At 27.8% G+C, this 57,671-nt stretch carries 58 protein-coding genes (2 of these 58 cut by a window edge); 54 read left to right on the top strand and 4 right to left on the bottom strand.

All coding sequences use genetic code 11. From position 1 onward, the window contains the following. The 24 genes from CHL78_RS20750 to CHL78_RS09055 all read left to right on the top strand — a co-directional run. On the top strand, window positions 1–81 hold part of the coding region annotated (locus tag CHL78_RS20750) for a hypothetical protein (RefSeq protein ID WP_206749959.1) (this coding region is incomplete at its 5' end). The annotated region extends 603 nt beyond the left edge of the window; 81 of 684 annotated nt are visible. 227 nt (window positions 82–308) lie between these two features. Continuing rightward, window positions 309–710 carry a hypothetical protein gene (locus tag CHL78_RS09165; RefSeq protein WP_094367095.1) on the top strand — a complete coding sequence of 134 codons (402 nt, stop codon included), beginning with the start codon at window positions 309–311 and terminating at the stop codon, window positions 708–710. Window positions 711–731: 21 nt separating this feature from the next. Next, window positions 732–1,739, top strand: a complete 1,008-nt coding sequence (locus CHL78_RS09160) for a LacI family DNA-binding transcriptional regulator (protein ID WP_094367094.1) — start codon at window positions 732–734, stop codon at window positions 1,737–1,739. Between the two features lie 204 nt (window positions 1,740–1,943). Continuing rightward, complete coding sequence (locus CHL78_RS09155; protein ID WP_094367093.1) at window positions 1,944–2,435, top strand: hypothetical protein; 492 nt, start codon at window positions 1,944–1,946, stop codon at window positions 2,433–2,435. Between the two features lie 350 nt (window positions 2,436–2,785). Then, window positions 2,786–3,619 carry an MIP/aquaporin family protein gene (locus tag CHL78_RS09150; RefSeq protein ID WP_094367092.1) on the top strand — a complete coding sequence of 278 codons (834 nt, stop codon included), beginning with the start codon at window positions 2,786–2,788 and terminating at the stop codon, window positions 3,617–3,619. Between the two features lie 243 nt (window positions 3,620–3,862). Beyond that, window positions 3,863–4,771: a ribokinase gene (rbsK, locus tag CHL78_RS09145; protein WP_094367091.1), complete on the top strand. Its 909-nt coding sequence runs from the start codon at window positions 3,863–3,865 to the stop codon at window positions 4,769–4,771. A 68-nt stretch (window positions 4,772–4,839) separates the two neighbouring features. Next, on the top strand, window positions 4,840–5,235 hold the full coding sequence (gene rbsD, locus CHL78_RS09140; RefSeq protein WP_094367090.1) for a D-ribose pyranase: 396 nt from the start codon (window positions 4,840–4,842) through the stop codon (window positions 5,233–5,235). A 35-nt stretch (window positions 5,236–5,270) separates the two neighbouring features. Continuing rightward, on the top strand, window positions 5,271–6,089 hold the full coding sequence (locus CHL78_RS09135) for a transketolase (RefSeq protein ID WP_274541847.1): 819 nt from the start codon (window positions 5,271–5,273) through the stop codon (window positions 6,087–6,089). 2 nt (window positions 6,090–6,091) lie between these two features. Then, window positions 6,092–7,021 carry a transketolase family protein gene (locus CHL78_RS09130; protein ID WP_094367088.1) on the top strand — a complete coding sequence of 310 codons (930 nt, stop codon included), beginning with the start codon at window positions 6,092–6,094 and terminating at the stop codon, window positions 7,019–7,021. Between the two features lie 30 nt (window positions 7,022–7,051). Then, window positions 7,052–7,690 carry a fructose-6-phosphate aldolase gene (gene fsa / locus CHL78_RS09125; protein ID WP_094367087.1) on the top strand — a complete coding sequence of 213 codons (639 nt, stop codon included), beginning with the start codon at window positions 7,052–7,054 and terminating at the stop codon, window positions 7,688–7,690. A gap of 232 nt (window positions 7,691–7,922) precedes the next feature. Continuing rightward, window positions 7,923–9,938, top strand: coding sequence for a BglG family transcription antiterminator (locus CHL78_RS09120; protein ID WP_094367086.1), 2,016 nt, complete (start codon window positions 7,923–7,925; stop codon window positions 9,936–9,938). An 18-nt stretch (window positions 9,939–9,956) separates the two neighbouring features. Next, window positions 9,957–10,358, top strand: a complete 402-nt coding sequence (locus tag CHL78_RS09115) for a PTS sugar transporter subunit IIA (protein WP_094367085.1) — start codon at window positions 9,957–9,959, stop codon at window positions 10,356–10,358. A gap of 1 nt (window position 10,359) precedes the next feature. Continuing rightward, window positions 10,360–10,632 carry a PTS sugar transporter subunit IIB gene (locus CHL78_RS09110; protein ID WP_094367084.1) on the top strand — a complete coding sequence of 91 codons (273 nt, stop codon included), beginning with the start codon at window positions 10,360–10,362 and terminating at the stop codon, window positions 10,630–10,632. 21 nt (window positions 10,633–10,653) lie between these two features. Then, entirely contained in the window at window positions 10,654–12,027 is a 1,374-nt protein-coding gene (locus CHL78_RS09105; protein ID WP_116041406.1) for a PTS ascorbate transporter subunit IIC, read from the top strand. A 50-nt stretch (window positions 12,028–12,077) separates the two neighbouring features. Continuing rightward, window positions 12,078–12,716, top strand: coding sequence for a fructose-6-phosphate aldolase (fsa, locus tag CHL78_RS09100; RefSeq protein WP_094367343.1), 639 nt, complete (start codon window positions 12,078–12,080; stop codon window positions 12,714–12,716). A gap of 388 nt (window positions 12,717–13,104) precedes the next feature. Next, window positions 13,105–13,815 (top strand): LytR/AlgR family response regulator transcription factor, encoded by a 711-nt coding sequence (locus tag CHL78_RS09095; RefSeq protein WP_094367342.1) that lies wholly within the window; start codon window positions 13,105–13,107, stop codon window positions 13,813–13,815. Then, on the top strand, window positions 13,809–15,158 hold the full coding sequence (locus tag CHL78_RS09090; protein WP_094367341.1) for an ATP-binding protein: 1,350 nt from the start codon (window positions 13,809–13,811) through the stop codon (window positions 15,156–15,158). The genes CHL78_RS09095 and CHL78_RS09090 overlap by 7 nt, the downstream gene beginning before the upstream one ends. A 145-nt stretch (window positions 15,159–15,303) precedes the next feature. Further along, window positions 15,304–16,575 (top strand): radical SAM/SPASM domain-containing protein, encoded by a 1,272-nt coding sequence (locus tag CHL78_RS09085; protein ID WP_094367340.1) that lies wholly within the window; start codon window positions 15,304–15,306, stop codon window positions 16,573–16,575. 3 nt (window positions 16,576–16,578) lie between these two features. Further along, entirely contained in the window at window positions 16,579–17,616 is a 1,038-nt protein-coding gene (locus tag CHL78_RS09080) for a radical SAM protein (RefSeq protein ID WP_094367339.1), read from the top strand. A gap of 49 nt (window positions 17,617–17,665) precedes the next feature. Continuing rightward, a complete protein-coding gene (locus tag CHL78_RS09075; RefSeq protein ID WP_094367338.1) occupies window positions 17,666–17,854 on the top strand; it encodes a hypothetical protein in 189 nt (62 codons plus the stop codon). Between the two features lie 93 nt (window positions 17,855–17,947). Next, window positions 17,948–18,610 (top strand): ABC transporter ATP-binding protein, encoded by a 663-nt coding sequence (locus CHL78_RS09070; protein WP_094367337.1) that lies wholly within the window; start codon window positions 17,948–17,950, stop codon window positions 18,608–18,610. An 8-nt stretch (window positions 18,611–18,618) separates the two neighbouring features. After that, a complete protein-coding gene (locus CHL78_RS09065; RefSeq protein WP_094367336.1) occupies window positions 18,619–21,132 on the top strand; it encodes an ABC transporter permease in 2,514 nt (837 codons plus the stop codon). A 28-nt stretch (window positions 21,133–21,160) separates the two neighbouring features. Beyond that, window positions 21,161–22,135, top strand: coding sequence for a S8 family serine peptidase (locus CHL78_RS09060; RefSeq protein WP_158540671.1), 975 nt, complete (start codon window positions 21,161–21,163; stop codon window positions 22,133–22,135). Beyond that, window positions 22,132–23,877: an ABC transporter ATP-binding protein gene (locus CHL78_RS09055; RefSeq protein ID WP_094367334.1), complete on the top strand. Its 1,746-nt coding sequence runs from the start codon at window positions 22,132–22,134 to the stop codon at window positions 23,875–23,877. The genes CHL78_RS09060 and CHL78_RS09055 overlap by 4 nt, the downstream gene beginning before the upstream one ends. A 913-nt stretch (window positions 23,878–24,790) precedes the next feature. Here the strand turns inward: CHL78_RS09055 and guaD are convergent. Together guaD and CHL78_RS09040 are read right to left on the bottom strand one after the other, a co-directional pair. After that, the gene (guaD, locus tag CHL78_RS09045; protein ID WP_094367332.1) at window positions 24,791–26,056 is read right to left on the bottom strand and encodes a guanine deaminase; all 1,266 of its coding nucleotides are present in this window, start codon (window positions 26,054–26,056) and stop codon (window positions 24,791–24,793) included. Between the two features lie 69 nt (window positions 26,057–26,125). Beyond that, the gene (locus CHL78_RS09040) at window positions 26,126–26,617 is read right to left on the bottom strand and encodes a hypothetical protein (RefSeq protein WP_094367331.1); all 492 of its coding nucleotides are present in this window, start codon (window positions 26,615–26,617) and stop codon (window positions 26,126–26,128) included. Between the two features lie 284 nt (window positions 26,618–26,901). On the opposite strand from CHL78_RS09040, the gene CHL78_RS09035 reads away from it, so the two are divergent. The 4 genes from CHL78_RS09035 (at window position 26,902) to CHL78_RS09020 (ending at window position 30,197) form a co-directional block, all read left to right on the top strand. Beyond that, window positions 26,902–27,552: a class I SAM-dependent methyltransferase gene (locus CHL78_RS09035; protein ID WP_094367330.1), complete on the top strand. Its 651-nt coding sequence runs from the start codon at window positions 26,902–26,904 to the stop codon at window positions 27,550–27,552. Window positions 27,553–27,909: 357 nt separating this feature from the next. Further along, a complete protein-coding gene (locus CHL78_RS09030) occupies window positions 27,910–28,674 on the top strand; it encodes a MerR family transcriptional regulator (RefSeq protein WP_094367329.1) in 765 nt (254 codons plus the stop codon). Between the two features lie 61 nt (window positions 28,675–28,735). Next, on the top strand, window positions 28,736–29,467 hold the full coding sequence (locus CHL78_RS09025; RefSeq protein WP_094367328.1) for an ABC transporter ATP-binding protein: 732 nt from the start codon (window positions 28,736–28,738) through the stop codon (window positions 29,465–29,467). Further along, window positions 29,454–30,197, top strand: coding sequence for an ABC transporter permease (locus CHL78_RS09020; protein ID WP_094367327.1), 744 nt, complete (start codon window positions 29,454–29,456; stop codon window positions 30,195–30,197). The genes CHL78_RS09025 and CHL78_RS09020 overlap by 14 nt, the downstream gene beginning before the upstream one ends. Window positions 30,198–30,260: 63 nt before the next feature. On the opposite strand, the gene CHL78_RS09015 is transcribed toward CHL78_RS09020, so the two are convergent. Beyond that, window positions 30,261–31,073, bottom strand: a complete 813-nt coding sequence (locus CHL78_RS09015; RefSeq protein ID WP_094367326.1) for a MurR/RpiR family transcriptional regulator — start codon at window positions 31,071–31,073, stop codon at window positions 30,261–30,263. Window positions 31,074–31,304: 231 nt separating this feature from the next. Between CHL78_RS09015 and nhaC the strand changes: the two genes are divergently transcribed. The 8 genes from nhaC (at window position 31,305) to CHL78_RS08975 (ending at window position 40,852) form a co-directional block, all read left to right on the top strand. Then, the gene (gene nhaC / locus CHL78_RS09010) at window positions 31,305–32,717 is read left to right on the top strand and encodes a Na+/H+ antiporter NhaC (protein ID WP_094367325.1); all 1,413 of its coding nucleotides are present in this window, start codon (window positions 31,305–31,307) and stop codon (window positions 32,715–32,717) included. Window positions 32,718–32,730: 13 nt separating this feature from the next. Beyond that, complete coding sequence (locus tag CHL78_RS09005; RefSeq protein WP_094367324.1) at window positions 32,731–33,735, top strand: asparaginase; 1,005 nt, start codon at window positions 32,731–32,733, stop codon at window positions 33,733–33,735. 450 nt (window positions 33,736–34,185) lie between these two features. Continuing rightward, window positions 34,186–35,397, top strand: coding sequence for a GNAT family N-acetyltransferase (locus CHL78_RS09000; protein ID WP_116041403.1), 1,212 nt, complete (start codon window positions 34,186–34,188; stop codon window positions 35,395–35,397). A gap of 147 nt (window positions 35,398–35,544) precedes the next feature. Further along, complete coding sequence (locus tag CHL78_RS08995) at window positions 35,545–36,057, top strand: DUF3189 family protein (RefSeq protein WP_094367858.1); 513 nt, start codon at window positions 35,545–35,547, stop codon at window positions 36,055–36,057. A 221-nt stretch (window positions 36,058–36,278) separates the two neighbouring features. Continuing rightward, entirely contained in the window at window positions 36,279–37,055 is a 777-nt protein-coding gene (locus CHL78_RS08990; protein WP_094367857.1) for an ABC transporter ATP-binding protein, read from the top strand. Then, a complete protein-coding gene (locus tag CHL78_RS08985; protein WP_094367856.1) occupies window positions 37,045–39,084 on the top strand; it encodes an FtsX-like permease family protein in 2,040 nt (679 codons plus the stop codon). The genes CHL78_RS08990 and CHL78_RS08985 overlap by 11 nt, the downstream gene beginning before the upstream one ends. Window positions 39,085–39,132: 48 nt before the next feature. Beyond that, a complete protein-coding gene (locus CHL78_RS08980; protein ID WP_094367855.1) occupies window positions 39,133–39,819 on the top strand; it encodes a response regulator transcription factor in 687 nt (228 codons plus the stop codon). Then, complete coding sequence (locus tag CHL78_RS08975; protein WP_094367854.1) at window positions 39,812–40,852, top strand: sensor histidine kinase; 1,041 nt, start codon at window positions 39,812–39,814, stop codon at window positions 40,850–40,852. Before CHL78_RS08980 ends, CHL78_RS08975 begins: the two co-directional genes overlap by 8 nt. Window positions 40,853–40,890: 38 nt before the next feature. Here CHL78_RS08975 and CHL78_RS08970 read toward each other — a convergent pair whose 3' ends face one another. Further along, a complete protein-coding gene (locus CHL78_RS08970) occupies window positions 40,891–43,056 on the bottom strand; it encodes an extracellular solute-binding protein (protein ID WP_094367853.1) in 2,166 nt (721 codons plus the stop codon). Between the two features lie 326 nt (window positions 43,057–43,382). Here CHL78_RS08970 and CHL78_RS08965 point away from each other — a divergent pair, with 326 nt between their 5' ends. From CHL78_RS08965 to CHL78_RS08890, 18 genes are all read left to right on the top strand, one after another. Next, a complete protein-coding gene (locus tag CHL78_RS08965) occupies window positions 43,383–44,444 on the top strand; it encodes an extracellular solute-binding protein (RefSeq protein ID WP_094367852.1) in 1,062 nt (353 codons plus the stop codon). An 83-nt stretch (window positions 44,445–44,527) separates the two neighbouring features. Then, window positions 44,528–45,541 (top strand): ABC transporter ATP-binding protein, encoded by a 1,014-nt coding sequence (locus CHL78_RS08960; RefSeq protein WP_094367851.1) that lies wholly within the window; start codon window positions 44,528–44,530, stop codon window positions 45,539–45,541. Between the two features lie 12 nt (window positions 45,542–45,553). Further along, on the top strand, window positions 45,554–47,302 hold the full coding sequence (locus CHL78_RS08955) for an ABC transporter permease (protein WP_243446407.1): 1,749 nt from the start codon (window positions 45,554–45,556) through the stop codon (window positions 47,300–47,302). A 6-nt stretch (window positions 47,303–47,308) separates the two neighbouring features. Continuing rightward, window positions 47,309–48,166, top strand: a complete 858-nt coding sequence (locus tag CHL78_RS08950; protein ID WP_094367850.1) for a glycerophosphodiester phosphodiesterase family protein — start codon at window positions 47,309–47,311, stop codon at window positions 48,164–48,166. A 79-nt stretch (window positions 48,167–48,245) separates the two neighbouring features. Next, the gene (locus CHL78_RS08945; RefSeq protein ID WP_116041401.1) at window positions 48,246–48,923 is read left to right on the top strand and encodes an MgtC/SapB family protein; all 678 of its coding nucleotides are present in this window, start codon (window positions 48,246–48,248) and stop codon (window positions 48,921–48,923) included. A 356-nt stretch (window positions 48,924–49,279) separates the two neighbouring features. Then, entirely contained in the window at window positions 49,280–49,651 is a 372-nt protein-coding gene (locus CHL78_RS08940) for a BlaI/MecI/CopY family transcriptional regulator (RefSeq protein ID WP_094367443.1), read from the top strand. Window positions 49,652–49,668: 17 nt separating this feature from the next. Further along, window positions 49,669–51,597: a M56 family metallopeptidase gene (locus CHL78_RS08935; protein ID WP_094367444.1), complete on the top strand. Its 1,929-nt coding sequence runs from the start codon at window positions 49,669–49,671 to the stop codon at window positions 51,595–51,597. A gap of 102 nt (window positions 51,598–51,699) precedes the next feature. Beyond that, on the top strand, window positions 51,700–51,840 hold the full coding sequence (locus CHL78_RS20745; protein ID WP_158540670.1) for a hypothetical protein: 141 nt from the start codon (window positions 51,700–51,702) through the stop codon (window positions 51,838–51,840). Window positions 51,841–51,945: 105 nt separating this feature from the next. Continuing rightward, the gene (locus CHL78_RS08930; RefSeq protein WP_094367445.1) at window positions 51,946–52,308 is read left to right on the top strand and encodes a DUF2089 domain-containing protein; all 363 of its coding nucleotides are present in this window, start codon (window positions 51,946–51,948) and stop codon (window positions 52,306–52,308) included. 25 nt (window positions 52,309–52,333) lie between these two features. Beyond that, window positions 52,334–52,735, top strand: coding sequence for an SHOCT-like domain-containing protein (locus CHL78_RS20740; RefSeq protein WP_094367446.1), 402 nt, complete (start codon window positions 52,334–52,336; stop codon window positions 52,733–52,735). Window positions 52,736–52,745: 10 nt separating this feature from the next. Beyond that, window positions 52,746–53,018, top strand: a complete 273-nt coding sequence (locus CHL78_RS08920; RefSeq protein WP_147295806.1) for a hypothetical protein — start codon at window positions 52,746–52,748, stop codon at window positions 53,016–53,018. 155 nt (window positions 53,019–53,173) lie between these two features. Next, window positions 53,174–53,530 carry a CoA-binding protein gene (locus CHL78_RS08915; RefSeq protein ID WP_094367448.1) on the top strand — a complete coding sequence of 119 codons (357 nt, stop codon included), beginning with the start codon at window positions 53,174–53,176 and terminating at the stop codon, window positions 53,528–53,530. A gap of 135 nt (window positions 53,531–53,665) precedes the next feature. Further along, on the top strand, window positions 53,666–54,187 hold the full coding sequence (locus CHL78_RS08910) for a VanZ family protein (protein WP_094367449.1): 522 nt from the start codon (window positions 53,666–53,668) through the stop codon (window positions 54,185–54,187). A gap of 191 nt (window positions 54,188–54,378) precedes the next feature. Further along, complete coding sequence (locus tag CHL78_RS08905) at window positions 54,379–54,933, top strand: sigma-70 family RNA polymerase sigma factor (protein WP_243446406.1); 555 nt, start codon at window positions 54,379–54,381, stop codon at window positions 54,931–54,933. Continuing rightward, complete coding sequence (locus CHL78_RS08900) at window positions 54,934–55,989, top strand: DUF4179 domain-containing protein (protein ID WP_094367451.1); 1,056 nt, start codon at window positions 54,934–54,936, stop codon at window positions 55,987–55,989. An 80-nt stretch (window positions 55,990–56,069) separates the two neighbouring features. Then, window positions 56,070–56,462 (top strand): hypothetical protein, encoded by a 393-nt coding sequence (locus CHL78_RS08895; RefSeq protein WP_094367452.1) that lies wholly within the window; start codon window positions 56,070–56,072, stop codon window positions 56,460–56,462. Window positions 56,463–56,499: 37 nt separating this feature from the next. After that, complete coding sequence (locus tag CHL78_RS20735; protein WP_158540669.1) at window positions 56,500–56,643, top strand: hypothetical protein; 144 nt, start codon at window positions 56,500–56,502, stop codon at window positions 56,641–56,643. 227 nt (window positions 56,644–56,870) lie between these two features. Next, window positions 56,871–57,671, top strand: partial view of an alpha/beta fold hydrolase gene (locus CHL78_RS08890; RefSeq protein WP_094367453.1) — the 5' portion only. Its footprint extends 171 nt past the window's final position; 801 of the gene's 972 nt are visible here — the first part of the coding sequence; its start codon is at window positions 56,871–56,873; its stop codon lies beyond the right edge, outside the window.

Raw genomic sequence — 57,671 nt, 5'->3', positions numbered from 1 at the left:
AAAATGGAAAAATCAATAAAAGAAGTTTTAAGTAAAAATGAAAAGCTAGTGATATTAAGATTAGAAGTTAATGAGATATAATATTTTATAGGAATTATAAATAAAACTATTAAAATGTGAGATAGAGGCTATGTTTTGAACATAGCCTTGTATTATTACAAAACATATAATTAAGAATAGATTTATAGAAGAGACTTAAGATGTATAATTATGTAAAATACTTTGATATAATGTAAATTAGCTATAAAGTTAATTATAAGGGGATAATTCAAACATGAAGAAGATACTATTATTAGGATTATTAATTTGTGTTTTCACAACATATTTTTAATAATGATAGTGAGTCTTTAATTATTAAATCTGCTTTTGAAAATGAAGAGGAAAAGTTAAGTGAGATAAGTTATGGTGCAGGGGATGGAGCTAATAACGTTGGTTTGGAATATAAAGTGGCTAATGATTCTAGAAAATTATCTATAAGTGCAATTGTAGAGGATATAAGTTTATATGAAAAAATATCTGAAACTGTAGATAATAAAGATTATAAATTATTGAAATCGTATAATGAAATTTCTAAAGATATTGCTACAACAAATAATTTAAGCGCTGATGATGTAATAAAAAAGATTAATATAGAGCCGACGTCTGATAGTTACGATGATATAAATAATAATTTAGAGATAATTAGTTATATTTTTAAATATGATGTCTAAATAAAATGGAGGAAAGATTATATGAATATAAAGGTAAAAGATATTGCTAGCAAATCAGGGGTATCTATAGCTACAGTTTCTAGATATATAAATAAATCAGGATATGTAAAACAAGAAACAAGAGAATTAATAAAAAATGCAATACAAGAAATAAAAGATCAAGATGAAACATATCAAAGAGAAAAAAATATTGCAGTAATATTTCCCGACTTATCAAACATGTTTTTTACAGATGTACTTAAAGGGCTAACTGAAGAAGCAGAAAAACTAAACTACAATGTATTTTCATTTGATAGTGGTGAAAGTATAGAAAAAGAAATGAAGATAATTGATGTATTAAAAGATTTTAATATCTGTGGTTTAATAATTACAACAACTATAAAAAATAGAGAAACAACTAAAAAGCACGTTCAAAAACTAAATTCTCTAGGTGTACCTGTAATATTATTAGATAGAGATTTACTATTTTGTGACTTTGATGGAATATTCATTGATAATCAAAAGGGATCATTTGATGGAGTAGACACTTTAATAACTTCAGGACACGAAAAAATTGCTGTAATAACAGGCCCTCTAGAATATGAGACTGCACAACTTAGATTAGAAGGATATAAGCAAGCATATAAAATAAATGGACTAGAAATAAATGAAGATTATATTTATGAAGGAGATTACCAAGTTGAATCAGGATATAATCTTGCAAAGAAAATAATCAATGATAATAAAGGTATAACAGCTATATTTATATGCAACAATATGATGACATTAGGTGCTATAAATGCCTTAAATGAAATGGAAATAAAAATAGGACAAGATATATCATTACTTGGATTTGATGATTTAGACTTTTTTACATACTTAGGATTAAATATTAGTGTTGTTTCTAGGCCGACCTCTGAGATGGGAAGGATAGCTTTTGAGGTATTATCAAAAAAACTTATGGATGATGAGCCTTGCACTACTCAAAATATAGTACTAAAGCCAACTATTGTGATTAGAGGCTCAGAAAAGTTAATAAAGGATAATTAAAATAGAGGTAATTTAATTATCTCTATTTTTTATGTTCAGAAAAACAATTAATTTAACAAACAATTATGATGTAGCAAATAATCATAAAAAATAGGAACTTAAAATATATATATCACCTAAAAATAATGTAAAAATGTGTCGATTAACAATAGAAATCATATAGTAGTATTAAGCACCAGTATAAGGAGGTGAAAATCTATCTGTATGAATCAACATGGCCCACATATGAAAGATTTTAGCAAAATGGTTGAATTGAAATTTGATGAAAGACCTGATGGAGATGACATTTTAGTATCAATAGATTCTAAAAATCCTACAACTATGTTGGAGGTATTTTTTTATATTTTAAATCCAGGCGATATTGTATTGCTTAATGGAGTAGTAGTTTTAGATTATGAATATGAGCCTGATATTGAAGATGGAGAAGATGGTAGAGAAGCTGAAAATGCAAATATAACTATTGTTATACAAAAAATATCATCGATTCTAGAGAATCCAAAACCAATATATACTTTAGAAGTAGATCTTATGCCAGGAAGTGATGATGTTGCAATTCCATTTTCACATATTGATGTAGAAACATCTACACTAAAAAATATAATATATAGGGTTGTAGTATATTCAGACACCGAATCTGAAGAGGATGTAGATATTGAAGGTCCTAACACACTTACTGCTATAAGATTTTCTAAGTAGGTTTATATGTGGTGTGTATCAATGTAGTTTATGATAAGTTGCATTGATACCACCATATCAAATATTGATATAATATAGATAAATAGGAATTTATAAGGGGCAAATCAATATTCTCCTATTTTGTGTTTAAATTTAATTAAGTTAATGAAATCTATGAAATAAAAATGAAACAAATGAAAATAAAAGTGTAAAAAATATGAAATAATTATAAAGAAACTATTGAAAAAATAAAAATAATAATATATTATATGAAATATAAGATTGGAAAACGATATTACACATGTGTAACAAATGTGTAAATAAAGACATTAAAAATAAATAAAAATAATTATAAAAAGGGAGATATTAAAATGAATGTATATTTAGCAGAATTTATAGGAGTAACAATGTTAATATTTTTTGGTTGTGGAGTTTTAGCGGGAAACTCTTTAAAAACTTCAGGTTCATATCAAGCTGGAAATGTAGCAATAAATATTGCTTGGGGATGTACAGTTGCTATGGTTATATACACTGTAGGAGGCATAAGTGGAGCTCACATTAATCCAGCTATGACAATTATGCAGGCAGTTAAAGGTAGTTTTGAGTGGAGTTTAGTACCAGGATACATATTAGCGCAAGTAGCAGGTGGAATGTTTGGAGCTTTCTTAGTTTATCTTCAGTTCATTAATCACTGGGAAAAAACAGATGACAAAAAGGCTAAGTTAACAATATTCGCTACAGCGCCATCTATAAAAAATAATGTGGCAAACTTCTTTAGTGAATATATAGTAACGTTTGGATTAGCATTTTGTTCACTAGGGTTAGATACAAATGCATTCCCAAGTGGGTTAAAACCTTTAGCAGTTGGATGTTTAATATTTTTAGTAGGAACATCATTTGGTGGAGTAACAGGAGCTGCATTAAATCCAGCTAGAGATTTAGGACCAAGATTAGCACATTTCTTTTTACCAATACCAGGTAAAGGCGGATCTGATTTTAAATATGCATGGATACCTTTATTAGGACCAATAATGGGAGCAACTACTGCAGGGCTTGTACACATTGCTTTATATGAAAACATAGTAGATTACAGAATTTATGTTATGTTAGGGTTAACAGTAGCTGTATTTGTAGCTATAAAATTAGTAAGTAAAGATGAAAAGGAAGTATCTGTACCTAAGAAGCTAATAGACAAAACTGCATAGCAAAGGAAAGTGTTTGCAAGGGTTTGGAGCTTATGAATAGGAATAAAAATAAGCTTTATAAAATTAAATGTGGAAGAAACATGTAAAAAATATGAAAGAAATATGAAAGAAAGTATTGTAAAGAATAAAAAAGTATTATATTATAGATTTGTGGAAAACGATATTTGTTTGGAGCTTAAAATATATATAAAAATATATATGACAAATTAAAAGTAAATGACAATTTAGAGAGGGGTAATTGATATGGAAAAAATATGTGTTATAGGAAGTCTTAACATGGACTTAGTTGTAAATGTTTGTGAGATGCCAAAGAAAGGTCAAACATTAATAGGAAGTAACTTCAAAGAAATACCAGGTGGAAAAGGTGCTAACCAAGCAGTTGCAGCAGCAAGACTTGGTGGAGATGTTTACATGATAGGTAAAGTTGGAAATGATGGTTTTGGAGAAAGCTTATTAAAACAACTAAGAGCTGACAAAGTAAACACTGATTATGTACAAGTTGAAGAAGGACCAAGTGGTGTAGCTCTTATAACTGTAGATAAAAATGCTGAAAACTCTATAGTAGTATCACCAGGGGCAAACTTTAAATTAACAGAAGTTGATATAGATAGATGTATAGATGGAATAAAAGAAAGTAGCACAGTTGTTATTCAATTAGAAACTCCAATAGATACGATAAAATATGCTTTAGAAAAATCAAAAGAATTAGGTAAGTTTACAATATTAAATCCAGCACCAGCAGTTAAGCTAAGTGATGATATTATAAAAAATGTAGATTTATTAACACCAAATGAAACGGAATTAGAAATATTAAGTGGTGTAAGTATTAAATGTGAAGATGATATCAAAAAAGCTGCCAATGTAATGTTAGAAAAAGGTGTAAAGCAACTTATAGTTACATTAGGATCAAAGGGAAGCTTATATTTAGATAAAGATAACATGGAATTCAAAAAATCATATAAAGTAGAAGCAGTAGATACTACGGCTGCAGGGGATAGCTACACAGGAGCATTATCAGTAGCATTTTCTCAAAACAAAAGTGTAGATGAAGCAATGGATTTTGCATCAAAGGTAGGAGCTTTATGTGTTACTAAAATAGGAGCACAAACATCAATACCAAGCTTATATGATATTGAGAATTATCAATTTTAGTGAAAAAGTAAAAATTTAAAATATCCAAATTAAAATATAAAATAGTATACAAATAAGGGAGATTGAAGATGAAAAAATCAGTTTTAATAAATAGTGAAATATCATCAGTAATAGCAAAGATGGGTCATACAGATATGTTAACAATATGCGATAGTGGTCTTCCAATACCAAAAAATGTTGAAAGAATAGATTTAGCACTTAAGCACGGAATACCAACATTTTTAGATACATTAGATACAGTACTTGAAGAATTACAGGTTGAAGAAATTGTAATAGCTTCTGAAATAGAAGAAGTAAGTAATGAAATGTATAAAGAAATAGAAAAAAGATTTGAAAATGTAAAAATAACTAAAGTAGCTCATGAAGAATTTAAAGTTATGACTAAAGAATCTATGGCTATAGTTAGAACTGGAGAATTTACACCATATGCAAATATAATATTAAAATCTGGAGTAGTATTTTAATAGCTTAAAATAATCTAAGTCAAGTAAAGGGGAGCATTATGAAAAGTTTGCAGTTACATGCTAATAACATTAGAAAAAGTATTATAGATATGATTTATTCATCAAAATCAGGCCATCCAGGAGGCTCTTTATCAGCAGTTGAAATACTTACATATTTATATTTTAAAGAGATGAACATAGACCCACAAAATGATAAAAAACAAGATAGAGATAGATTCGTACTAAGTAAGGGACATGCAGCTCCTGTTTTATATGCAACATTAGCTGAGAGAGGTTACTTTGAAAAAGATAAACTAAATTCACTTAGAAAATTATATTCACCACTACAAGGACACCCAGATAGTAAGAAGTTACCAGGAGTTGATGTATCTACTGGTTCTTTGGGACAAGGAATATCAAATGCTGTAGGTATAGCTTTAGGTGCAAAAATTGATAACAGTGATGTTAGAGTATACTCAGTACTTGGAGATGGAGAGCTTCAAGAAGGATTAGTATGGGAAGCGTTTATGGCAGCAGCACATTACAAACTAGATAACTTGGTTGCAATAATAGATAATAACGGATTACAAATAGATGGTAAAAATGAAGATGTAATGAATATATACTCTTTAAAAGATAAATTAAAAGCGTTTAACTTTAATGTATTAGAAGTAGATGGACATTCTTTTGAGGAAATAGAAAAAGCATTTGATAATGCAAGAAATACAAAAGGACTTCCTACAGTTATAATAGCTAAGACTATAAAAGGCAAAGGTGTTTCGTTTATGGAAAATGAAGCAGGATGGCATGGAAATGCTCCTAGTTTAGAGCAAAGAAATATAGCAATAGAAGAACTTCAGTCTAAGGGGGTATAGTTATGGGATTAGCTACTAGAGAAGCGTACGGTAAAGCATTATTAGAATTAGGAAAAGAAAATGAAAATATAGTAGTATTAGATGCAGACCTTTCAAAATCTACTAAAACAGCAGATTTTGCAAAGGAATATAAAGATAGATTTATAAATGTAGGTATAGCAGAGCAAAACCTAATGGGAGTGAGTGCAGGTCTTGCTTCTTACGGTAAGATTCCTTTTGCAAGTACATTTGCAGTATTTGCTACAGGTAGAGCTTTTGAAATAATAAGAAACTCAATATGCTATCCAAACTTAAATGTAAAAATAGCTGCAACTCATGCAGGTATAACTGTTGGAGAAGATGGTGGGTCTCATCAATCAATAGAAGATATAGCTCTTATGACATCACTTCCAAATATGACAGTAATAGTTCCAGCAGATGAGGCTGAGACTGTTCAAGTAATAAAAGAAGCGTCTAAAATAGATGGACCTGTATATATAAGACTAGGAAGACTAGCGGCTGAGGATATATTTACTAATGACTATAAATTTGAAGTTGGAAAAGGTGTAACTGTAAAAGAAGGTAATGATATAACAATAGTTACAACAGGGCTTACTACAAACATAGCAATTGAAGCAGCAAAAGAATTAGAAAATGATAATATAAATGTAAGAGTAATACATATGCCAACTATAAAGCCTATTGATGAAGAAATACTTATAAAAGCGGCTAAAGAAACAAAATCTTTAATAACTTTTGAAGAACATTCAGTAATAGGTGGCTTAGGAGATAGAGTATGTTCTGTAACAAGTGCAAAAGCTCCAGTAAAGGTAAGAAAAGTAGGTATAAAAGATACTTTTGGTCAATCAGGTACACCAGCTGAGCTTTTAGTACACTATGGATTAACTAAAGAAAATATAAAAAATATAATTATAGAAGAATTAAACAACTAAGGAAAAAAACAATTAATTAGGAGAGATATTATGAAAATATTTATAGATACAGCAAACGTAGATGAAATAAAAGAAGCAGCAACATGGGGGATATTAGATGGTGTAACAACTAACCCTTCATTAATAGCTAAAGAAGGAAGAGATATAAAGGAAGTAATAAATGAAATATGTTCTATAGTAGATGGACCAATAAGTGCTGAGGTAATAAGCTTAGAGTCTGACAAAATGGTAGAAGAAGCTTTAGAGTTAGTTAAGTTACACAAGAATATAGTTATAAAATTACCTATGTGCATAGAAGCATTAAAAGCAGTTAAAATACTTACAGAAAAGAATATAAAAACTAATGTAACTTTAATATTCTCATCACAGCAAGCATTACTTGCAGCAAAAGCAGGAGCTACTTATGTAAGTCCATTTGTTGGAAGATTAGATGATATAGGTATGGTTGGAACTAATTTAATAACTGAAGTAGCAACAATATTTAAAAATCACAATATAAAAACAGAAATAATATCAGCTAGTGTTAGAAATCCAATACATGCATCAGAGTGTGCACTTGCAGGTTCTGATATTGCTACAATACCATTTGGAGTATTAAAGCAAATGACTAAACATCCTTTAACTGATATAGGAATAGAAAAGTTCTTAGCTGATTATAAAAATATGTAATTAAGAATACGTACACTAAAAAGATGACTTCTAGATTAAGAGAGGTCATCTTTTTAATTGCTTAAAAGGCTAATACCATTAGAATTATTCTAAGTAGTATTAGCCTTTATTTTGTATGAGACATTACAGTTTTAAGTATGGGTACAAAAACTTGCACAAAAAAGTTGACTGTTTTTAATCTTTTGTGCAAAATAGATATGTAGTATATTAATATTAAGGAAAGGCAAACAACATGTACATAAACAAAAGGCTAGAAGAAATTCTTAAAATACTAATAAAAAAAGATTATGCAACAACACAAGAAATTTCGAAAAAGCTCAATATGTCAAGGAGAACAACCTACTATGACATAGAAAAGCTAGAACACTATTTACGAATAAATTCAGTAGAGCTTAAAAACAAAAGAACCTTAGGGTACTATTTAAGCAGTAAAGATAAAGAAGAAATAAGTAAGTTGTTAAAGTATGCAAGTGAAGACTATATACTTTCTCCACAAGAGAGATACTTAAAAATAGTAATTTACATTCTTACATACAACGATAAGCTTACAATAGAGAAACTTTGCAATCTACTGCAAGTAAGTAGAAATACAGTTTTAAATGATTTAAAAGATGCTAGAAGTTATATAAGTAAGTATAAACTAAAAATCGAATCTGATAATGGTTATGAAATAAAAGGAGATCTAAAAGATAGAAGATATTTATTTATTAACTTATACAATGACTACGGCTATCTATTTAAAGAATGTGAGTTTTTAGAAGAATATAATGTATTAAAAGAAACCTTAGAAAATATTAGTCCAAATGTACTAAAAGAAAGATACATTGATTATTCGTTAAAGTATTTAACAAATATGTATAAGCATTATTACAAAGACTGTGAAAGTTTAAGTTTCTCAGAAGATGAAATAAACTTTTTAGAATCGCTAAGTTGCAATAATTTGGCAATCGATATCCTAGTAGCATTAAGAAAAGTGCTGAACAAAGATATAGCAGATAGTGAAATCTACTATATACAAACTTTTATCATTAAAGATAGCGAGATAAAAGAGTTTTTCCTTAAGCAATCAATAAAAGATAAATACATATATGAAATAAATATGATGGTCAAAGAATTTGAAAAGATATCTTGTATCTATATAGACGATTATAAGGAGCTTACAAACAATATATTTAATCATTTAGTACCATCTATTTTTAGGCTAAGATATGGTGTATATTATCCTAACTATATTAAGGAAGAAGTAAAAAATAAGTATAAATCAACATTTCAGTTTACTAAGCAAATAGTAAAAAATGTGGAAGAAATACTAGGATGTTTTTTTAATGATGATGAATTAGCATTTATATCAATGTATTTTGGTGGTTATGCAGTAAAAATGGGAGTTGAAATAAAAATTCCTAAAATAGTAATTGTATGTAACTCTGGAATGGCAACGTCACAACTATTAAAAAATCAGATAAAAGACCTTTTCGATTTAATAGAAATAAAAGATATTTTATCACTGGATGAGTTTAATAATTATGACAAAAGTTATGACTTTGCTATAACAACTGTTGATATTTCAAAGGATAATGGAAATGTCATAAAAGTAAATCCAATACTAAATAATTTAGATAAACAAAACCTAATATCTCAAATATCTAGTACTCAATCAAAATTCAACTTAGGTCAACAGATTGTAAGGAGAATAATGAACAGTGTAGAGAGATATTCTACGGTTACAAATAAAGATAAATTAAGAGAAGAAATTGAAAACATAATTCTATCAACTGAAGAAAAAAATGAAATTTATAAGGTTACATTAGCAGACCTTTTAAATAAAAATACAATCAGCTTAAATCAAGAAGCAAAAGATTGGAAAGATGCAATTAAAATTAGCTCAAGAAGTTTAGTAGAACTAGGTGTTATTGATGAATCTTATGTAAAGGCAATGATTAGAAATATTGAAAGTTTAGGTCCATACATAATAATTTTAGAAAATGTAGCTCTTCCTCACTCTAAGCCAGAAAATGGTGTAAACAGGTTAGGAATTAGTTTAACTACATTTAAGGAAGAAATATGTTTTTCGGATAGTAAAAGACATAAAGCTAGAGTATTTATAGTTTTGGCACCTAAGGACAAAGAATCACACTTAAATGCACTGATATCTATTAATAAGATGTTGTCTAATAAAAGTAATCTAGAAAAAATACTAAATGCATCTTGTGAAAGTGAAATTTTAGAAATAGTAAAACAATATTCCTAAGGATTGGAGGTAAATGTCATGATAGTAAAGGTATTAGATGAAGTAAGTAGCTATGATGAAGCTATAAAAATATCTTGTGATATCTTAAAGGAAAGAAACTCAATAAGTGATAATTACTTTGATGCAATAATAAATAAGATAGATGAGTTTGGGCCATATTTTTGCATGGCACCTAAACTGGCAATGCCTCATGCTAGACCAGAAGATGGAGCATTAGAAAATGATTTATGCCTACTAAAATTAAATAAACCTGTTGATTTTTTAGGTAAAAGTATAGAGTTATTTTTAACTTTAAGCGCTAAGGATAATAGCTCACATTTAGAATTAATGCAAACAGTAGCTAGTATATGTATGGATGAAAACAAATTAAATAAAATATTAAACTCAAATAATGAAGAAGAAATAATGGAGGTAGTATAAAATGAATAGAATAATGGCAGTGTGTGGATCAGGATTAGGGTCAAGCTTTATGGTAGAAATGAATGTTAACGAAATCTTAAATGAATTAGGTTTAAGTGGATTTGAAGTATCACATAGTTCTTTAGCAGATGCAACTGCAGATCAAGCAGATATATTTATAACAGCTAGAGATCTAGAGCCAAGTGCTTCTCACTTACCAAATTTAATAGTATTAGATGCTTTATTTGACAAAGATGAATTAAAAGTTAAACTACAAGAAAAATTAGGTTGCTAATAAATAATTTGGAGGTCAAAAATGAACGGATTTTTAAAAGTATTAATTGATTTCGTATCTGAGCCAGCAGTTTTAATAGGTATAATGGTTGTACTAGGATTAGTACTTCAAAAGAAGCCTATAGAAGATATAATAAAAGGTTCCCTAAAGGCAATGGTTGGATTTGTCGTAATATCAGCAGCAGCAGGTGTTATAGTAGGAGCTCTTGAGCCATTTGGTCAAATGTTTGAATATGGCTTTAAGGTTCAAGGTGTAATACCAAACAATGAAGCAGTAGTAGCAATGGCATTAGATGAGTATGGTACAGCAACAGCTCTTATAATGACATTTGGTATGGTAGCTAATATGTTAATTGCAAGATTCACTAAGTTTAAGTATATATTTTTAACAGGTCACCATACATTATTCATGGCTTGTATGATAGCTGTAATATTAGTATCAGGTGGAATGAGCGGATTTAATTTAATATTTACAGGTTCATTAGCATTAGGGTTAATAATGGTGTTATCTCCAGCAATATGTCAACCTTTTATGAAAGCTATAACTAAAAATGATGCAGTAGCAATGGGACATTTCTCATCTATAGGATATGCAGGAGCTGCATTAGTAGGTAAATTAGTAGGTAAAGGTTCAAAGTCTACAGAAGAAATGAAGGTTCCTAAATCTTTAAGCTTCTTAAGAGACTCAGCAGTATCTATATCTATAACAATGTTAGTTTTATATCTGGTAGTTGCACTAGTTGCAGGAGGAGAGTTTGTTGAAACTACACTATCAGGTGGAAAGAACTTCATAGTTTACTCAATGATACAAGCATTAACATTTGCAGCAGGATTTATATTAATCCAAAATGGTGTTAGATTAGTATTAAATGAAATAGTACCGGCGTTTAAAGGAATAGCTACAAAAGTAGTTCCAAATTCAAAACCAGCACTAGATTGTCCAATAGTATTCCCATATGCACCAAATGCAGTATTAATAGGTTTCTTAAGTTCATTTATAGGTGGAATAGTATCTATGCTTGCACTAGGAGCAATGGGTCTTACAATAATAATACCAGGTGTTGTACCTCACTTCTTTACAGGAGCAGCATCAGCAGTATTTGGTAACTCGACAGGTGGTAGAAGAGGAGCTATAGTTGGTTCATTCTTAAACGGTATAGTAGTGTCAATGCTACCAGTAGCACTAATACCAGTACTTGGTAATTTAGGAATAACAAATTCTACATTCTCTGATGCGGACTTTGGAGTGATGGGGATATTCTTAGGTAATGTACAAGAACTTCTAGGTGGTGTAGGACTTACAGGTGTACTAATTGGTATAGTAGCAATATTAGTGATAATAAGTAAGATTCCTAAAAAAACAGTTGATAATACAGATCAAGCAAAAACGGCTTAATAAGTATCCCCCAACTTATTGGGGGATTAAAAAAATAAGGAGCTAAACATATGAAAATATTTATAGATACAGCAAACGTAGATGAAATAAGAGAAGCAGCAACATGGGGGATATTAGATGGTGTAACAACTAACCCTTCATTAATAGCTAAAGAAGGAAGAGATATAAAAGAAGTAATAAATGAAATATGCTCTATAGTAGATGGACCAATAAGTGCTGAGGTAATAAGCTTAGAGTCTGATAAAATGGTAGAAGAAGCTTTAGAGTTAGTTAAGTTACACGAAAACATAGTAATTAAGCTACCTATGTGTATAGAAGCATTAAAAGCAGTTAAAATACTTACAGAAAAGAATATAAAAACTAATGTAACTTTAATATTCTCATCACAACAAGCATTACTTGCAGCAAAAGCAGGTGCTACTTATGTAAGTCCATTTGTTGGAAGATTAGATGATATAGGTATGGCTGGTACTGACTTAATAAATGAAGTAGCGACAATATTTAAAGCTCATAATATAAAGACAGAAATAATATCAGCTAGTGTTAGAAACCCAATACATGCATCAGAGTGTGCATTGGCAGGCTCTGACATTGCTACAATACCATTTGGAGTATTAAAGCAAATGACTAAGCATCCTTTAACAGATATAGGAATAGAAAAGTTTTTAGCTGATTATAAAAATATGTAATTAAAAATATAAGTCTATAAATAATTTTGTGTAAAGTTCATATTTCATTAAATTATTGATGATGGTAAACTTGATATGCTCCCTCTATGGTAGACAGTTAGAATAATAAAACTGTTATCATGAAGGGAGTATTTTTATGTCTAGTGAATCTAGAATGTTTTTTAGTTTACAACTATAAAAGTAGAGATTTCAAGCTTTATTTACTAATATGTAAAATTATGTTAGCATTTAAATACAGAAATCGAAAATTAAATAATAAAAAGTCAAAAGAGATATAAGTTTTGGGGACTTACTCCTAGATTTTTTTATTAAACTAAAGACAAGAAAGAATTTTTGTTAATCTACTTATCTTTATTTTAAACCGACTAAAAACAAGGGGGAATACTTTATGTATAGGGTAGTTATTTGTGAAGATGATGATTTACAAAGAAAAAAATTAAAAGAATTAATTTATAAATCTTTTGAGGCAATTTCTAATAATATAGAAATCTTAGAGTTTAAATCTGGAGAAGAGTTGTTAGAACAGTGTTTAGAAGGAATAGATATTTTCTTTTTAGATATTCAAATGGATAAGTTAACAGGTATGGATGTAGCTAAAATAATTAGAGATAAAAATCTTACCACAGAAATAATCTTTATAACTTCTGTAGTAGAATTTATTCAGGAAGGATATAAAGTTAGAGCATATAGATACTTATTAAAACCAATAAAATATGAAGAGCTAAAAGAACATATTATAAGTTGTGTTTCAGATATCATAAAAAAAAGAGAAAATTTTATGATAGTTGAGGGAAAAGGCACTATTAATAAAATTTTGATAAATTCAATCGCTTATATAGAGGTACAAAAAAAGAATATAACTATACACACAGTAGATAATATTTATTATGCGAGAAATAGTATATCGAACTTAGAGAAAGAACTTAAAATGTATAATTTTTTTAGATGTCATAGATGCTACTTAATTAATATGGAATATATTGAGTTTATATGTAAGAATGTTGTTACAGTAAATAGTGAAGATATTCCAGTAAGTAAACATAGGGTGAGCGATTTAAAAACGAAATTAACAAAAGTAGTAGGTTCTATTATATGCTAGGTACAAACTTATCTTGGACAATCATATCTATAATCTCAATAACTATAAAGTGGATTATATTAAAAGCAGTGCTAGATGAAATAAGCAAATCAAAGAGCAGTAAACTTACTTTAAATATAGCTATGTTAATATCAATAAGTATAGATATATTGGGATTAATATACGAATTTAATCCTATTTTTCAAATGAGTATAGATATAGTAACAACATCTATTTTTATAATATACAATTACTATATGAGTTTAATAAAAGGTGTATTTATAAGTGCACTTTACCAAGGAATAATATTATTTTGTGAAGAGATAGTATATAAATTAATATTTACAATTGCCAATAAAGTTTCTGTAATAAATTATTTAGAATATTATACATTGCTTGAAGATAAAACTGTAAGATTAGAACTCATAATTATATCTAATCTAATACTATTATCATTAATACCTATAACAAAAGCTATTAAGTTGCAGTCTGAAATTAGGAAAAGAGATTATATGTATATTATTTTTTCAATAATATCTAATATAATTTGTGTTATAGTTTTTTTTACTATTATATTTAAAGAATATCATGGGATTACAAATACAGCATTAGACATATCTATTTTACTTGTATCATTTACAGTATTGGTATCAAGTATATTTTCTACAAATTTGATAAGTAGAGTAATAAAAGACAATCGATTAAGACTAGAGAATGAATTAATAAAAGAAAGTATTGATATGCAATATAAATATTATATGAGTTTGAAAGAATCACAGCTAGAAGTTAGGAAACTATATCATGATATGAAAAATCATATGATATGTATAGAAAACTTATATGGAAAAAATGATTATTTAAAAAGCATAAGTAGTAAGTTAGAAGAATCAGAATCCATATTTGATACTGGAAATATGATTCTTGATATTATTTTAAATGATAAGAAAACTATCTGTGATAATAGTGGTATAGATCTTACTGTAGATATCAATTTTAGCAAATGTGATTTTATAGATATCTCAGATGTTTGTAGCATATTTTCTAATATGATAGATAACTCAATTGAGGCTTGCAAAAAAATCAATGATGATTCTATAGCAAAAAAAATAAAAATCAAGGGAACTATAGTTAATAGACTTTACGTTATTAAGTGTGAAAATACAAAAGTTAACAAGGTTAGATATATTGATAATTTAATTATTACACAGAAAAAAGATAAATTTCTACATGGGATTGGAATAACTAGTATAAAAAGCTCAGTAGAAAAGTATGATGGAAACCTAGATATAGAAGTTAGTAAGTATGATTTTTCAATTACAATTTACATACCATTAATTAAAAAAAAGCCCCAGTTGGATACCTAAAGATCCCATTGGGGGCTTTTTTATTGAAAAAATAAATATTGAATGTTATCTTTTAAGCGTAGAAGATATTAGATAAATAATTGACTAAAAGATAACTTTTCAATTTTGATGATAAACATAATATATACAATAGGAGAAATTTAATATGAATGGATATAAATATGCAGAAAATATAAGAGTTGCACACAAAGATGACCTAGTAGTACTGGCAAGTGAAGAATCTAAGTCTTGGGTTAAAATATCCAAGGAATGCTTTAAGATACTTAATATAGTTATAGAAATGAATTTGATTCATAGTGAGATATTAAAAATATTTGAATTAGAAGAAGATAGAATATATTTTGATAACCTTATACAAAAACTATATGATATAGATATAATAACAGATAAAAACTATATTAAAGCTAAAAATATAGATAATATATATTTAGTCTTAACAGATAGATGTAATTTATCATGTACACATTGTTGTGCAAATGCATCAGGTTTAAATTCAAATGATGAATTAAGTACAAAAGAAATATATGAAATTATTGATAAAGTATTGAAACTTGATCCTGAGATTATAACTATATCAGGAGGAGAACCACTAGTTATAGATGATATATGGAGTATAATGGAGCACTTAAAAAGTAAATTTCAAGGAAAAGTAAATCTTATGACAAATGGATTATTGATAGATGAAAGTAATATCCAAGATATAATAAAGTATTTCAATAATATTAGTATAAGCCTTGATGGAATTGATGAAGAAAGCTGTAAGATAATAAGAGGTAATAATGTATTTAAAAATATTATGAAAAAAATAGAATTATTAAAAGCTAATAATTTTAATAATATATCTACATCAGCTGTATTGCCTAATAATGAGAAAATATACCAAGAATTTGAAAAGTTAAATAATGATTTAGGCACTGAAGCTATGATTAGACATTTTTCTTACAAAGGACGTGCGGGATTTAATTATAAAAAAATAGAGAAACAGATGAATGAATATTTAAAAAGTAGGAATATGGAAGAAAATTATATTTTAGATTGGAAAAAATATATACCAGACGATAAAAAATATGTTATGCCAGGTTCTTGTGAGGGATGTGAGAGCACTTTGAGCATAGCTAGTAATGGAGATATTTATCCATGTAACCTATTAATGGATTCTAGTTATAGTATCGGAAATATATTAGAAATAGATAACATAGAAACCTATATAAATAATATTAGCAAAGATTCAAATGAAGGATATAAGACATTTATTGATTTAAAACAATGCAATAATGAAGTATGTAGTAATTGTTCAGTAAAAGCGTTTTGTTGGTCATGTCCAGCTGAATGTGATGATTTATTATCTAGAAAAGATATATTTACAGAGAGGTGTGAGCAAACGAAAGAAAGGCTAACATCAATAGTTTGGGGGTAATGTATGAATTGTATGGTATGGACGACTAAAAGTTGTAACTTAAATTGTAGGTATTGTTATGAACAAGAGTATATAGAAATAGGGCATATGAGTGATGAAATAGAGAACAGAACATTGGATACTATAAAAGAAATGATTTTAGATTCAGATGAAGACATACATAATATACAATTTCATGGAGGAGAACCGCTTTTAAACTTTAGACTTATAAAAAGATTTGTAGAAGAACTAGAAGTAATTAAAGGTAACTCGATAATTAAATATGGAATGACAACTAATGGAACAATATGGAACTCAGAAATAGAAGAATTTTTTAGAAAATATACGGATTCTTTTAAAGGATATATATCAATAAGTATTGATGGTGATAGTAAAACTCATAATAAAAATAGAGTATCTAAAAGTAATATAGGATCTTTTGATGTAGCCTTAGATACATCTCAAAAAATGTTATCTATATTTAAATGGCTGAGATGTAGAGTAACAGTTGAACCAAATACAGTAAAAGATTTATTCAATAATATTAAATATCTTATAGAATTAGGATTTAAACAAATATCTGTAGCATTTGATTTATTCTCTGAAAATTGGAATGAAAATCATGTAGCTATAATACAAGAGCAATATGAGAATGTATTAAAATTTTGGAAAAAGCATGATTCAGGTATAGAAATTAGTCTAGTAGATGAAGTGGTTGAAGAAAGATCAGTATTGGGTTTGTGTTCTCCAAGTAAACATTTTTATATTGATGGTTTAATTTATCCATGCACATTTGTTGTGGGGTCAAAAGAGTATAGTATAGGTGATATATATAACGGTATAAATGATAACAAAGTAGATTCAATTATTCAACTTAGCCATCATGATAATCCGTGTTGTGAAAAATGTAACAATAAAAAAACATGTTATTCAAATCGATGTAAGCTTATAAATAAGATGATTACAGGAGATTATTATACACCTCCTACAATAAATTGTGTTTTAGAAAATATACAAATATGTAGCAAAAATAAGTTAAAAGATATTTTAGAATTGCTATAATGCGGATTGTCCGCTTTATATAAATATAATAAAATTTGGGGGTATACTTATGAAAACAGAATTTAAAGTAAAAGCAATATTAGAAAAGGTAGATGCATTAGAGGTGAACGGTCAAGAGTATAGTTACAATTGCTTACATAACTGCAAAAGATGGATATGGGTAGGAAATTCTAATTCTAAGACTCAGGGTTGTAATCAAAGACAACATGCAGATGCTTATAGACACGTAGAATATTAGAAATCAAGAAAATAAAAAGCCTAGTGTAATTAGGCTTTTTATTTTAATTGTAGAGTAAGTATCCAACAATAATATTAAATTAAGGAGATTATCATGACTATTTTAAAGGTCAAGAATTTAAATAAGGTATATGGAAAAGAAGAAATAAAAGTAAAAGCACTAAGTAATATAAATCTAGAGATAAATAAAGGTGAATTTGTTGTAATAGTTGGTAAAAGTGGATCAGGAAAAAGTACATTACTTCATATAATGGCAGGCATTGAGACTCCAACAAATGGAGATGTAATTATAGATGATATAAGTATTTCATCACTTAATGAAAAAGAGAGATCACTTTTACGCAAAGAAAAAATAGGTTTAATATTTCAATCATACAATCTAATACCTGTTTTAACAGTTGAAGAAAATATAAAACTGCCAACTATAAACACTAATAATAAAAGTGATGAATATATTAATGAGCTTATGGATCTCTTGCATATAAGTGATAGGAAAACACATTTACCGAGTCAACTGTCAGGAGGTCAGCAACAAAGGGTAGCAATAGCAAGAGCACTTATAAATAAGCCTGCAATTATATTTGCAGATGAACCTACTGGTAACTTAGATACAAAAACAGAATCAGAAGTTTTACAACTTTTAAAAGAATCTCAAAAAAAATATAACCAAACTATAATAATGATAACTCATAACATAGATATTGCAAAATATGCAGATAAAGTTATAAAAATTGAAGATGGTGTTATAAGAGAGTAGGTGATCTAATGAAAATAGGTGATATAGTTAGAAGATATATATTGGAAAATAAGAAAAATACAATTTTAATAATAGTAAGCATTATAATTTCAACTGCATTATTTTTATTTATGAATATATTAAGTGAGGATGCCAGAAATTTAATGGTAGATCAAGCAAAAAAAGAAATGGGTACAAATCATGCATCGTATTATGATCCAACAGGTGAAGATATAGAGTACTTTAAAAATAATCCTAATATAGAAAAAGTCGGTACTTCAATGCTATTAGGAATTCATGATATAGGAAATTCTCAAACATTACACATTTTATCAGAAGATAAAAATTCTCAAGAATTAAAGGAAAGTTATAAAATACAGAATGGGAGTTTTCCGGTTAATGAAAATGAGATTGTAGTAGATAAATGGTATATCGAACAAAAGAATATAAAAAATCCAATAGGTAAAACAATAAGACTAGATTATAAAAAATCTAATGAAAATGGTGATATCTTATATGACGGAGACATGGAGTTTAAAATAACTGGTATTTTAAACTCTAATACAGCTTTGAAGGCTCAAGGTACATCAATTGGATTAATAAGTCAAGAAACCGCTAGAAAAAACATACCTACTAAAAACAAGTATGACCAAGCTGTAATAAAGTTAAAAAAAGAAAAGAACATACAAAAGCAAATAGAAAATATTATCAAGGAAGGGAATTTAATAAATAATAATGTAAGGTTAAACAATCAGTTAATATTAGCAATGTCAGATAGTATTAGTTTAAAAATACCATATATCATAGTTAATATAATACTTTCGCTAGCAACTATATTATTAATTTATAATATTTTCTATATATTAGTATCAAATAGAACTAAAGACTTTGGAGTATTGAGAGCACTAGGGTTTAGGCCATATGATGTTTCTAAAATAGTTATTTTAGAAGTATTTATATACTTAGCAATAAGTATTCCAGTAGGAATATTAATAGGAGGAGTGGTAGCTAATATATCTAGAGAAAATATTATAGGTATTATATATAATGTTAGTTATGTAAATTCAATTAAAAGTGATAACTATATAGGTATATATATTGTTTCTGTGTTGTTAAGTATGATAACTATAATAATATCTGTGATAAAGCCTCTTATATCATTGTGTAAGATTGATCCAATAGTCTGTATGAGAAGAAATGAAGAAAAAATAAATATAAAAGGAAAATCATTTATAAATAAGTTTATGACCAAAGTTTTTAAAGACTATGGAAATATAGCTTCAAAAAATCTTCAGCGCAATAGAAAGCGTACTAATTTAGCTATAGCATCAATGTCAATAGTGATTTTTTTAATTACGATAGTGTATACAAAATCTACTAGTAATTTTCTAAATGATGGAGGATTAAGACTATGGATTCCAGGTGACTACTTAATGCATAATATTGATATATTATCTACAAATGAAGATAAAATAACATATGATAGAGACATCCTAAAAGATATAGAAAATATAGATGGTGTAAAAAAAGTAAATGCATCTAGGAACAAAGCTTTTAATATACAAATTGATGATAAAAATATAAATAAAGATTCAGGTTACTGGAAAGAGAATAAAGATATTTTGGAGGCTCAATCTAAAATAAAAGATGGAAAGAAAATATATCATAATTTCTTTGAAGTTGTAGGTCTTGAAGATATTGATATATTAAAAGATGTATTAATAGATGGTAAAGACAATTTAAATAAAATAAATGATAATCCGTACATATATATAGATAAAAAATCAAGCGAAGCACTTAGTATAAAAGAAGGAAATAAAATAAAAGTGAACTTTGATATTATTGATTCAAAAACTAATAATTATAAAAAAACTTTATCGAAAGAATTTATAGTAGCTGGAACTATTAAGAATCTGCCAATAGTTTCACAAGGAGGAGGACAAAGTTTTGGTGCTGTAATTTCAGTAAATCAGATGAATAAGTTTATAGGCAATTCATCATATGAAAGATTCGATATATGGACTAGTAAAATTGCAAATAATAGTCATATTGAAAATGAGTTAAAGAAAATAATAGAAAAAACAGGAAAAGGGATTTTAATTCCATACAAGTCAGAATCAGCTGGAATCGAGAAAAGTGATAATCAAAAAGCTATGATTATGGTGTTAGTTGTTGGAGTTATTATAATTTTATCTTTATTTAACTGTTGTAATACGATAGTTACGAGTATAAATAGTAGGGTTAGAGAGTTTGCGCTACTAAGGGGAATCGGAATATCAAAACATGAAATAAAGAAAATTATTAAATTAGAAGGGCTGGTATATATATTAATTAGTTCTAGCATTTCTATATTACCAAGCTTAATTGTAAGAAGTATAATAATAAAAGATTTTCCTAATATTAACTTGATTAATTTAAAGTTTATAATAGCGACAATTATTATTTATGTGATTCTATCGGCTATAACTATGATAACAATAGAAAAAACATTAAAGCAGGTGCTAAGCGAAGATTTTGTGGATCAAATAAAAATGCTACAGTAAACCTAAAATACATAAAGGAGGTTTAAATGTGAGTTCAATTGCAGTGATAGATAGTGGAATTGATATTAACTTTAAAGAATTTAAAAATAAGAAAATAAAAGCTTTAAATATAAATACATATGAAACTAGTATAGAAAGTATTAAAGACTTTAATGGACATGGAACAGCTTGTGCGTCAGAAATTTTGAGAATAAATCCAAATGCTGATATAAATATTATAAAGCTCTTAGATGAAAATTCTCAATCGACAGTCAAAAAACTTATTGAATCTATAGAGTATGCATCATCTATAGATGATGTAAGACTTATTTCATTAAGCTGCTCAACTTTTCAAGATAAGTATTTAAATGATTTTAAAAATGTAATAGAATATGCAAATAGAAAAAATAAATTAGTGATTTGTTCATCTGACAATGAAAATAAATTAAGTTACCCTAGCTACATGGATGGAGTAATAGGAGTTAAAAGATGCAATACATATATAGAGAAGTATTGGTTTAATAAAAATAGAAATATTCAGTGTGTCTGTGAGTCTAAATATAGACTTTTACCAAATATAAATAAGAACTATAAATTATTTGGAGGAAATAGCTACTGTGCGGCTTATTTTTGTGGATTAGTATCTATGTTTATAAAAGGTGATTGTGAAATAGAAAATAAAATGTTAATAGACATTATAAATAAGAATGCAGATAAAAATATTTGGTCTGTAAATTGCATGGATGTTGACAAATACTTAGGTATGGAGACTATAAATAAGAAATACGATTATTATAAGTTTCGTATATTATTAGATTCAATAGGTGAATTTTCAAATATAAATATAGAAGATATAGGAATGTACCCTATATATAATATAGTAGGTATACATAATGTTTATAAGTTTTTAAAATATCTCGAGAATAAAATTAACCAAAGTATAAAGTATATCGAGATTACAGCTTACGACTTAAGATCTATCTACTCTTTATATAATTTAATTTTTAAGGATGATATAAAATGAAAAATAAAAATTTAGCTAGATTTCTAAAAATAGCATTTAAAAAGAATAAATATATATCTATAATAGCCTTTGTGATAATGATTGTTACATCTATTATAGAGCTATTTATGCCTCAAATAACAAAAATTATATTAGATGATGCTATAAAGTTTGGAAATATTAAGTTATTAGTGAATCTAATACTATTATACATAACAACAAACTTGTTATTAAATACATTATCTATAGTACTGCAATATATTTATTCTAAAATGAAAAATAGAGTTTCTATAATATTTAAAATAAAACTAATAAGACATTTAGCTAAATTATCTGGAAACTACTACACTAATATAAAAACAGGAAATATATTGAATATATTGGAAAATGATATGTATATTGTAGAAAGTTTAGGTGCAGATTTACTTTTTTCACTAATAGTAGATTTTTTTACAGCTACAATTGCCTTCTTCTTCTTAATGAAAATGCAGTATGATTTGTTAATCATCATTGTTATAATTCAAGCATTAATTTTGCTTACTCAATCTAAATTTACTAAATTGATATCATTAAAAAATGAAAAATTAAGAGATGATTCTGGAGATATTTCTAATATAAGTCAAGAGTATATTTCTAATATAATGAATGTTGTGATATCAAAATCTAATTTGAAGTTTTTTAAACAGTATTTGAATAAAGAAAGAAAAATGTTGAAAAATAGTATTGGATTAGATATGGCATTTTCTACGAGTATGGCAACAGGAAGTATTTTGAGTAGTTTTATAACTGTAGCTATTTATGGTTATGGAGGGTACAAAATAATAAATGGATCCATGACTTTTGGGGAACTTATAGCATTTCAGCAGTATACAGGCATATTTATTAGTCCATGCATGAATATAATAAGATCTAATATTAAGATAGAGCAAGCAAAAACATCTATAAATCGTATATTTACGGTACTAGATGAACCTATAATAATAGATAATAATAATAATGGTATTAGATGTTCAGATAGCTTTAAGGGGAATATATCTTTTAATAACGTGACTTTTTCATATGAAGATAAGGGAAATACGATAGACAATATAAATATGAAATTTGAAAATGGAAAGATTACAGCGTTAGTTGGATCAAGCGGATGTGGTAAATCAACAATAGCTAAATTACTCTTTAGATTATGGGATGTTAATAGTGGAGATATTATTGTTGATTCAGTTTCTCTTAAAGATTATAATCTAAAAAATATTAGAGAAAATATATCTATAATAACTCAGGATGTACTTTTGTTTGATGATACAATAATTAATAATCTAATACTGAACAATAAAGGGATAAATGATGATTATCTAGCAAAGGTATGTAAAAGTGTTGGTATATATGAACTTGTAAATAGTTTACCAAATGGATTTAATACTATTATTGGAGAAAAAGGAGTAAAGCTTTCAGGTGGGCAAAAACAAAGAATATCAATTGGAAGAGCTTTATTATGTGATTCGAAAATTATAATATTTGATGAAGCAACTTCGGCACTAGATAACATATCTCAAAGAGATATATTAGAGAATATAAATGAATTTTTAGAATATAAAACTGTAATAGTTATAGCGCATAGGCTATCTACTATAAAAGATGCAGATAAAATATATGTTCTTGAAAAGGGCAAAGTAATTGAAGAGGGGTGTCATGAGCAACTTATATTAAACGAAGGTATTTATTGTAGCTTACTAGATGAACAAAGTTTAGAAGTAGCATTTGCTTAAATATATTCTAGATATAAAGATACTCCTTTTATGATAACAGTTTTATTATTTTAACTGTCTAGTATATCATTTTAAGAAAGCGTAGGACGTTTGTAATAATATTTACATTGAATCTTATGGAGATATTCAAAAATTGAAGAATTACATGATATAGATGCTATCTCAGTAAGTTATATCGAAGATAACATACCAAATGTACTAGGGAGTTCATTTTAATTAAAAATTCAAGTAAAAAAATATAGCTACCTTGTATTAATATCAAGGTAGCTATATTTTTTATATTTATACAACATATTGTTAATAATTTACATATTCTTGGTATGTTGCATCAGGATTATCCTCATAGTGATTTATCTCTGTTAATGATGTATATACTTGCTCAGAATTTGCTTCTTTATATTCTTTCCAGAGCAGCAAATATATTTCCTTCTTTTCTACATTTCTATATATTCTATATTTATACTCAGCGCTATGGTCTTATGGAATTAAGCTACGTTTAAACCCATGGTACATTGACCTAATACAATTGTATTACTACTTTTTTGAATTTTAGTATTATAATTTCTTACTATTGTTGTTTTTTTAATATTATTTGTATCTACATTCGTATCTGATTTTATAACAATGACAAAATATATGAATATAAGTACTGCAGAATTAGTAACAAATATAATTCGAAGTTTTTTGAGTTGCTTTGCTGTTCGCACTTTGTACCTCTACACTTTTGATATCTTTTAAATTATTTATATTGAATTACGTTATTATATTAAATTTATAGTGAAATACCAGTGTTTGAAATAAATGGCATAGATTTAAAATATATAGGTATGTATTTTAAGATTAAGATAATAAGTAAAATTTTAACATAAAATAAGGTAGACATAAAGCGAAATATAATAAACTTAAATGAGTATTATTTTATTTTACTTCCTTTTACATAAATATTAACTATATTTCTATCATCACCTATATAAATGAATTTTTGAAGTCTTTCCTCTAAAGATAAATCTAAATTAGTCAAATTGCTATCATCAATAATTAAAGCGTCAAAATCATAATTTCTCTCAAAACTTCCTATATCACCAAAGAAACTTCCACCACCTTTAGTTGCCAAGTAAAACACATTTGAAGTTGACAAAAAAGACCCTTTACGATTATTTTCTAACCACTTCATTTTAGATAGCTGAACAGCAAGAACCATAACCTTAGTCATGGATAAATCGTGTCCACCACTTATATCTGATCCTAAACCTACATTTAAACCACTATCCATCATTTCTTTTATAGGAGCAATTCCGCTTGATAAATTAGTATTTGAACCAGGACAATGAGCAACAAATACCCCTTTTTCTTTTAGTAAATTGATCTCATCTTTATCACTATATACACAATGAGCCATTATAGTACTTTGTGGCTTAAATAGGCCAAACTTATCATATACCATACCATAACCATTTGTATTAGGATGTAGCTTAGAAACCCAATCAATCTCACTTTTATTTTCAGATAAATGAGATTGAACCTTTAAGTCATATTCGGTTGTAATTTCACCTAGTTTTAAAAGGATTTCATCGGAGCAAGTTGGAATAAATCTTGGTGTGATTATAGGTTTTACCAAAGGATATTTTTTAGAATATTCTTTGACCAACTCAATAGTATCTTCTATAGATTTTGAAGTATCTTCTTTAAGGTAGTCAGGACAGTTTCTATCCATATTAACTTTACCTATAAATCCAGATATTCCTACTTTATGCATAGTATCGAATAATACTTTTGTTGATTCTTTATGTATACTACTAAATAGAACAACACTTGTTGTACCATTTTCTTTTAAACTATTTGCAAGTCTAGAGTAAACATCTTTTGCATAATCTGTATCTTTAAATTTATCTTCTTCTACAAAAGTGTAAGTCTCTAACCAAGGAATAAGCTCTCTATCAAGGCCAATACCACGATTTTCAAACTGTGGAGCATGAGCATGTAAGTCAACAAACCCAGGTATTATAAGTTTGTCTTTATAATCAATTATTTCTAAATTTTTAAATTCTTCAGGTAGAGAAGAGTAAGTACCTAGAACTTTACTATCCTTTACAACTATATAGCCATTTTCTAATGTTACAAAGGAATTAGGATCCTTTGTAAAAATTATATTTCCCTTTAATATTTTTAGCCCTTTCATAGTAACCCCCAAGATGTTTATATTTTAAGTAATCTCAAATTACAGTTTATACTTTTGTATAAAGCATCACTAATAGCTTAAATAATCTTCATATGTTGCATTAGGATTATCCTCATAGTGCTTTATATCTATTAATGATTTATATATTTCTTTGGAATTCGAATCTTTGAATTCTGACCATTTCAGCAAATACACTTCTTTTTTTTCTGTATTTCTATATATTCTATATTTATACTCAGCGCTATGGTCCTGTGGAATCAAACTACGCTTAAATCCATACCCTTCTAGTAATTCACTTATTTCTTCAAAAGGTTGGTTTTGACTTTGTACTTGTAAGTACTTTTTTAATTTTTCATGTAGTTCTTCTTCAAGATTAGTACATTGACTTAATGAAATTGTAGTGCTAGATACTTTGTTAGTAGCAAAAGTTGGTACTATATCTGTATTATTACTATCTATTATATCCACATTTATAATACAGATATAATATATGCCTATAAGTATCGCAGCTTTAACAATAAGCATGATTTGAAGTTTTTTGAGTAACTTTCTTGTTCCCATTTTTTCCCCTTTTTATATCTTTCAAATTATTTATATTGAATTACATTACATTATTATATTAAGATTATAAGGAAAATTTTACCATAAAGTAGGGCGAACATAAAGCGAAATCTAATAAATTCAATTTCACTAAAAAGTAACTACAAACATGAAGCAGAGCATTTACTTATTGAGTACATTAATTTAATTAATAAAGGAAAAGTTTTAGATTTTGGAGCAGTAGATGAAGGAGTGTTAAATTAAAGATAGAATATATAACCTAAAATCCTATAGGAGGAAATATTATGAATAATTGGATTGATTTATATAATTTATTAAAAGGTAACTACGAAGAGGAACCAGAGCATTTACTTATTGAGTACATTGATTTAATTGATAAAGGAAAAGTTTTAGATTTGGGGGTAGGAAATGGAAGAAACTCATTATTTCTTTCAGCAATTGGATATGATGTCGAAGGTGTAGACATCTCTGATGATAACATTAAAAACTATCTTGAAAAATCAAAAGAATTACAGTTAGATGTAAAAGGAACTGTAGCAGATATAAGAAAATTTGAAATAAAAGAAAATGAATACTCACTAATAATAGTATCATGGGTATTAAACTTTTTTAGGAAAAATGAGATAGATTATATTATTGAAAAGATAAAAAAAGGCTTAAGAGAAAATGGAGTTGTTTATTTTGGAGCATTTTCCATATTTGATGATTTTTATATTAAAAATTTAGATAAAACTTGCGATGAACAGTATTCATTATATTTTTCTAAATCTGGGTACAGACATTATTATACTAAAGAAGAAGTATTGAAGTATTTTGAGGATTTAAAAATGATTGCATTTAAATCAGGAATGTTTTTAGATGTAGATAAAGAAAATGGAGACCATTACCATGATGGATTTGAGTATGTTGGTAAAAAAATCAAAAATGTCAAATAGCTATTAGTAAGCATACAAGTTAACTAATAGCCATTTGAGGTAAATTATTATCTTTCTCTAATCCATTTAGTAATCTTTTTCCACTCATCACCTGAGAAGAAAGTAACTACTAAATCAGAAACACTTATAAAAGCGTCTATTACTAGATCCATAAACATACCACCTTTTTTATAAGTTAATTTAATTATAGCAAATATTCCTAAATAAAGTGACAAGTAAATACTTAATGAGGTATAGAAAATTATGTGAGATAATCTCCTGATAAGCACATACTACGAATAATATAAGCTAACTATCCATTATAACACCAGACTTAATATACAGGTTATGATATAGTTAAATGGAGGTGAAACTACTATGACAAACAAATATAAGACATCACAAGTAGCAAAGATAATTAACATACACCCAAATACTGTACGATTATATGAAGAGTTAGAATTGATACCAAAGCCACAAAGACTGCCTAATGGATATCGTATCTTCACAGATTTTCATATTGAACAATTTAAATTAGCTAGAACAGCACTTAAGGTTGAGGTATTACAAAATGGTCTTAGGAAAAAAATGATTAATATAATTAAATTATCCGCCAAAGCTAAATTTCAAGAAGCAATAGAATCTACAAAAAATTATATTGACCAGGTCATATATGAACGAAAAAATGCAGAAGAAGCTATTGAAATTTCAAAACAGCTTCTCTTAGGTATAGAAAATAAAGAAGATGATATATTTCTAACTAGAAAAGAAACAGCAGATTATCTACAAGTTACAATAGATACTTTAAGAAACTGGGAAATGAACGGCTTACTTTCTGTTAAGAGAAAAGATAATGGATACAGAGTATACACTAAAGATGATATACAACTATTAAAGATAATACGCTCCTTACGCTGTGCTAATTATTCACTTGCATCAATTTTAAGAATGATAAATTCAATATCAAATAATTCAGAAACAGATATAAAAGAAGTGCTTAATACACCTAAAGATGATGATGACATAGTAAGTGTATGCGATAAACTTATTACATCTTTAAATGAAGCGGAGTCAAATGCAAGAAGTATTTTAGCTCAGTTAAACAATATGCAAGAAAAATTTAATCCAAACCCTACAGTTTAACACCAGACTTAATTCTGGTGTTAATTTATTTATATACTAAAAAAGTAGGAGGTCTATTAATATGGATACAATTAAAATTCATGCCTTATGCAAATCATATGGAAGTACACAAGCAGTAAACAATGTTAGTATATCAGTAAAACCTGGTGAAGTATTTGGATTACTTGGTGCTAATGGAGCAGGAAAAAGTACAATTATTGAATGTGTTTTGGGAACAAAGAGATTTGATAGTGGATCAGTTTCAATTTTAGGAATGAATCCAGAAAAAGAGAGAAAGAAACTATATCAGAGAGTTGGAGTACAGTTTCAAGAATCAAATTATCAAGACAAACTAACGGTAGAAGAAATTTGTGAAGTTACATGCTCTCTTTACAAGCATCCATCAGATTATAAAGAGCTGTTAAATCAGTTTGGTCTAATGGACAAATGCAAAAGCCAAATAAGTGAATTATCAGGAGGACAAAAGCAACGATTATTTATTATACTTGCATTAATTCCAAATCCAGAAGTTGTATTTTTAGATGAATTAACAACAGGTCTTGATGCTAGAGCAAGAAGAGATGTATGGAAAGGGCTTTTGGATTTAAAAGAAAAAGGTCTTACCATATTTTTAACTTCACATTTTATGGATGAAGTAGAAATATTATGTGATAAAATTTGCATACTAAAAAAAGGAAGTAGTATTTTCTATGGGAATGTTAAAGAAGCAATTGAAAAAAGTCCTTTTGAAAAATTAGAGGAAGCTTATTTATGGTATACAGATGAGGAGGAAATTGAAAATGAAATCATTTAAAGCTATGTTAAAAACTGAAATGAAACTGTCACTACGAGGTATGGATATGCTGATTTTTGCAATTTGTATGCCAGTAGTATTAACTATTATTCTTGGAATAATCTATGGAAACAAAGAAGCTTTTAATGGGGCTGGATACTCATTTTTAGAACAATCTTTTGGCGGTATTGCTACAATTGCAATATGTGCAGGGGGAGTCATGGGATTACCATTGGTGGTATCAGATTATCGTCATAAGAAAATTTTAAAAAGATTTAAGGTAACACCTGTAAGCCCTGCAATGATTTTGATGGTTCAGATAGTAATCTATGCTCTTTATTCTATAGTTTCACTTATACTTGTATATGCGATAGCAAAGATTTTCTTTGATTTTAGCTTTAGAGGATCATGGTTTAAATTTATATGTACTTATTTTTTAGTAATGGCTTCTATGTTTAGTATAGGCATGATGGTAGGTGGAATTGCTAAAAATATTAAGAGTGCAAGTGTAATAGCTAGTGTTTTATATTTTCCTATGTTGATTTTTTCAGGAGCGACACTACCTTATGAGGTTATGCCTACATCACTTCAAAAAATTGCAGATATATTACCGCTTACACAAGGGATAAAACTTTTAAAATCTACTTCTCTTGGGTTGGAAATTGATGAAGTCTTTATGCCTATTGTTATGATGATTGTAATAGGGATTATATGTACTGGTGTAGCTCTTAGGTATTTTAAATGGGAATAATTAAATAAATACAAACAAAAGTAACTACCCCTAAGTCGTTTTTTATGATCTAGGGGTAGTTATTTAAAACTCACTACTATCTTTAATTAACATAGCCAAAATTGACGTAAGTATATTTATCAAAGCAATAGGCTGTAGCCATGAATTATAAAATATCTTTGTCCTAGTATTACACATTAAAATATTATCCGTACAATCAGCAACAGGACAATCTAGACTATCAGTAAAAAGCACAAGTTCACATCCGTTATGTTTAATATTTTCGGCAATACTCTTAATAGAATAGTAATAATTAGGAAAACTTAAAAATATAGCAACATCATCTTTAGTAACTTGTCTCATAATATACTCAACTTCCTTCATATCAGACAAATCCACCAACACCACATTTAAATTTAACACATCAAATCTTCCTTTAAGCACTGAAGCCAAAGCCTTAGAAGCATCGTGTGCAAACAAATATATTATATGATTTTTACATATAAGCTTGGCAATAGACAACACACTTTCTAAATCTACTGAGTTATAAAAACCTACTATCTTATCTAACTCTTCATTACAAATATTTTTTAAAAAATCTATTTTAGAATCAGTATCTGTTATCTCAGATGGAACTGAATAAGAAGAAACCGAGTACTTATTAACCAGACTTTGATTATAGCTTCTAAACTCTTCCTTTAACTCAATAAAACTATCAACCCCTATAATTTTGCAAATCTTAAGTATTGTAACCTCTGAGCAACCTATATTTTTACTTAGTGTAGCAAGCGAAACATAACATATATCAGAAGGGTTGTTAGTTAAGTAATCGGCAACCATCTTTTGTTTATTAGTTAAAGTAGCGTAATTACTTTGTATAATTTCGATAATATTCATTTTATATTTATTAACTCCCTAAGAATTCATTATTTACTTTATTTTCTGAAAAGTTAAAGTATTTGCATTGAAAACGATATTAAAAATGATATAATAAAGTAAATACTTTAAAATTATACTTTTCTCACTATAAAGTTAAGTATAATCATTATAAGTCAACAACCATGATAAGTAAAGGTTGAGGCTTTAATAAAGTAGACAAACTAATATACTAAGGGGAGATAAAGAGATATGAGAGAAAAACAGACACCAACTTTTGCTTACTCATTGTTTACACTATTAAGCTTAGCAGTATTTATGGTTTCAGGGGTTACAGTTTTAGGGATTCATTTAAATGTTACTATGTTTTTAGCTTGGATACTTATTAATGTATATGCTTTAAAATTAGGATATACATACCAAGATCTAGAGACTAAAGCATTAGACACCGTAAGAAATAGTTTACAAGCTGTAGTCATAATGCTAGCTGTTGGAGCATTGATAGGAGTGTGGATTGCATCAGGTACAGTTCCAACAATTATATACTATGGAATTAAAATAATAAATGCAAAGTACTTCCTAGTAACATCACTTCTTTTATGTGCTATAGTTTCAATGTTTACGGGAACTTCATGGGGTACTATGGGGACTGTAGGGGTAGCGCTACTTGGAGTTGGAACAGGTCTTGGAATACCAGCAGGTATGACGGCTGGAGCAATTATTAGTGGATCTTGGTTTGGGGACAAACTTTCACCTCTTTCAGACACAACAAACTTTGCATCTGGAGTAATGAATGTTAACGTATTGACACATGTAAAGCATATGCTTTATACTACAGTACCATCACTTATAGTATCTGCTATAATTTTCCTTTTCTTAGGATTCAAAGTATCTGGAACAGCAGATTTTACTCTTATAGAACAAATCTCATTAGGTTTAGCGGACAATTTTAAATTAGGTGTTATAACACTTTTACCAATGGTTATAGTTATCATAATGCTGTTAAAAAAGAAATCACCAGCACAATCAATTTTATCAGGAGTTATATTAGGATTAGTTATTGCAATATTCTATCAAGGCTTTGAACATACTTTAGTTTTCGATAGTTTTTATAAAGGATTTAATAAAGAATTTGAATTAGAATTTTTATCAACACTTCTAAATCGTGGGGGTATGAATAGTATGAACAGTACAGTTCAAGCTGTAATATTTACAACTGGTATTGGTGGTATGATAAAAGAAATAGGAATAATAAATGTACTTGTTTCAAAATTTGCACAAAAGATAAAATCAACTGGTGGCTTAGTAGCAAGTGCTATGGGTATAAGTTATTTATCTATAGGTCTTACTGGTTCTCACTGTTTTTCAGCTATAATGGTTCAATCTACAATGTTAGATTTATTCAAGGTAAAGGGGCTTAAGCCAGAAAACGTATCTAGAATATGTGAAGACTGTGGAACAATTGGTGTAACCATAATTCCTTGGGGAGTTACAGCAGTATTTATAATGAATACTCTTAATATTTCATTTGCAGAGTATGCACCTTACGCATTTTTATGTTACCTATGTCCTTTATTCTCACTACTTTGTGGTATTACAGGAATAGGTATGGCAAGATACAGTGAAGAAGAACAAGAAGAGTTACAGCTATGTAACCAGATATAAAAGGAGAGAGATTATGGAAGTACTAGTAAATACATATCGTGGGGATTTGGTGGATCTTATTACAACAGGATCTATTGCAGTTGTAGATTCAAAGGGGAACTTACTTTACTTTGCAGGAGATCCATATGAAGTTGCATATGCACGTTCATCTGCAAAACTAATGCAGGCAGTAGTTCCTGTCTTACATGGTGCAATAGATGCTTATAAAATAGATGATAAAGAAATCTCACAAATTTGCGCATCACACTCTGGTGAGAAGATTCATGTTGATGCAGTTAGAAGTATTTTAGATAAAATAGGACTAAGTGAAGATTATTTACAATGTGGAGAGCATTATCCTTTTAAAGAAGATGTTACAAAAGCTATGAAGGAAAAAGGAGAAAAAGCCTTAGCTGTTCATAATAATTGTAGTGGAAAGCATGCTGGTATGTTAGCAACAGTAAAGCATCTTAATGAAGATTTAGATACTTACTGTCAAGTAGATCATCCACATCAAATAAGAATTGTAGAAATGATAGGTACACTTTGTGATTACAATAAAGATGATATAGGTATAGGACTTGATGGATGTGGTGTTCCTGTTCATACACTACCTTTAAATAAGTTTGCATATGGAATGGCGCGTATGGTTGAACCTTCCAGTCTTGAGGAAGAGTACAGGGAATCTGTAACTAGAGTTGTTAATGCTGTTATGAAAAATCCAGTATATGCTTCAGGTTCAGATAGAATTGACTTTAAATTAATGGAAAAGTATCCAAACAAGATAGTTGTAAAATCAGGAGCTAATGGATATTTTGGTGGAGCAATTATTGATAAGGGGATAGGATTTGCTATTAAGGTTCATGATGGACTATCACCTATGAGAAATATTGTACTTATTGAACTTTTGCATCAGTTAGGTGTTATTCCTAAAGAGGATTTAGAGTATTTCGCTGATGAGCATAATGTAAGAGTTTATAATCACAAAAATGAATTAGTAGGAGAAAGTAAAGCTGCTTTTAAATTAAATATATTTTAAATAAGTTAAATAGCCCCTTAAATTAGTATTTATATGGAAACTATCCATTTACTAATCTAAGGGGTTAATAAATTTTAGGCTAAAAATTATTTTTTAGAATGATAAATTAGATATGTGTAGTTTTTAGTATAAGGCTGAGTTATGAAAGTTATAAGTTATAGAATAAATAATTTTAATTAAATAATAATAAATAATGAGATAAAAACTATCTTAAAGAGAGCTTTTACAAAATACATATAAGATAAATAATAGGGTATAGAATTAAATTTCAAAAATAATATTGACCTGTGTGTAGCACATAGGTTTATTCTTATATTAAGAACTTAGAATGTATAGGCTTAGCCATAAATTATAAAAAATAAATAGAAATAGTTTTCAATAGAAGGTATAAACTAAAATCAAATCTCTAGATAATAAAAGAAGAGTGATGAAAGCGAGGAAGGACTCTATATGAGTAGAAATAGACAGTTAAAAATGAAAAATGTTGGGTTAGAGCAACTTGAACAGTATAACCAACTTTTAAGATATGTTTTCCAAGTAACAGATAAAGATTTACAGAAGGTTGGATGGGAAGAAAAAGAAATTATTAGAGCTAAATCTCCTACATTAGAAAAAGCTGATGTTTTGGGATGGTTTGATAGAGATAAATTAATATCTCAAGTAGCAGTTTATCCTATGAGGGTTCGTATATTTAATAGAACATACGATATGGGTGGACTTACTGGTGTAGGTACTTATCCAGAATATGCTAATCAAGGACTGATGCATAAATTATTGTATAGAGCACTTGAAAACATGAGGGAGAGAAAGCAGACTATATCTTATTTATATCCATACTCTATACCATATTACCGTAGAAAAGGGTGGGAGATTATATCTGATAAGATTACATTTGAAATTAATGATTATCAATTGCCTAAGAATAAACAAGTATCTGGAGAAGTAGAGCGTGTTGATGTGGAAAGTGATGTAGTTAAAAAAGCTTATGAACGATTTGCTCTTCAAACACATGGGGCATTGTTACGTGATGACTTAGCTTGGAATGAATATTTACTTTGGGATTCTGATGATTTAATGGCAGCAGTATATTATAATGACAAAAATGAACCAGATGGATATGTGCTTTATAGGATAGAGGATGAGATTTTTTACATCAAAGATATGATTTTTGTGAATGAAGAAGCTAGAAGTGGATTGTGGAATTTTATAAGTGCACATTTCTCAATGATTACAAAGGTTATAGGTAATACATATACAGATGAACCGTTAGCATTTTTACTAGAGGATGCAGATATTAAGGAAACAATTTCGCCTTATTTCATGTCTCGTATTGTTGATTTGGTAGAGTTTATTGCTCAATATCCATTTAAGCCAGATACAATAGAGCGAGAGTGGACTTTTACAATGGATGATCCACTTCTTTCTTGGAACCAAGGTTCTTTTACCTTACGAATTACAAAGGATGGAAAAGGTGAGGTTACTCGTACTCAACATAGAACAAGTGATAGAATTGATATTCAAACTATGACTACTATGTTACTTGGATATAAGCGTCCAGATTATCTTTATAAAATAGGTAGACTTACTTGTAGTTCTGAGACTTTGGATATGCTAGAGGATGCAATAGAACAGCAGACACCTTATTTCTCAGAGTATTTCTAGAAATAATTGAAAAAATATAAAACCTTATAAATAAATCATAAAATGAAAATATTGGATAAAGATTGTTTAAATACTGTTTAATTCCAAGGTTTAATGTATATACTACAATTATTAAATTAAAGTGAAATAAGAAATTAGGTGATGTTATTGATATACATATATAACTGTTATGGAGGAACCCACTCATCTGTTCTAGCAGCTTCTTATCACTTAGAATTATTAGATGATACTAGAGAACCGACTAAGGATGAAATATTGGCGTTGCCCAACTTTAATAAGTTAGTATATGGAAATCGTGGAGAACTTTTTTATTATGGAAGTGATAAAGATGGAAACGAAGTATATACTGTAGGAAGAGGACGTTCAAAAATTTTAATTCCAGGATTATATAATTTAGCTTCTATGCTTCATAAACAAAAGCTATTAGATGAGAAAATTATATTTTCTAGTACGTCGCCAACTGTGCCATTACCAATGACTTTTGGTGGATTATTTTCTAGGTGGTTAAAACTTGATTTTATAGGAGTACCATTACTTGTAAAAGGAGCAAAACAATCTTACAAGGATGTTATAGAACTTGTAAATCACACAAAGAAGGTAGCAAAGAAAGATAATTCAGAGGTTATTATTTTAGATAATAAGGAATTGAAGAAAAAATGATGTGGGTTTTAAAAGTTCATATGCTACTGTTACGATGAACCGTATCACAAGTGAGTGATGCGGTTTTTTATTTATATATATAAACCTTTCATAAACTGTAAGTATTATATATGATTATTGTTTTGTATAATAAACTTAAACATAGATCTATTAAAAGTATCAACTAAATAATTAGAGAATTGAAAAATATAATAAAGTTTATGAAGAGGAGAAAACAAAGAATGGATAAAAAGATATTAGAGATACAATCTTTAAGAAAATACTATGGTAAGAAAGATAATATTACAAAGGCTATAGATGGTATTAGCTTTCAGATTATGGATGGAGAATTTGTTGGTATAATGGGAAGTAGTGGGTCAGGAAAGACAACATTGTTAAATTGTATTGCAACGACTACCTACCCAACTGAAGGAAAAATCCTTCTTAAGGGAGAAGATATAGCAAGTTTTAAAGGAAACAAATTAGCTGACTATAGAGGTAATCACATTGGATATTTATTTCAAAACTTTGAGTTGATTGATAACTTAAACGCTAAGGAAAATATTATGTTACCTATTGCAATTCATAATATGATGGGAAAAGAAGATGAAAAAAGAATTGATGAGCTTATAAAATATTTAGAGATTGAAAGTGTTATGACGAAGTTTCCATCAGAAATGTCTGGAGGACAAAAGCAACGTGTAGCTGCTGCTAGGGCGCTGATTTTGAATCCTGAAATAGTTCTTGCTGATGAACCAACGGGAGCACTAGATTCAAAAAATGCAAAATTATTAATGAAAAAACTTTCGGGGTTAAATGAAGAACATAAGACAACAATTTTAATGGTTACTCATGACGCAAATGCAGCAAGTTACTGTTCAAGAATCTTATTTATTCAAGATGGATTAGTTTTTCATGAACTTAGAAGAAGAGTCCCAGAAGAATCTCAACAGGATTTCTACAAAAGAATCATCTCGGTAATGGCACAGTTGGGGGGAGGAAGTGCAAATGTTCTTTAATTTAGTTAAGAAAAATAGTAAGCGAAATAGAAAAGAAAACGGAATGTTTTTCGTTTCTTTGATTGTATCAATAATAGCATTTTATATTATTTTGTCATTAGAAAATCAAGATGTAATAGTATTTTTAAAAGAAATGGAAAGTGATGCTGTAAATCGACTACTATTATTAACACCTGTGTTATACGCAACATCATTATTTATTTTATTTTTCTTAGTATACTTTGCTGGAAAGTACCAGCTAGAAAGAAGAAGCCACGAATTTGGAATGTATTTGATGTTAGGTATGCGTAGAAGAAGATTATTTTCTATGCTCCTAGTAGAAGAGATATACAATAGTATACTATCTCTTGCAATTGGAATTCCTATAGCTATTTTTATATCAGAAATGATTAGTATGATTACAGCTAGAATTGTTGGGCTAGGTATTATAGGGCATAAATTTTCTTTTTCTGTAGGGGCAATATTATGGACAATTGTTGGTTATTTTCTTATTAGATTAGTTGCATTATTAATATTAAGTGGAAGTATAGCAAAAAAAGATATAAATAAATTGATGTCACAATCTCAAGATAAAAAACATAAGGTTAACAATAAATTTTTTACAATAGTAAAGCTATTGATAGGAATTATATTATTGTCTATTGCTTATGGATTAGCTATTGGAGGATACGCATGGAACTCTATTGTGACTATGGGAATTACGGTTATTTTAGGTATTTGTGGAACTTTTCTTTTATTTCATGGTATTGCAATACTATTTGAGCTTATCCTTAAAAATGGAAAAAATAAAAATGGCTTAGAAGTATTTACTTTTAGACAGTTACAGGAAAATGTGTTTTCTAAATCAAATTCTTTAGCAATTTCATCCTTATTAGTTTTAATAGCACTTTGTTGCTTTGGTTATGGAATTTCTGTAACTTTTAATTCTAGTTCAAAAAATCAGCATGTTCTAGATTATACATTTATAGGAGAAGAACAACAGATAAAAAAAGAGTTAAATAAGTCTTCGATAAAGGATTATATCAATGAAGTTTTTGAGGTCAGATTAGGTAATTTAAAGAATGAAGATAGCTTTTCTGTCAAAGGATTAATAGAAGCTATTGAAAAGGAGAAAGACTCTGAAGAGAAAGAGATATTATTAAATAACTTAGAGTATTTTACATATCCATATTTGATTTCTTTATCAGGATATAATGATATTTTAAAACTTGCAGGAAAAGAACCTATTGAGCTTTTAGATAATCAGGTTGCTTTATTCAATGGTTTAGAGTTTTCATATGGAAATACAGTAGACATGCTGAATAGAGTGCTTAAGAAAAATATAAATATAGAAATGGAAAATAAAGAATATGAGCTTGTAAATAAGGTCTATCAAGATAATATCGTTACTGACCGCTCTATAAGTATTAGTTATGGGTTAATTGTTTCAGATAAACTATTTGATAATATTACAAGAGAAGGAAGTAGTTCTTATTGGAATGCGACCTTAAAAAATGATATTGTAAAAGATAAGGGATTAATGCAGGCAATTAGTCATGTTAATAAATTACTTGATAAAACAGATTTAGAGTATGAAAGTTATCTACAAAACATGGGAAGACAGTTATTCTATACGGTAGCAGCTAGTTATACAACGATTTATTTGGCAGTAATCTTTTTAATTATTGCTAATACAGTTATAGGAGTTCAATTTTTAATGCAACAACAAAACACATCAAGACGATACCAAACAATAATTCGTATGGGATATAATTATAAGAATTTATGTAAGTCTGCTAGAAAACAAATACAATGGTATTTTTCTATTCCAATAGTAGTCGCAGCAATTGGAAGTATATTTGGGGTAAGATCATTATTTTCAGGTATTGCTACTTCCAGTATGCAAGATCAAATTGGTGAATTAATGATAATTGCAGTGCCTACAATTATTATACTTTGTGTGATAGAATATAGTTATATGATTTCTGTAATGAAAATAAGTGACAAGTATATATATGAATTAATGGATATTAAAAGAGAAGATAGTTAATATAAATGTAATGCTATACTAGGTAATTAAACAGAGAAGGAGATTCAAATGAAAAAGATTGTTATAGTTGAAGATGAATTATTTATGAGAGAAGAACTTGTGTCTATATTGCAAAAAGAAGGGTATGATACTTGTTGCATTACTAATTTCATAGATACAGCTGAAAAAATCCTAAAAGAATCTCCTGATCTTGTGTTGTTAGATTTAAATTTACCAGGAGTAACTGGTTTTGAGATATGTAAGGAAATTAAGATAAGAAGTACAATTCCAATACTAATTCTAACTAGTAGAGATCAATTAAGAGATGAGCTACATGCTTTAGGCTTAGGGGCTGATGAATACCTGACAAAACCATGTAATAAAGATAGATTGATAGCTAGGATTTCTAATTTACTTCGTAGATATGAAGATAGAAATTATTTTCTTGAAATAAAAGGAGTAAAACTAGATTTACAAACTTATACAATGTATGTTAATGATAAATCTATTGTATTAACTGAGAATCAAGGAAAAATAATGGAACTTCTTTTATTAAACCAAGGCGATGTTGTTACAAAAGAAATGCTTTTTGAAAAAATATGGGGTACTAAAGATCATATTGATGAAAATGCATTACAAGTTAATATGACAAGATTGAAAAAAACGATTAATAACTTTAATATGAAGTATGAAATTAAAACAGTAAGAGGTAAAGGATATAATCTTGTAGCAATAGGGGTAAAAGAGAATGGTTAGAAATTTAGTTAAAATATTTTCAAAGTACAAAATATGGCTTCTTGTAATAAGCACTTTAAACATTATGTTTGGTGTTTTTCTTTGGCTAATAGATGCCAAAGGTTTTATTTATATTTTTCCAACTACAGTAATTGGTTCTATTATGTTATATAGCTTTGTTGGTTTTAGAATTTATAATATAGATAAGAGAAAGAAAGAAGCAATATTAGATTTTATAGAAAATCCAGAATTTAACCAAGAAGAATTATGCCTTAGTTTCTCTTCAAGTAAAGAAGAAAAGGAGATGATTCATGTAATTGGTGTAAAGCTCCGTGAAAAGAACGATTTAATTAAACAACAAGATTTAAATCTAAAAGAATATGAAGAATACATAGAAAAATGGGCTCATGAAATAAAAACACCATTAGCGTTGATGACATTTGTTCTTGATAATAGAAAGGAAGAAATTTCACTTCCAACATATCAGAGATTAGAATATGCAAGAACAAAAATGCAAGAGGATATTGAAAGAATGTTATATTATGCAAGAGTCAAATCAGATCACTTAGATTATCTTTTTACTGATATATTACTTGATGAAATCTGTAGAGATGTTATTGAGGAATATAAAATATTAATAGATGAGCAAAAAATTAGTATTAACAACAATGTGAAAAAAATACAGGTATTTTCAGATAAAAAAGGACTATCATTTTTGTTAAGACAGGTTTTAAGTAATTCTATAAAATATAAGGATATAGGAGAGTCTAACTCTTTTATAACTATGTCTACTAAGGTTAATGAAAAAAGTGGAGATATAATACTTACTATTAGAGATAATGGAATAGGAGTTAAATCTTATGATTTACCTTTTTTATTTGATAAAGGGTTTACTGGAGATGCTGGTCAACAGAGAAAACAATCGACGGGAATGGGACTTTATTTGGCAAAGCAGGTAGCTGATAATTTAAAAATTAAAGTTGAAGTTTCAAAAGAATATAAAGATGGATTTGAAATATCTTTACTATTTCCTATTATAGAAAATAAAATCTAAAAAATACTCATATCAATTGGATATGAGTATTTTTAAAGTTAAAAATTTGCATCAATTAAGCTTTGAGCATAATCTAAAGATTCTTTCGGTGACAATGTGCCAAGTAATGCATTTTTAATTGAATTTCCTAATATATTTTCAAATTTTCTTTGATCAAAGGAGTCATCAGAAATTATATTACGGCTAGCCGTTGAAAAGTAAGAATTTGATTCTTTAATCCAAGGGAATAAAGATAATATATCATGATTTACATATATATCCTTGTGAGGTGATAAGCCTCCTAATAATGTAAACGCTGATGAAATTTCACTGCTATAAAACCATTTGAAAAATTCGTAGCATTCATCTATCTTAGTACAATACTTTGAAATTCCTATGACACCTCCACCTAAAATGGAATGTTCACCTGGGATTTTAGAAAAACCAACTTTTCCGATAAAGTTAGAGTATTGATTGTTAATTATATTTGATACATGATTAGAAAAAACTGTAGTCATAGCAGTTAACCCGTTATTAAACTCATCAATGTTACTACTCCACCATGAATTTGGTTTCTGACTACTATATTGGTACGTTTCAATATAGTTTTTTAGTGCATTGATAGATTCAGGTGTATTGATGACTATTTTATTGTTTGACAAAATAGATCCTGAAATATTTAAAAGTCTTGGTATAAAATCACAAGCAACTACGGCTGATTTTCCAAATGGTACTGTAGCACCGAATGTAGTTGGAGAATTTGGATTTTTTGATTTAGTAAAAAATGATGCAATTTTATTAAGTTCTTCAAATGTTTCAGGTGTTGTAAGTTCACTTGAATACATTTCGTAATATCTTCTTTTTAACGTAGCATCTTCGAACAAATCTTTTCTATATAAAAGGACTAATATACTTGGATCAAATGGTATAGCGTACTGCTTATCACCTATAAATGAATACTTTACTTGTGTATCTTCTATTAAGTTAGAAAAAATAGATGAAAAGTCTTTCTTAGTATCCTCTAAGGGCATATAAATACTAGATGCCAACTTAGACATCCATGCGACGTCCATACGAATTAAATCATAAAAATTATTATCCTTAGTTAATGTCAAGTACTCATATAAATCATCCATTTCTAATGTATCTAATTTAACATCAATTCCAGTAGCTTTTTTAAAACTTGGAAGTAATTTCTTTAGAGCTAAAGAAGATGGAGAAGTAAGTGCTAGCATATTTAAAGTAGAATTACTTGATCTATTTGCATTAACAAAGTTAAATCTAAATCCATCATTTTTTAGTATTATATTTTTCTCTTCAAATTTTTCACAACCAAAATAATTTAAAAGTTCAGTAGTGATTGTTTGGGCTAAAAGTTTATAATTTAAATGGTAAGATATAAACTTATTACTAGTGAAAATTTTTAAAGTATCAATAGCTATAATTTGAGGTACTTTATCACTTCTAGTGAAATTTGATGCAGCCAATATATCATCTGCCCTTTTAATATCAGATGTTATAATAGCGTCAAAGTCAAAATTGTTAACAAATAAATCAAATGATTTACTAGATGAAAGCTTATAATTACAGCTAAAGTTATTTATTGAGATATCATGAGAATTTAAATTATTTTTTAAACTAGTGAATAGATCATTATCATTTTTAAAAGTCAGTGGATTTGAAAAATAAGCAATATCCTTTAAACTTTTGTTTTTCATATAATCTGAAAGGTCTTTTCCTATCTTTTCAAAATCAAATGATATGAAAGTTTTGTTAATATTATCATTTAGTGGTAATCTATCTATAAAAAATGTTGGATAAGTATTTTTATAAATAGAAGTTGTATCATCTAAACATGATACAGCTATTAGAGCATCTACTTTAGATAAATTTATCTCTTCTAAAACTTTTTTCTCTATTATAGGAACATCATTTGTTGTATATAACTGGATTTCATAATCTTCGCTTGTAAATTGATCTTTAAAAAAAGAGAATAGCTCAGTATATTGGGGTACTTCTAAATTTGGCAAAATTAAAGCTATTAATTTCTTAAATCCTTGTCTAAGTTGTTTTGCTTGTGAATTTCTTACATAACCTAGTTTTTTTACTGTATCCTCAACTAATATTATTTTTTCTGAACTAACTTTTCCTGTTTTATTTAAAACATTGGAAACTGTCCCGTGAGAAACACCTGCTTCCTTTGCGATATCTTTTATAGTAATCAATTTTATCTCCCCTTTTATCTCTTTTGATATTCATATTATAAATCATATTATAAATTAGAATGGAAAAAAAATCTAGAAAAAAATAGAAAACATATTTACACGTACCAATTTCGTTGATATAATGATTTTAGAAATTGCCACTGAAATAAACGTAAACAGATTAAGAAAACGTTTTTAATGACTTGGAATGTTCAAAAGTTAACATCTTGTTAAGAAAAGATTCAGTGTATTTACACGTACTATTAAATAATGATAGTATATGACTTGTAAATTTTGTAAAACAAATTTAAATCAAAATTCATTAATTTATGGAAGGTGGAGTAAAAATGTTTGGAAGAAAAATATCTAAAAAAATAAGCATTTTATTATCAACAGTAATTTTAGGAACGACAATATTAACGGGATGCTCTTCTAATAAGGCTGATTCTAGTTCTAAAAAGTTAGTTATATATTCTAACTCAACAGCTGATGGAAGGGGAGATTGGTTAAAGGAAAAGGCAGCAGAAGCTGGATTTAAGATAGAAATAGTTGAAGGTGGAGGTGGAGATATTGAGAACCGCCTTGTATCAGAAAAAAATAACCCAATAGCAGACGTAGTATTTGGCCCAAATACTATGCAATTTGAAAAGTTTAAAGAAAATGATTTATTAGAACCATTTGTACCAAGTTGGGCTAGTGAAGTGTCAGAAGGTTTAAATGATGTTGATGGATATTATCACTCAATCGTAAAACAAGCTATATTATTAATATATAATTCAGATTTATACAATGAAGAAACAGCTCCAAAGGACTGGACTGATTTATGGACAAACAAAGAATTCAAAAATAAATATCAAGTTGAAGCGAGTTTAAATGGTGGAACAACTAGAGTTGTATTAGCAGGTATATTATCACGTTATAAAGATGCTAATGGTGAATTAGGTATATCAAAAGAAGGTTGGAAAGCAGTTGAGGAATTTTACAAAAATGGTGTAGTACGTATTGATGGAGAAGACTTCTATGCTAATCTAGTATCTGGAAAAACTCCAATGGGACAAATGTGGTCAAGTGGTATAGCTTCAAGAGAAGAACAACACAGTGTTAAGGCGGGGTTAGTAAATCCTGAAGTTGGTGTTCCATATGTAGTTGAACAAATAGGTATTATTAAGGGAAGTAAAAATGTAGAAACAGCTAAAGAGTTTGTTGAATGGTTTGGAACATCAGAAATACAAGGTGAGTGGGCAAAAGAGTTTGACTCAATGCCAGCTAATGAAAAAGCAATGGAAAAAGCAAGTGAACAAAGTAAGTATATAAATGAAAATTATAAGGCTCAAGATATAGATTGGACATTTGTGGCTGAAAATATGGATGCTTGGGCTCAAAAAATAGAACTTGAATATATAAAGTAAGATGACTTAAAAGGATAGGACTAATAATAAATAATTTATTGTTAGTCTTATACCTTATAAATAGCTAAATGGAGGAGATATAAGTGATTAAATTAGATAACATAGAAGTTAAATTTGGAGACTTTTTAGCTTTATCAGATATTAACTTAGAAATAAAAGAAGGGGAATTTTTTACTTTTTTAGGTCCATCTGGATGTGGAAAAACCACAACGTTAAGAACGATTGTTGGGTTTATTCAGCCAACAGATGGAAAAGTATATGCAAATGAAGTAGATATAACAAATACACCTGTAGAAAAAAGAAATATAGGATTAGTTTTTCAAAGTTATGCATTATTTCCTACATTAAATGTATATGAGAATATTGCATTTGGGCTTAAGGTTAATAAGATGCCAAAAAATGAGATTGATGAAAAAGTAAGAGCTATTGCTCAAAAGGTTGATTTAAGTGAAGAACAGTTAATGAAAAAAGTATCGGAATTATCAGGTGGACAGCAACAAAGGATTGCAATAGCTAGAGCTCTTGTAATGCAACCAGAGATACTTTGTCTAGATGAGCCACTATCAAATCTTGATGCAAAACTTAGAGTACAACTTAGAAATGAATTAAAAGAACTTCAACAGAAGTTTGGAATCACTACTATATATGTAACTCATGATCAAGAGGAAGCATTAACACTTTCTGATAGAATAGCTGTATTTAACAAGGGGGTTATAGAGCAAATAGGAACTCCTAGGGAAATATATAATGAATCTAAAACAGAGTTTGTATGCAACTTCATAGGAGATATAAATAAAATTGATGAAGAATCAATAAAGAAAATAAATGCTCAAACAGATTATAATTTAGATGAAAACAAGCAATCATACATTAGATTAGAAAGAATAGGAATAAATGAACAATTACCAGGTATTAAGTATGCAAAACTTAAAGCTGAAGTTGTAAGTTTTGAATATTATGGACTATATATAAAGTACTACTTAAAAGTTGGCAATATCATATTAAAGAGTATAGAAAAAGAATTTGGACAAACAACATACCAAGTAGGTGAAATCGTAGAAATATGCTTAAATCCTATGGATATAATGCAATATTAAGGTGGTGATAATATGAAAAGTGAAAATAGTATGTCACCACTAAAGAAAAGAAAAGTAACTAAATCATTTGGATTTGAAAATATCTTAAAGTACCTTATGTATGCAATGCTTGCATGGTTTATAGTATCGTTTTTAGTTATACCAAATATAAACACATTGTATACAACATTCTTTATCGATGGAAGCTTCTCTCTAGAAGCTGTTCAAAAACTACTTAGCTCAGAACGTGCTATGAGCAGTTTGAAAAATAGTTTTATACTAGCAGTATCTTTGTCTGTTACAGTTAACATTATAGGAATATCTTTAGTATTACTTACAGATTATTTTGATATTAAAGGATCTAAGATATTAAGGCTAGGATATATGACTACCTTAATATATGGAGGATTAATACTTGTATCAGGATACAAGTTTATCTATGGAGGAAATGGATTTATAACTAATTTTTTAGTTGATATATTCCCAAATATGAATCAAGATTGGTTCGTTGGATATTGGGCAGTATTATTTGTAATGACTTTTGCATGTACATCAAATCACTTAATATTCTTATCAAATGCAATAAAAAAATTAGATTTCCAAACGATAGAAGCCGCTAAAAATATGGGTGCATCCACTTTCTTAATATTAAGAAGAGTTGTACTTCCTACATTATTACCTTCAATATTTGCAGTAACAATATTAATATTTATAACTGGTCTTGGAGCAACTTCTGCACCACTTATAGTTGGGGGAGAAAGCTTTCAAACTATAACACCTATGATATTAACTTTCTCAAAAAGTATAGGATCTAGGGATTTAGCTGCTATGTTATCTATATTCTTAGGGATGGCTACAGTAATTCTTTTAGTTTGTATGAATCATTTTGAGAAAAAAGGAAACTACATGTCTGTTTCTAAAGTAAAAACAACTATTGTAAAGCAAAAGATAAATAATAAATTTGTTAATGTATTAGCTCACATATATGCATACGCATTGTTTTTAATATATGTAGTACCAGTTGTATTAATAATATTATTCTCGTTTACGGATGCAAAGAGCATAGCAACAGGAACTTTATCATTTAGTAGTTTTACATTAAATAATTATATTTCATTAATAACTAATGAAAGTGCATATAAGCCATTTATTGTAAGTATACTATATTCATTATTAGCATCTATTGGAGTTATTATAATAACTGTATCAGCATGTAGAATAATACATAAAGTGAAAAATAAGTGGAGTGATATTTTAGAATACTCATTATTACTACCGTGGTTACTACCTAGTACACTTATAGCTATAGGTCTTATAACAACATTTGATAAGCCGCAGTGGTTTATAGGAGGAAATATATTAGTAGGAACTTTAGTAGTTTTACTTTTAGCATACATAATAGTAAAAATACCATATACACTAAGAATGATAAAAGCAGCATTCTTTAGCATAGACGATACACTAGAAGATGCATCTAAGAATTTAGGAGCAAGTAGTTTATATACATTCTTTAGAATCTTGTTACCTATAATACTTCCATCAGTATTATCTGTATTTGCACTTAATTTTAACTCATTACTTACGGATTATGATTTATCAGTATTTTTATATCACCCTCTATATCAGCCGTTGGGAGTGTTTATAAAGAATTTAACAGATGCTAATACTGTGGCAGATAATACAACAATGACATTTGTGTATGCAGTTATAGTAATGATAATTTCATCTATTACTTTATACTTGGTATATGGAAGAGACGTGAAAAAAACAAAGAAGGGGTAAAACTAAATGTTAGGAAAAGAAAAATATAAAAATATAAATAGCTTATTAAACAAAGAACTAGAAGAAAAGAAGTCTTTAATAGCAGTTCATAGAGGATGCCCAGGTGGAAATATAGTAGAAAATACTATCCCAGCGTTTTATAATGCACTTAAAGTTGGCGGAGATATGTTTGAAATGGACCTTATAAAATCAACAGATGGAGTTATATATATATTCCATGATGGTATGGAGGAAAGAAACTTTAAGATAAAAGAAAATATAAAAACAATGTCATCTAAAGAAATAGATTCATTATATTATTACAATAGTGTAGATGCAAAAACAAACTATAAAGTTATTCTTTTTGAGGATGCTATAAAAGAGTTTAGAAATAATGAACTTTACAACATAGATCGTGCATGGGACATACTTCCTGAGGTTTGTAAAATACTAGATAAGTATGATGTAGGGCAACAAGCTTTATTAAAATCTCCAGTAAAAAAAGAAGTGCTAGAATTTTTAGATAGCTATGATACAAAGTACATGTATATGCCAATAGTATATTCGATGGAAGAAGTATATGAAGTACTAAGGTACGATAATATAAATGTAGTTGGTATAGAAATTATAGCAAAAGATGAAGATTGTGAATTATTTAAGCAAGAAAATATAGAAAAAATAAAAAATGAAAATTTATTTGTATGGGTTAATTCAATAACTTTAGATAATGAAATTAAGTTATTTGCGGGGTTAGATGACGATATTTCTGTAATTGAAAATCCTGATAAAGGATGGGGAAAATTATATGAAAAGCAAATTGATATATTGCAAACTGATTGGCCTAGCTTAATGCGCGAATACAGAAAAAAATATTTTAATTTATAAAAATAAATTAACTAAAAAATTCCAAACTGGTATATATTGCTGGTTTGGAATTTTTAATTAACTTGAAAGGATGTAAAATATGGAGGCTTTACTTGAATTGAATGAAGTGTCTACATTTGTAAAATTACTTCTAGCTACCATATGTGGAGGGTTACTAGGATTTGAAAGAGGTATAAAAAAAAGACCTGCTGGATTTAGGACATATATGTTAGTATGCTTAAGTTCGACTATGGTAATGATTACAAATCAATACATTGCAGATTTGTATGGTTTAGCAGATCCAATAAGAATGGCTGCTCAAGTTATCAGTGGTATAGGTTTTTTAGGAGCGGGTACGATTATAGTTACAGGTAGGAATAAGGTAAAGGGATTGACTACAGCAGCAGGATTGTGGGCATCAGCATGTATAGGACTTACTATAGGTGTAGGATACTACTTTGGGGCTTTGATAGGATGTTTTATGATATTTGTAGTAATGTCATTACTTCATGATGTTGATAATTATATTTTATTATTTAGAACAGAGTATAATTTATATATAGAATTTGAATCTATAGCAAATGTATCAAGTTTTATAGAATATATTAAATACCATAATATAAAAATATTAGATATGGAATTGATAAGACCTAGTGAATCGTCTGAAGAAGTAACTATAGGTATGTTTACTATAAAAATGAATAAAAAAATACCATATAGTGAAGTTAAGAATATATTGAGTAAAAGTAAAGGTGTTTGCTTCGTAGAAGAAGTGTAAACCTTGTTATGAAGTTTGGTATTAATATCATTTAGTAGTGAGTAGAAAATAGAAAATGAAAGTATCGATAATGTTTATGCATTTAATGAACACAACTTAGATTTAATTTGGTGTGGTCACTTTGATTTTAATAATAATTATAATATCTTGAAATCTGAGTATATAAATTAAATAGAAAAACTAAGAGTAATATTATAAATATTACTCTTTTATTATGTTTAATAAAACATATCTTATTATACACAGTTGTGCAGATAAATTTTAATATTCTTCTTTTTAATTCCTAAAAAATATTTAAATTTATGAATTACAATTGTAATATATGCACATACTTACAATTGTAAGGAGGTGCTAAATTGAAAAATAAATTTCAAGTAACAGAAGCTGAATTAGAGGTGTTAAAGGTTATATGGAAAAAGAAAAAAACTACTAGTAAAGAAATAGTCGATGAACTTTTATATACTACAAATTGGAAATCTAAGACAATACAAACCTTGATAACACGATTAGTTGATAAAGGAGCACTGGATGTAGATAAATCAAGTAAAAAAGGTTATATATATTCACCTAATGTAAGTGAGCAAGAGTATAAAAAAGTAGCTAATGAATCATTTATAAATAAACTTTATAATGGATCTTTAAATCTAATGCTTTCAACATTCATAACAGATAATCAACTGTCAAAACAAGATATAAATAATTTAAAAAACTTATTAAATGAAAAATAGAAAAGGAATGATTAAAAGTGGATGAATTATTTAAACTAATATTAAGAACATCGTTATATGGAAGTATAACAGGGATTTTAATATTATTTATTAATATAATATTTAAAAATAAATTAACACCCAAATGGAGCTATCTACTTTGGTTATTACTTGTTATAAAGCTAATTATTCCATTCGGTCCAGAAAGTAATGTTAGTATTTTCAATAAATTTGAAAGTGAAAACTTAAAGACTATAAGTAGTTACCAAGATAAATCAAATAATAAACTATTAGATCAATCTTATCAAAATACTTCTGACGTTAATTCACATAGATTAGATAAATCTATAAATCCCCAAAATATATCAATTGAAAATAGTAGATTAAATGATGAAAGTACTTTTAAGTTTAATTTTAAAAATCTCATAAATAATTCACTATCACTATTTTGGTTAGTAATAGCCATAAATATATTTGCCTTTATAAGCGTATCTTATATTCTTTTAATATTAAAGCTAAGAAAATACACAACTAGACCTAGTTTAAGGCTAGATAAGATCTTAGATAAGGCTAAAAATACATTTAATATTAATCGTAATGTGAAAATAACTATAAATGAATATATATCAACACCTGCTCTTATTGGTATATTTAATCCAAAGATTTTATTACCTTTAAATATGGTTAGTATGAGTGATAATGAATTAAAACATATATTTTTGCATGAACTATCACATTACAAGAGAAAGGACAACTTTATAAATATAGTTTTACTAGTAATTAAATCTATACATTGGTTTAATCCATTTATATGGTATTTATTAAAAAAATTAAGAGAAGACATGGAGCTAGCTACAGATGAAAAAGTCTTAAATACCTTAAATGAAGAAGACTATATAAACTATGGAGCTACTTTATTAACTGTATTATCAAAAATGAATAAATGTAAATATCAGCCAAATATTATTAGTATGGCAAAAGACAAAATAGAAATGGAGAAAAGAATTATGAATATAAAATTTATAAAAAAATATAAAGGTAAAAAAATAATATTTACAACTATAGGTGCATTAGTATTAGGAATTGCTTCTCCAGCTATACTTACAAGTGCTCAAAATAGTTCTCAAGTTACATACGCTGATATAAAAGCTAATAAAGTATCAAATAAATATGAGATGAGTAAACTTCAAACTAAATTTTTTAATTTGATTGACTTTATGAATGAAAATAAAAATGTCTTAGTTGATGAAATGAGAAGTAATATTACAGAATTTACTTTAGAAAAAACAGAACAACAAGGCAAGGATAACAGATGTGATATATACACAATAGGTAATGAGCAGTTGGAAGTATATTATGTAAAGAGAGATGGCCAAGGTCCTTACTATCTTAGAGCTATAACTTATAAACTTAATGGAAATGATATAAAAGCCTTAAAATTGAATTACTCAAATGAAGTTAAAGAAATATCTATGTTAGAGGTAGCAACTGAATCAATAAATGGACTAGAAAATTCATATGATAATCTAAAACTAAAGAAATCATTTGGTGATATTTACTCAACATATATTAAGTTAATAAAAGAAGCAGAGGCAAATAATTTATTGACTAAAGAGGATTTACTAAAAATTAATCCAAACTTCAATCAAGGTGAAGTTGATAGTATAGAAAATGAAATATCCTACTCTATTATAAATAAAGAAGACAACACAGATCTTTACGTAACATTTGATAGAGATAGTGGAAATTTAGAAACTATTTACTTATATGATAAAATACCTAATTCAAAAAAGTATGCATCATTATTTACTAAAACAAAACATTATGATTACAAAGGGTGGGATGTTCAAGATCTTTATAACCAATTATACAATTTAAAAGTTGATGAAACTAACTGTTTGATATCCCTTGAATATGAAAATCCAAATGAACTAAAAAATAATTTTATCGATTTTATGAATAAATAAGTATCTGTATCTAATACGCTATAGGAAAACTTCTAATGAGCTAACTTAATCATTAGAAGTTTTTATTATTTTATATAATTTTCATATTTAAAAAAGGTAACAATGAAAAAAGCGATATTACTTGCTGTTGTTCCAACAATAATATATAAATTTAAAGTTTTAATAAGTGTACAAAGAAAAATAGATGAAATTAAATTGAGCATATTGATAATATTAATTATGAAATTAAATATATTAATATAAAAATGAATAAAAATTAATATATTTAATAAAAATATTAAAAAAATGAAAAATACTAATGACATTTTCAAAAATATTTAATATACTAATATTAAAGGAAGTGATAAAGTGTATAAAATTATAACTAAATGTCCGGTTTGTACGGAAGACATGAAGATTATGAAATTAAAATGTAATCATTGCAACACAATTATAGAAAATGAGTTTTCTATTTCAAAATTTGATAGATTATCAAAAGAGCAGTTAAATTTTGTAGAAGTGTTTTTAGCGTGTAGAGGAAATATAAAAGATGTTGAAAAGCAGCTGGGGATATCTTATCCAACAGTAAGAGGTAAGCTTGATGAGATTAATAACGAACTAGGCTTAGTAATTAAAAAAGATACAACCAAAGAAAAAGAAAAAATAATGGATATGTTAGAAAATAAGGAGATAAGCTCTGAAGAAGCTATTAATCTTTTAAAGAAATTATAAGTAAAAATATAAAGGAGAGATTCAGATGGAAGATAAAAAGAGAATATTAAAAATGGTTGAAGAAGGAAAAATAACTGCAGAGGAAGCTATAAAATTATTAGATGTATTAGATTGTAATGAAAAGAGTGACCCATTTATTAAAAGTGAAAAAGTTGAAGATGATGACTTTTTTGATATAAAAAATGATGGTAAAAAAGGAAAGATATTATTTGTAAGAGTAAAAAGTAGCGATGGAAGCAAAGTTAAGATTAATATACCATTAGAGTTTGTAAAAATAATGGGATCAATAGGAATTATGTACAGTAGTGAACTTGAAAAACACAATATAGATATAGAAAAATTAATGGATGCGATAGATAATGGATTTGTTGGAAGAATTGTAGAAGTAGATGATGGAAATGACAAAGTTATAGTAGAGATACAATAGGTATTTTTATATGAGAATAACGGTCAAGAGCAAAGAAGATAACTTTAATATGAATATAATAATTCCATTAGGTGCTATAACGACTTTACTACGAGTATCTAAGCCATTTATAAAAAGATATTATGACAAAGAAATTAAAATTAGCAAAGTAAATTATACATTTAAGTCCGATGATATAGATGTAATTATAGAGGGTTTAAAATACCTAAAAAAAGAACATAAGGGACTATATCTAGTAGATATAGAATCAGAAAATGGAGACATTGTAAAAATCAAGATTTAGAATAGGGATTTTTTTAGTGTATCAATTGAACAATATTAATATATTAAATGTAAAGTAGGAGCATATGCTCCTATTTTTTTATTTAATATAAAATAATAAAAGTAAGGTGTGGGAAAAATACTATTATAGCTAATAAAAGATATGGAGGTGTAGGTATGGATTTAAAAGAAATTATGCAATACAACACATTTGCAGTATTAGGGGACACTTTAAACAAAGAAAAATATGCATATAAGATAAAACATGAATTAATAGATAGTAAATACAACGTATACTCAGTAGGAAAAGAACTACAATCATTAAATGATATAGAAGAAGAAATAGATATTATTGATTTATGTATTAACCCACCTGCAGGAATAAAATTGTTAAAAGAAAACAAGAAAAGCTTTAAATGTATGGTTATTCAACCAGGAGCAGAAAGTGAAGAGATACTTACATATTTGCAGGCAAATAATTATTCGTATATAGAAGGATGTTTATTAGTTGGCATTAGGCTTTATGGTAAATAGAGGAAAAATAATATAACTATTTTGTAACTGGAGAAAGAATTAAATAAGATTTATAATATATACTGGAACTTAATTATTATAAAATTTTAAATAAGTTAATTTTATAATGGTAAAACATTTAAAATAGGGGGAAAAATGAAGAGCAAAAGAATGATCAACACTTTATTTATTATGGGATTTTTATTTTATATAGGGTTTGTTCTGTGGAATATTCCGTTTAAATATGTATCTCCACTAGAGCTTTTTAGTAGTGATAGATACTACTTATCAAGAACACTTAACTTAATACCATTTGATGAAGTATTTAAAGGTAACTTTAGTAAGCTAGATATATACGGTAATGTGATTTTATTTATTCCATTAGGGATTTATATAAGTCTATTAATTAAGGATATAAAAATATCTAAAAGTATACTTATAATGGCTACAATAAGTTTTATATTTGAATGCAGTCAATATATATTTGGAATAGGTGCTAGTGATATAACTGATATTATCACTAATACTATTGGTGGAATTATTGGTATAGTAATTTATACAGCTATCAAAAAGATTTTTAAAGAAAGAGCAAAAGTAAAAAACTTCATTACTATTTGTAGTACTGGGGTTATGATACCAGTTAGTATTATAATAGTAGGAATATTTATAGCAAATTAGATTATAAAATATTATTTTGAATCATATTAAAATTAATAACTGTATCTTAGGGTATACATATTGTAAATACTAGGATACGGTTATTTTTATTCTTTATGTATCTAAGTAATCATAATTTATTTTAAATTACTGAAACTTAGTATATACTTACTCCGTCTAATAAATGTAACATGACAAAAAGGGGGAAGGTAATGCAATTAATATCATTTAAAAAGTATAAGTCATTAGAAGAAGATGATAATACTATAGTAGAAAAAGCAATAAGTGGAGATAAAGATGCAATTGAATTATTAATAAATAAGCATAAAGAATATTTATATAAGACTGCATTTTTATATCTTAAAGATGAATATGAAGCAACAGAAATCTGCCAAGAGACAGTGTATAAGGCAATTATAAGTTTACACAAATTAAAGCAAGCAAAATATTTTAAAACATGGATTACAAGAATACTTATAAATAACGTTAGAGATAGTAAAAGAAGTAAGGTTAAGTTTGTAGATAAATTTGAAAAGATAGACCTAATTGATGATATAAGTTATGAGCAATTAGAAGAAAAAATAGATTTATACAATGCAATAGATATTTTAGAGGAAAAATTTAAGACTCCAATAATACTTCAGTACTTTCATGATATGACCATAAAAGAAATAGGAGAAGTTCTTCAGTGTAATGAAAATACAGTAAAGACTAACTTAAGAAGAGGTCGTGAAAGACTATATAAGATATTAAAGGAGGGCGTATAGATGAAAAAACTAGATAATATAAAAATACCTGAAAATTTTGACTCAGCTATTGATTTAGCTATAGATAAAGCTATAGAAGATAAGAAAAAAAATCAAAGTCACAAGAAAAAAATCATTGCTGCAAGCATATCAGGATCTTTAATAATAGGTGCTATGGCACTAAGTAGTGAAACAACTTGGGCTTATATAGAAAATCTTACAAGACATATTGAATCATACTTTGGCAGAAATAATAATGAATTAGATAAATATAAATCTGAACAATATCTAGTATCACAATCAAAGGGATTAAAATATACCATAGAAGAAATAATGTTAGATGATAGGCAATTAGTACTTAGTATGACTGTAGATTATTCAAAGTATAAGTGGGGAATTAATCTAGAGCCAAATGATTTAATTCCAAGTTTCCCTACTATTACTATAGATGATCTTGTGTTTTCAGGTCAAGGTAGTTCCTGTGATGTAGAAAGAGTACCAGGAGAGAAGAAAAATAAAATGTTGTTTAGAATTGGTTTATCAACTATAGATACTGACGGAGACGGAGCTGGAGATACAGAATATGAAATTATAGATATGATTGAAAAAGATAAAGAATATGATTTGAACATATCTTTTGACCAACTTAATAACTTTGATGAAGGTGATTGGGAGTTTAATACGAAAATCAATGGGACAAGTATTTTGGAAGATACCAAAGTTTATAAAGTAAATAAAAAAGTTGCTATAAATGAAAATGAGTATAAGGGTGACTTTGAAATTGAAGAAGTACGAGTTTCACCTCTATCTGTAAAGATAAAATATAATTATGATTTATATGATGAAATAAGTGTAGAAAAAAGACGTGAACCTAGAGCTATAGCTCTGGATGAAAGTGGAAATGAGATGGAAGGTGGCCCAGGAGAAGGAGGACGTTTATCTAAAAGAAGATGGTATATAGTTGGTGAATATATATTAAAAGGGAATGAAAAGAAAATAACTATAGTTCCTAGATCTTATGTTAATGACAAGCCAAAAATTTATGAAGATGGTAAAGTTGAAATTGAATTAGAGTAAATCTTTAAAAATGATTATAATTTTAACATTGTTCTATAACATAATTAACAATAAAATATAAAAAGCTAAAGGGGGATAAAATGAAATTAAAATTATGTGTAACAGGATTAGTATTATCAGTTTTTATAGCAGGATATGGTATAAATACTATTAGCTTAGCTGATGACAGTAGGCAAATATCTAAAACTATAGACACTATTAGGGGTTATTTTGAAACTAATGATAATAGTGAAACATATGGAACTTACATCGATAATGGTGAGTGGGAAGAACCAGATTTGATGGCAGTGATTGGTTTTAACGATGTAGAAGGATATGTAAGAAAAGTTGATTTATACGATGAAGCAAATCAACCTAATAATCCTGAAGAAGCAATTGCTTATATGGAAAAAAGAGAAAAAGAAGGTCCTAGAGTAATTCCAGTTTATGAAAAAGACGGTAACACAGTAATAGGAAAATATATAATTGATTAAGATTATTAGCACTTACTTTTTTAGTAGGTGCTTTTTAGTGTTAAAAAAACTATGTCTAGATAGACACTTATTAGAAATTTTAGTGATGAAATGTGGTGGTATTTTAATAATTAGTGAAAATGAAGACCATACTTTATTTGAAGATAGAACATTACTATTTAAGCAAGTTTTCAATGTTTAAATCATAGGAATTAGTTGAATAACCATTGTTAAAGTGTTAACATATACATTGTCTATATTAAACTTTTTTTGATGAATATTGATTTTTATAGTTAAATCGAGTAAATAAAAGTCCACTACTTTGAGCAATAGAATCTATGATTCATTTGCGATATTCAAAGTTTAGCAAGTACTTATCACAAAAAGATCTAATATAACTAAAAACTAAAACAAAAGGGGGAGTAAATAATGGGAATAAAAAATTTAAAGAGTGTAATTGGTTGTAGTTTAGCGGTGTGCCTAATAACAATAAACTGCTCTTCATCACTTGTATTTGCAGAAAAAGATGTGAATATGGTAGAGAGTCAGATAAGAATGGAAGGCACAGAAAAGGTGGAGCTAGATAATGGAATTGTATTGAATTCAAAAGAAATGGGTAGCGGGGATGTAACCATTGTATTTGATACAGGCTATGGAAATACATTAGATAATTTTACATATATTCAGGGGGAACTATCAAAGATAGCAAAAACGTTGACGTATGATAGAGTAGGATTAGGCGAAAGTAGTGATACAGGAAATATGGCTCCTCTTAGTGAGAATGAAAGAGAAACTCTTATGCGTGGTGGAGTAATAGAATATAATGAAGCTGACTTTGATGGTACTACTAAGACTGCAAAGGATAAGGCAAACAACCTATATAAATTATTACAAGCCAAAAATCTTCCAGAGCCATATATCTTAGTAACACACTCACTAGGTGGTCATACTGCTATTGAGTTTGCAAAAATGCACAAAGAAAAAGTAGATGGAATAGTATTCATAGATTCAACTGGAAGAAGTTCTAATGGTGAAATGTATGAGTTTTTCGAATCATTTGTTCCAGGAATGGGAGATGAACAATTATCTTTATATAGTAAGCATGATGGAACATTAGATGAGGTTCTTATGGGTGAAAATCAAGTTAAAAATGATAAAAATGTTCTAAGAGACATACCTTTACTTTATTTAGAGTGTGACCCTTATGCAATGGCTCAAGGAGCTATGGGT

This window comes from Romboutsia weinsteinii (assembly GCF_002250835.2).
Lineage (GTDB): Bacteria > Bacillota > Clostridia > Peptostreptococcales > Peptostreptococcaceae > Romboutsia_A > Romboutsia_A weinsteinii.
This window is presented reverse-complemented; position numbering and strand designations above follow the sequence as displayed.

Excerpts from the sequence above, each read along its gene's own strand:
- CHL78_RS09015 (WP_094367326.1), bottom strand. The coding sequence starts at position 31,073 with ATGAATATTATCGAAATTATACAAAGTAATTACGCTACTTTAACTAAT.
- CHL78_RS08905 (WP_243446406.1), top strand. The coding sequence starts at position 54,379 with ATGCAATTAATATCATTTAAAAAGTATAAGTCATTAGAAGAAGATGAT.
- CHL78_RS20740 (WP_094367446.1), top strand. The coding sequence starts at position 52,334 with ATGGAAGATAAAAAGAGAATATTAAAAATGGTTGAAGAAGGAAAAATA.
- CHL78_RS09040 (WP_094367331.1), bottom strand. The coding sequence starts at position 26,617 with ATGGGAACAAGAAAGTTACTCAAAAAACTTCAAATCATGCTTATTGTT.
- CHL78_RS09035 (WP_094367330.1), top strand. The coding sequence starts at position 26,902 with ATGAATAATTGGATTGATTTATATAATTTATTAAAAGGTAACTACGAA.
- CHL78_RS08895 (WP_094367452.1), top strand. The coding sequence starts at position 56,070 with ATGAAATTAAAATTATGTGTAACAGGATTAGTATTATCAGTTTTTATA.
- CHL78_RS09095 (WP_094367342.1), top strand. The coding sequence starts at position 13,105 with ATGTATAGGGTAGTTATTTGTGAAGATGATGATTTACAAAGAAAAAAA.
- CHL78_RS09150 (WP_094367092.1), top strand. The coding sequence starts at position 2,786 with ATGAATGTATATTTAGCAGAATTTATAGGAGTAACAATGTTAATATTT.
- CHL78_RS09120 (WP_094367086.1), top strand. The coding sequence starts at position 7,923 with ATGTACATAAACAAAAGGCTAGAAGAAATTCTTAAAATACTAATAAAA.
- fsa (WP_094367087.1), top strand. The coding sequence starts at position 7,052 with ATGAAAATATTTATAGATACAGCAAACGTAGATGAAATAAAAGAAGCA.
- CHL78_RS09025 (WP_094367328.1), top strand. The coding sequence starts at position 28,736 with ATGGATACAATTAAAATTCATGCCTTATGCAAATCATATGGAAGTACA.
- rbsD (WP_094367090.1), top strand. The coding sequence starts at position 4,840 with ATGAAAAAATCAGTTTTAATAAATAGTGAAATATCATCAGTAATAGCA.
- CHL78_RS08980 (WP_094367855.1), top strand. The coding sequence starts at position 39,133 with ATGAAAAAGATTGTTATAGTTGAAGATGAATTATTTATGAGAGAAGAA.
- CHL78_RS09030 (WP_094367329.1), top strand. The coding sequence starts at position 27,910 with ATGACAAACAAATATAAGACATCACAAGTAGCAAAGATAATTAACATA.
- CHL78_RS09155 (WP_094367093.1), top strand. The coding sequence starts at position 1,944 with ATGAATCAACATGGCCCACATATGAAAGATTTTAGCAAAATGGTTGAA.
- CHL78_RS20745 (WP_158540670.1), top strand. The coding sequence starts at position 51,700 with ATGAAAAAAGCGATATTACTTGCTGTTGTTCCAACAATAATATATAAA.
- CHL78_RS09075 (WP_094367338.1), top strand. The coding sequence starts at position 17,666 with ATGAAAACAGAATTTAAAGTAAAAGCAATATTAGAAAAGGTAGATGCA.
- CHL78_RS09080 (WP_094367339.1), top strand. The coding sequence starts at position 16,579 with ATGAATTGTATGGTATGGACGACTAAAAGTTGTAACTTAAATTGTAGG.
- CHL78_RS09005 (WP_094367324.1), top strand. The coding sequence starts at position 32,731 with ATGGAAGTACTAGTAAATACATATCGTGGGGATTTGGTGGATCTTATT.
- CHL78_RS08985 (WP_094367856.1), top strand. The coding sequence starts at position 37,045 with ATGTTCTTTAATTTAGTTAAGAAAAATAGTAAGCGAAATAGAAAAGAA.
- CHL78_RS09065 (WP_094367336.1), top strand. The coding sequence starts at position 18,619 with ATGAAAATAGGTGATATAGTTAGAAGATATATATTGGAAAATAAGAAA.
- CHL78_RS09130 (WP_094367088.1), top strand. The coding sequence starts at position 6,092 with ATGGGATTAGCTACTAGAGAAGCGTACGGTAAAGCATTATTAGAATTA.
- CHL78_RS08910 (WP_094367449.1), top strand. The coding sequence starts at position 53,666 with ATGAAGAGCAAAAGAATGATCAACACTTTATTTATTATGGGATTTTTA.
- CHL78_RS08915 (WP_094367448.1), top strand. The coding sequence starts at position 53,174 with ATGGATTTAAAAGAAATTATGCAATACAACACATTTGCAGTATTAGGG.
- CHL78_RS08945 (WP_116041401.1), top strand. The coding sequence starts at position 48,246 with ATGGAGGCTTTACTTGAATTGAATGAAGTGTCTACATTTGTAAAATTA.
- CHL78_RS08950 (WP_094367850.1), top strand. The coding sequence starts at position 47,309 with ATGTTAGGAAAAGAAAAATATAAAAATATAAATAGCTTATTAAACAAA.
- CHL78_RS08955 (WP_243446407.1), top strand. The coding sequence starts at position 45,554 with ATGAAAAGTGAAAATAGTATGTCACCACTAAAGAAAAGAAAAGTAACT.
- CHL78_RS09085 (WP_094367340.1), top strand. The coding sequence starts at position 15,304 with ATGAATGGATATAAATATGCAGAAAATATAAGAGTTGCACACAAAGAT.
- CHL78_RS08900 (WP_094367451.1), top strand. The coding sequence starts at position 54,934 with ATGAAAAAACTAGATAATATAAAAATACCTGAAAATTTTGACTCAGCT.
- fsa (WP_094367343.1), top strand. The coding sequence starts at position 12,078 with ATGAAAATATTTATAGATACAGCAAACGTAGATGAAATAAGAGAAGCA.
- CHL78_RS09000 (WP_116041403.1), top strand. The coding sequence starts at position 34,186 with ATGAGTAGAAATAGACAGTTAAAAATGAAAAATGTTGGGTTAGAGCAA.
- CHL78_RS09110 (WP_094367084.1), top strand. The coding sequence starts at position 10,360 with ATGAATAGAATAATGGCAGTGTGTGGATCAGGATTAGGGTCAAGCTTT.
- CHL78_RS08920 (WP_147295806.1), top strand. The coding sequence starts at position 52,746 with ATGAGAATAACGGTCAAGAGCAAAGAAGATAACTTTAATATGAATATA.
- CHL78_RS09115 (WP_094367085.1), top strand. The coding sequence starts at position 9,957 with ATGATAGTAAAGGTATTAGATGAAGTAAGTAGCTATGATGAAGCTATA.
- CHL78_RS09090 (WP_094367341.1), top strand. The coding sequence starts at position 13,809 with ATGCTAGGTACAAACTTATCTTGGACAATCATATCTATAATCTCAATA.
- CHL78_RS09160 (WP_094367094.1), top strand. The coding sequence starts at position 732 with ATGAATATAAAGGTAAAAGATATTGCTAGCAAATCAGGGGTATCTATA.
- CHL78_RS08990 (WP_094367857.1), top strand. The coding sequence starts at position 36,279 with ATGGATAAAAAGATATTAGAGATACAATCTTTAAGAAAATACTATGGT.
- CHL78_RS08975 (WP_094367854.1), top strand. The coding sequence starts at position 39,812 with ATGGTTAGAAATTTAGTTAAAATATTTTCAAAGTACAAAATATGGCTT.
- nhaC (WP_094367325.1), top strand. The coding sequence starts at position 31,305 with ATGAGAGAAAAACAGACACCAACTTTTGCTTACTCATTGTTTACACTA.
- CHL78_RS09105 (WP_116041406.1), top strand. The coding sequence starts at position 10,654 with ATGAACGGATTTTTAAAAGTATTAATTGATTTCGTATCTGAGCCAGCA.
- CHL78_RS09055 (WP_094367334.1), top strand. The coding sequence starts at position 22,132 with ATGAAAAATAAAAATTTAGCTAGATTTCTAAAAATAGCATTTAAAAAG.
- CHL78_RS09020 (WP_094367327.1), top strand. The coding sequence starts at position 29,454 with ATGAAATCATTTAAAGCTATGTTAAAAACTGAAATGAAACTGTCACTA.
- rbsK (WP_094367091.1), top strand. The coding sequence starts at position 3,863 with ATGGAAAAAATATGTGTTATAGGAAGTCTTAACATGGACTTAGTTGTA.
- CHL78_RS08965 (WP_094367852.1), top strand. The coding sequence starts at position 43,383 with ATGTTTGGAAGAAAAATATCTAAAAAAATAAGCATTTTATTATCAACA.
- guaD (WP_094367332.1), bottom strand. The coding sequence starts at position 26,056 with ATGAAAGGGCTAAAAATATTAAAGGGAAATATAATTTTTACAAAGGAT.
- CHL78_RS09070 (WP_094367337.1), top strand. The coding sequence starts at position 17,948 with ATGACTATTTTAAAGGTCAAGAATTTAAATAAGGTATATGGAAAAGAA.